This window comes from Muriicola jejuensis, from assembly GCF_010671595.1.
GTDB lineage: Bacteria > Bacteroidota > Bacteroidia > Flavobacteriales > Flavobacteriaceae > Muriicola > Muriicola jejuensis.
In genome coordinates this window covers 1610895-1668139 of the sequence record NZ_JAABOP010000001.1, presented here as the reverse complement: position 1 = coordinate 1668139, position 57245 = coordinate 1610895, and the positions used below count along the sequence as shown (strand labels likewise).

The following is a 57245-nucleotide window of genomic DNA, read 5'->3' as shown; positions in this document are numbered from 1 at the left end:
ACCGGGGACAGGTTGCTCCGCAATGACGGCGACAGGTTTACGGATGTGAGCGAAGAGGCGGGAATTTTCGGGGGCGTCAACGGTTACGGCCTTGGGATCGCTGTGAGCGACTTCAACGGGGATGGGTACCCGGATATTTACGTGGGAAATGATTTCCACGAGGATGATTATTACTACCTCAACAACAGGGACGGTACCTTTTCCGAAGAACTCAAAACCTACTTCACCCATACAACCCGCTTCTCCATGGGTAATGATATCGCGGATATCAACCACGACGGCTGGCCAGACATCCTGTCCCTGGACATGCTTCCGGAAGACGAGACGGTCCTTAAATCCTCCGAAGGGGACGATGATGTGCAGATACAGAAACTCCGCATAAACCAGTATGGATACCATTACCAGTTTACGAGGAATATGCTTCAGATCAACAGGCCGGGATCCGGTTTTGAAGAGACGGCCCTGATGAGCGGCATTGCCGCCACGGATTGGAGCTGGAGTGCCTTATTCGCCGATTTCAATGCAGATGGGGAACAGGATGTATTTATTTCCAACGGCATCCCGAAACGGCCCAACGACCTGGATTTTATCAACTTTGTTTCCGATGAACAGATCAAAAAGAAAATAGACAATACCAAGCTGGTAGACCAGGAAGCCCTGGACATGATGCCTTCCGGAAGGACCCATAATTTTATTTTTCAGGGATTGAAGAACGCACAGTTCGAGGATCGCTCCCGGGACTGGATCGCCAGGGACACTCTGGTTTCCGGAGCCACTGCCCTGGGCGACCTGGACAATGACGGAGACCTCGACCTGGTAGTAAACAACGTCAACAGCGAAGCCTCTCTGTACGTGAACCAATCCGGGCCGGATGCCAGCTATCTCAAGATCAAACTGAAATACATGGGCAAAAATCCCTTTGGAATTGGAACCAAAATCCTGTCTTACCACCAGGGGATCCTTCAGTCACGGGAAATGTACACCGTACGGGGGTTCCAGGCCTCATCTGAACCCCTGGTCCATTTCGGTTACGGATCGACCGAAAACATCGATTCCCTGAGGATCCTCTGGCCAGATAGGACCACGCAGGTCCTGAAAAATGTAACCCCAAACCAGACGCTGGTCATACAGCAACAGGGGGGCCAAGCCTTTAGTCCCCCCTGGTTGAAACCCAATAAACGTCCCCTTTTCAAAAAAGTGGAGGGGAATTTAGGGCTGGAATTTGTCCACAGGGAAGATCCCTACCTCGATTTCAACCGGCAAAAACTCATTCCGTATCAGTGTTCCGACCGTGGGCCGGCGGTAGCTGTTGGGGATCTCGACGGGGATGGGAAAGAAGACGTCTTTTTCGGCGGATCCAAATTTGATCCTCCCAGGATTTACGTCCAGACCGACGGGGGGTTCGAGCAGAAAAAGATAGAGAGTATCGCCCGGGATTCAATCACCGAGGATATCTCCGCCGTCATAGCAGACCTTAATAAAGACGGAAGGAACGACCTGTACATCGGTACCGGGGGTGCTGATTTTTACAATCAGATGGTCCCTTTACTGGATTCCTATTTTCTAAAAGGGGATTCAACCTACATCAAACAGGCACTGCCCGACTCCTTTCAAAATGCTTCTGTGGTAGCCCCGGCCGACTTTGACGGGGATGGAGATATCGACCTGTTCGTGGGCAACCAGATGATCACGAATGATTTTGGGAAAGCGCCCGATTCCTTTATCCTTTTGAACAACCAGGGGGTATTGCAAAGAGTTGAAAACGAAGACCTTGAAAATATAGGAATGGTAACAGGCGCTATCTGGGACGATTACAATGCGGATGGCACGCCCGATCTTATCGTAGTGGGAGAATGGATATCCCCTGTATTCTTTAAGAACGAAGGGGGGAAACTCGTGCGGGATCGGGTACTGGACATGCCTGTTTCCGGGCTATGGGAAAGCCTGATCGCTTTTGACATAGACCAGGACGGGGATACTGATTACCTACTCGGGAACTGGGGTCTCAACACCAAGTTCAAGGCTTCCGGGAAAGACCCCATGAAGCTCTATTACGGAGATTTCGACAATAATGGGAATACCGAAACCATCCTGACGACGGTAAAAGAAGGGAAAGACTATCCTATAGAGGGGTTGAAGGGCCTGGCCGATCAAATGGTAAGCCTCAGGAAGAAATTCACAACATACAGGTCCTTCGCCGGAAAACCCATCAAAGAAATTCTGGAACGGGATCAACTGAAGCAGGCAGTCATTTTGGAGGTAACCGAATTGAGGTCCGGATATCTGGAGAACAGGGAAGGTAAATTCACTTTCGTTCCCTTCCCGATGGAATTGCAGGTCGCCCCTGTCATGTCTTTTCTTAAATATGATTTTGACGGGGACGGGACGGAAGAGGTCCTGGCAGGCGGCAATTATTTTGGTGTAAAACCATATCACGGGAGGCTCGGAGCATTTGCCGGGGCTATGATAAAAGGTAAAAATGATGTAATTTCGGGGGACCGATTGGGACTCGACTTTATCCAGAAGTCCGTCCGGCATCTCAATATACTAACCGTTCAGGGACAACCTTATTTACTGGCAACATTTAATAATGATGCCTCCCAAGTATACCAATTCATAAACAAAAAAGAATAGTGATGAAGAAATTACTCCTTCTCCTGATATTGATTTCAGTGGGCTGTCAGAAAAATGATACCCCTATAGAGATCTCTCCTGAGTTAATGCACAGCAATGTCGACAAGGTTACGGAGATCATGATCCACGACATCTTTTCGCCCCCTGTGGCCAGCAGGATCTTTGCATATCCAAATATCGCGGCCTACGAGATCATTGCCCAGGAAGATGAAAGATACCTTTCCCTGGCCGGGCAGGTACATGAACTGAGCCCTATCCCTGCCCCGGACGCCGGAAAACCGGTGAACAGAGCCCTGGCAGCTGCGATCGCACATATCGATCTCAGCAGGCGACTCATTTTCAGCGAAGAACAAATGAATACCTATCGCGATAGCCTGTACGCTCTCTGGTCCGAGCAGAACAAAAAGGAATTTGAAGCTTCCAGGGACTATGGCCTTGAAGTTGCGGAACACATAGCGGCCTGGATGGACAAGGACAACTACAAGCAGACCAGGACGATGCCCAAATTCACAGTAAACACAGATGAACCCTCCCGTTGGCAACCCACACCTCCCGCCTATATGGCTGGGATTGAACCGCACTGGAGCAAGATCAGGCCTTTTGTGATCGATTCTGCGGAGCAGTTCAAACCCGTTCCGCCCCCTCCGTTCTCTATGGAGGAAGGCTCTGATTTCTACAGGGAAGTGAGAGAAGTTTACGACATCAGCAAAAAGATGGAAGTCGAGGGGGATGAGTCAGAAGAGGTGGAGATCGCTAAGTTTTGGGATTGCAATCCCTACGTGTCTGTAACCCGTGGACACCTGATGTTCGCTACCAAAAAGATCACCCCTGGGGCACATTGGATCGGAATCACGAAGATCGCCTGCAGGAAATCCAACTCAGACTTCAACGAGACCGTTCACGCTTACACCAAGACCTCCATGGCCATCGCCGATGCCTTTATAAGTTGCTGGGACGAAAAGTACCGCAGCAACCTCATCAGGCCGGAGACCCTGATCAACGAACACATAGACGATAACTGGAAGCCTGTCCTCCAAACCCCACCATTTCCCGAATACACCAGTGGACACAGCGTAGTCTCCGGGGCAGCGTCTACCGTTCTGACAGACATCTTTGGTGAGAATTTTTCCTTTGATGACGATACAGAGCTAGCTTATGGCCTCCCTGTCCGGTCCTTTACTTCTTTCAGGCAGGCCGCTGACGAGGCTGCCATCAGCAGGATGTATGGAGGAATCCATTACCGGGCTGCCGTGGAAGTGGGCGTAAAGCAGGGCCGAGACCTCGGTTCCTATATCGTGAATACACTCAAAACGGAAAACGAATCACAACTGGCACAAAGCAAGTAGACCTATGAAGAAAGCGCTTATTGCTCTCTCCTTCCTGATCGCAGGGGGGATTCTCTGGTACCTTTTTATCTATCCGTATGATTACCTGGTAACCATGGAGGCTAAGGCCAACAGAGGTACCGTCAATCAGATCATCAAATTGTGGCATACCAGTCTTGATGACAGCCAGATCGAGGCCGGTGAAGACCTGGAGAAGATCCGTCAGACCCTGCACTTCGGCGACTCCACCCACATCTATGACTGGAGGATCTCCGCTGTCAGTGATTCGGTATCCAGAATTAAGGTCTATGTTAGGGACAGTGCCTATAGTTTCAGGAACAAGATCAAGGTGCCCTTTTACGACACCGACTTTGAGAAGGGGACCAGGAAGAGTCTGAGCAATTTCGCAGACCTCCTGGCCAACCACATCGACAAGATTCGGGTCCGGGTAGAAGGAGAAGCCGAATTGGATTCCGTTTTCTATGCCTATGTTCACAACAAGACCACCCAATTCGGCAAGGCGGGGGGGATGATGCGCGATTTCCCTCTGCTCGACCCTTTCCTGGTCAATAACGGGGTGGAACTAGACGGGAAACCCTTTATTGAGATATTGAACTGGGATATGGGGAAAGACAGCCTGGAATTCAACTTCTGTTATCCCATCGTAAGGAATGACAGCCTGCCCCGGCATCCTGATCTCAAGTACGGATATCGTAAACCGGTTAAGGCCATAAAGGCAATCTACAATGGGAATTATATCACTTCAGACAGGGCCTGGTACGCTTTGCTCGACTATGCGGAGAAAAACGACATCGAAGTTACCGGTCTCCCGATCGAGGTATTTTACAATAATCCGAATATAGGCGTGGATGAGATTAGTTGGAAGGCAGAGGTGTTTATGCCCCTGAAGGAATAAACAGGTATATTCCGGCCGGGCCTTCCTATTATCCATTTTGGTTTCCTGAATAATCCCCTGAATTTTTAGATATTTATGCAAAACTGACTTATGTCTTCCAACAAAAGGCTGAGCAGGGCATACAGAAATGCCAAAACCCTGCTTTTCGATGACTTTTCCAAGTTTATCTTCTTCAGTGATTGTCACCGGGGAGACAACAGTTTTGCAGACGATTTTGCCAACAACAGGAACATCTACTTCCACGCCCTCAGGCACTACTACAAGGAGGGATACCAGTACTGCGAGCTTGGAGACGGGGATGAGCTCTGGGAAAACCTGAAATTCGAGGAACTCTTCGAAGCCCACAAGAATGTGTACCTGTTGATGCGAAACTTCTACATGGGAAATCGGTTGCACATGCTCTGGGGCAACCACGATATGGTCTACAAGGATCCGGATTACGTAAGGAAGAACTTAGGCAGCTATTTCGATCCCATAGACGAGACGGACAAACCCCTCTTCCCGGATCTGACATTTCACGAGGCCCTTATCCTCAAACACCGGGATTCCGGACAAGAGATCTTTTTATTGCACGGACACCAGGCCGACTGGTGGAATTACACCTTTTGGAGATGGGGACGTTTCCTGGTTCGCGTCCTGTGGAAACCCCTTCAGGTGTGGGGTATAGCAGATCCTACGAGTCCGGCTAAGAATTACAAGGAACTGATCAAGGTAGAACGGCGCATCAAGAAATGGATCCTTCAGAATGATTCCATCCTAACCATTGCGGGACATACTCACAGGCCCAGGTTCGCATCTCCCGGTGAGATCCCCTTCTTCAATGACGGAAGTTGTGTGCACCCGCGCAGTATCACGGGTATTGAGGTCTCTGGAGGAGAGATCACCCTGATCAAATGGCAAATATCCACCCGGGAGGACGGTACCCTGCAGATCGTCAGGGTGGTACTGGAAGGGCCCAAGAAATTAAAGGATTACCATAAAAAAAGACCCACCTCCTGACCCGGCCCCACCCAGGCCTTTACACGTAGAGATGAATCTTTTAAGAGGTTCTGATCAGATTTACTGTATCACAAAATTGATAGGTATACTGTAGGGTACTGACACGGGTCTGCCCCTTTGCTCGCCCGGTTTCATTCTGGGGAGTGAAGCAACTATACGGTGTGCTTCCTTTTCCAGGGTTTTGTCCGGACCCCTCATGCGGATAGAACCGATATTCCCTTTGGAGTCAATAACGAATTGAACGAACACCCTGCCTGTGATACCGAGCTCAAGCGCGGAAGGGGGATAGGTGAACTCCTTTACAATGTGTTTCTGGATCATCTCCTGGAAGCAGGCTTTTCGCTCATCGTTATTTTTTGCGTATTCGCAGCCAGGGAAAACGGGCACATTCTCAATAATGGCAAAAGGCACGACGATCTCTTCTTCCTCTTCTCCAACTTCCACATCGTCTACGTCTATTACCTCTTCGATCACGGCATCCTGGCTGGTCTCTGTACTTTCGATCACGGTCTCCTCAACCTCTTCGGTATCTTCCACTACTTCGATCACTTCCGGGGCAGCAGGAGGTGGGGGTGGAGGGGTGGTCTTGATCATCTCAGTTACAGGAACATCTTCCTTAAGGTCATCCACGGCCTGGACCACATCCCGTACAAATTCATCCTGGGGATATGACTTAAATTCCAGGGCACGCCAGGTAAGGAACAAGACAATAGTGAGCCCAATCACAAAATACAGGCTACTATTTCTATTTAAATCGGCTTTTGGGTTTTTTTTGACTTGCATGACATTGAATTTAGTACCCTTAAATTAGACCCATTGTCAAACTTTAACTATGACATTTGTCAGTTTTACAGGCCATACTACTGAATTTCAGGGTATTCAATAAAAAAACCTGCCGGAAAGCAGGTCTTTTATGTCGAAGGTGTATTCTGATTTTTCAGGTGCTGGTAAGCAGGACCTCGTCCAGATCGATATCCTCTATAGGAACGATCTGTTCTGCCAAAGGATCCCATTCTATCCGCCTGCCCAGTTTGTATGCGAGTCCGGTCATATGGGCGGTGATAGCCTCATCAAATCCTTCCTTGATCCCACAGCTCAGATCCCCACCGTTGCGAATAACACTCAGCCATTCCCTGAGGTGCAGATAGGTCGAATTCACCCGAACTCCATCAATATAGGTCCACATCAGGCCCTTATCCGCAAAGTACTGGGAAGTAGCCGAGGATACGGCATCCGGGATATTGGCTCCCGGATTGTAATGGTAGATGGGCGTCTCAGGGTTCATTTTTCCTTCTTCGAGCAACTGCGCGTATTTGGTGGAACCCCTGTCTGGCCATATGGTGAGGTTATTGCCCAGTTCCATGGACGCGTCGTGCCCCATGAGTATGGTTGGTCGGTTATAACCATTTCCCAGCGTGGCATTGTAGGTGAAGGTCATCCCCTTTTCTTTACCCGGGGCCTGGGTACTGCCCGTGCTGAAATCCGGGAAATCCATATTCACCTGGAGCACGTCAGGGACATTCCGGCCGTCGTTGTGGGTATATATTCCCCCGGAGGCAGTAACGTATTTGGGGATGCCCATATTGAGCACGCAATTGAGTCGGTCGTAATCATGCGTCAGCAAATCGCCCGACAGGCCTGACCCATAGGCCCACCATTTCCTCCAGCGGAAGAAGTGGTTCTTGTTGAATGGAATCTGGGGCGCGCTGCCCAGGAACTGCTGCCAGTCAATGGTCTGTTCGTTCGCCTTTTCGTGTATATCGTAATTCCAGGCGCCGTTGTCATCATTCCTGTTCGTAAACGTCTGTACCACCGAAACATGGCCCAGGACTTTTTTATCTATGATATCACTGGCGGTCTTAAAACTGAGGGTCTGACGGTGCTGGTGACCGACCATGAGGTGGGCTTTTGAATTCCTAGCCGCATCCCTTAGCCGGTAGGTCTCCTCTATGGTGTGTGTCATAGGTTTTTCCACATATACGTGGACATCGTTTTCAAGGGCCTCTATAGACATAGGTGCATGCCAGTGGTCCGGGGTGGCGATGATCACGGCATCCACCTCCCCGCTTCGGATCATTTCCTGATAAGTAGAATACCGTTTCACCTTGTTGTCCGGAGTGGAAAACGAAGCAATGGCATTTTCTGCCCGTACGTCAAAAATATCGCATACTCCGGCTATCCTGAGATTCAGTTTTTCCTGTTCCAGGAATTCTTTTAACTGTGTATTCCCGTTGAGGCGCTCCTCTTCCTTCATCATTTCAAGCCACTCCCCGGTAGCGAACCCCAGGGCCCTGCAGAGCTGTTCTCCCCTGATACCAAAACCGATGATCCCTATGCGGATAGGGTCTCCCCCGATCTCGGGCAGGGCATTAGGAAGGGATGGTTCGATCTTTAGCCTCTCCAGGATCTCGGACCGGTCCTTGCTTTTAACCAGCGCATTGGCTGCGCCGGCCCACCATATCGATCCCAGGATGGGCAGGCCGCCCAGGCCTTTTAGCATATCTCTTCTTGTCCATTTCATGATTGAGGGGTTTTGATGGTTTTGTGTTCTCTTTTAAGGAGGTAATTCAGTCCGAAATACGAACTGGTAGGAATCTGGTACAATACCCACAAGGCGGCCAGCTCTATCAGATTCTTATTGACGAACCAGTAACTCCCTTCTACGTTGCGCTGTTCGAGCCACGGAAAGGGGGGATGCGCAAAATAGTACATCAGCAGAAGGACCATCCCTGCGATAGCTCCCCATTTTTCGAAAATTCCGAGGATAAGGGTAATTCCGATAAAGATCAGGGTGATCGTGTTCAGCGTATCCACCCACCCGATGGTCCCTTCCCCTGTGAGAGCGATAAAAAGCGACCTGAAGGGACCCTGGGCCGTAGCCAGGTATCCGAAGGCAGTCCAGTCGGGATTAAAAAGTTTGATGACCCCTTCATACAGAAAGTGCCACCCGATGAGAATACGCAAAAAAACCACGCTTTTAAGCAATGGTTCCCTTTGTAGTAATTCGGTCATGGATTTGAATTTTGATTATGATTTCTACAGTTGTTCGAATATGGATATCGATGCTACTTCAGAGGTTAAACATTCAAAACTAAAGGCAAAGACCCAGAGTAACTATGATTAATATCAGTTTTGGAACATAGAGAAAGGGGGACGCGCTGTTATGGCTGAATTGTCCCTGCTAAACCCTCCCGGCCAGCTCTTTTACGGCCTTTATGAACACATCCAGCTCCGCAGTGGTCGTGTACACATTTGGCGTGATCCTGCAACCTTTCACGTTATCCTGATCAATGGCTACCGTAAATATGCCGAATTCATCAAACAGGGCTTTGGAGAGGTCCGCCGGTTTCATATGGGCAATCCCCACATTGGCTATCCCACAGCTTCTGTGCATTTCCAGAGGGGTATTGATCACCACGTGCTCTGTGTCCCTGAGGGCATCACTCCAGTATCTCTGCAAATATCTCAACCTGTTTTCCTTTCGCTCCATCCCGATGAGTTCCAGGTAATCCATAGCGTCATTAATAGTGAGGTCCGTGTGGACCGGATGGGTTCCAATGTGGTTCAGGCGACGGATGTCATCCGGTTCCCTGTGGTGTTCAGCCAGCAGGGGCCAGATCTTGGAAATGTTCTTTTTAGACACGTATAGCAGGCCGGCACCCAGGGGGGTACTCAGCCATTTGTGGAGACTAGACCCGTAGTAATCACAGTGGAGTTCCTCGAGGTTCACCTGAATATGACCCACGCAATGCGCTCCGTCTACCATGACCTCCACACCATGCCTGTGGGCCATGTCACAGATCTTCCTGATCGGCAGGATCTGCCCGGTGATATTGACCATATGGCAAACCATCAGCAATCTGGTCCTCGGGGTGATCTGAGCTTCGTATAGGGATACAATCTCTTCATCATTTGCCGGATGGTTGGGCAGAGAGATCGTCTTGTTTACTACCCCGTACCGATTGGCGATCAGTTTGAAATGTTCCCTCATCGCCCCGTAATCCTGCACTGCAAAAACGGCTTCGTCTCCTTCTCTCCAGGGGTAACCCCCTATGATCATGTCGAGGGATTCAGTGGTGTTTCTGGTAATGATCAGTTCCTCGGGTGAACAGCCTACAAGTCCTGCCAGGCGGGCAGCGATCCTGTTCTTATTGGTCCATTGTACGGTCCGCATGTAATAGGACCCTTCGTAATTCACCTGCTCAATATGCCTGTGAAATTTCTGTATGGTAGGGACAGGGGCGATATTGTAATACCCGTTCTCCAGGTTGATATAGTCGGGTTTCAGAGCGTAATCCAGCCGTATCCTCTGCCAGAACTCTTCCTCGTCCTCCAGATCATAGGTGCCCTGGTATTCCTTGTTCTGGGAATGAAGGGTCAAAGGCAGAAAAGGGGTCGCCAGGGCGGCCTGACCCATTTTGCGCAAGAAAGATCGCTTATCCATGATGGCCAGTTTCTCCTACAATATAAAAAATTGATCATTTAGTTCTGTTCAAATTGGTATATTTAATGCTTAAACACCGCCCTGCAAGAAGACCTGCCGATGCCCTTGCTCATAGTCATTACCGGAATCCTTATCCTCTTCCTGCTCATCGCCTGGTGGAAACTCAACCCATTTATCACCTTCATACTCGTATCTCTCTTCGTGGGCATCGCCCAGGGGATGGATCTTATACAGGTGGTCGATTCCATTCAGAAGGGTATTGGCAACACCCTAGGCTTTTTGGTGATTATCCTTGGATTGGGAGCCATGCTGGGCAAGTTGGTTGCCGATAGCGGTGCTGCTCAGCGAATTACTTCCAAACTCATAAGTCGGTTTGGACTGAAAAATATTCAGTGGGCAGTAGTGCTCACGGGTTTTATTGTCGGTATTCCCATGTTCTATACCGTTGGGTTCGTGATCCTGGTTCCCCTGGTCTTTACGGTAGCGGCTGCAACAGGTTTGCCTCTGCTGTATGTCGGGATGCCGATGCTCGCCTCCCTTTCCGTCACCCATGGGTACCTGCCCCCTCATCCCGCCCCTACTGCCATTTCGACCATGTTCGGGGCAGACCTGGGTAAAACGCTGGTATACGGCATTATCGTAGCTATCCCGGCCATAGTACTCGGCGGACCCGTATTCTCCCGTACCCTGAAACACATCAAGGCTTCACCCCTGAAGGAATTCGTGAACCTAAGGCCACTTACCGAAGCTGAAATGCCGGGTACCGGGATCAGCATTCTCACAGCGCTTATGCCGGTTATCCTGATCTCCCTGGGCACCCTTGCAGATTTATTCCTGCCTCCGGAACTCTGGTTTAGCAAGATCCTGAACTTCCTGGGTAATCCGGTGATCGCCATGTTGTTGTCTGTGATCTTTGCCATCTTCTCCCTGGGGATTTCAAGGGGGAAAAAGATGAAAGAATTGATGGATTCAGTGGGCGAATCCATAGCGGGGATCACCATGGTCCTGCTGATCATTGCAGGTGCCGGTGCCCTGAAAGAGGTTCTGACAGAAAGTGGGGTAAGTGAATATATCGCAGACCTCCTCAAAGGCTCAGCGATCTCCCCCTTGCTGCTCGCCTGGGCTATAGCCACCGTCATCCGTGTCTGTGTGGGATCGGCCACCGTGGCTGGACTGACAGCGGCCGGTATAGTGCTCCCCATGATCCAGACCACGGGAGTCAGCCCGGAACTCATGGTCCTGGCCATAGGTTCAGGCAGCCTGATGTTGTCTCATGTAAATGACAGCGGCTTCTGGCTTTTTAAAGAATACTTCAATCTTTCTGTCCGCGATACCCTTCGCAGCTGGACCCTTATGGAAACTACCGTAGGATTGACCGGGCTGTTCGGGGTTCTTATTTTGAATCAATTTGTTTAAAGATAAAACCATGAGTAATCTCCCTTCACAACGCATCAAGGACCTGGGCCTGGTCCTGCCCCCTGCACCTCCCCCTGCGGGCCTCTATAAACCTGTACTGGTCCTTGACGGGTTTCTCTATGTTTCCGGACAGGGACCCATGAAGAGCGACGGTACCTACATCACGGGTAAAGTGGGTGAAACCATGAGCCTTGGAGAAGCCAAACTAGCCGCAGAGCAGGTGGGCCTCACCATGCTGTCAACCATCATCAGACACTTCGGTGAGATCGATCGGGTGAAAAGGCTGGTAAAGACCCTGGGAATGGTGAATTCTACACCGGATTTCGACCAGCACCCCCTGGTGATCAACGGGTTCAGCGAACTGATGGCGGATATCTTCGGAATGGAAAACGGAGTGGGGGTCCGAAGTGCCGTGGGGATGACTTTGCCGGGGCAGGTAGCTGTAGAGATCGAAGCGATGTTCCAACTGCATTAAACAATATTCTATGCAAGAAAAAGCCTGGTACAGGATTGACGAGGAGGAGAAGGTCCCGAGTCCATCCCTGCTGATCTATCCCCAACGCGTGAAAGAGAATATCGCAACCATGATCAGGATGACAGGCGGAGCTGATAAACTCCGACCTCATATCAAGACCCATAAGATGGCTGAGGTGGTTGAACTCCAACTGAAGTACGGGATTAATAAATTCAAATGCGCTACTATCGCAGAAGCCGAATTACTCGGAACCTGCAAGGCACCGGATGTACTCCTGGCCATGCAGCCTGTAGGCCCCAACATCAAAAGATTCCTCGATCTTATGGATCGCTTTCCCCAAACGAAATTCTCCACCCTGGTCGATCATGAGACCAGCGTAAAGGACATCGGATCACAGGCGAAGGAAAGGGGGTTAAAAGCAACGCTTTATCTCGACCTCAATGTAGGGATGGACCGGACAGGGATCAAGCCTTCCGAAGAGGCCCTCGCCCTCTACAAAATGATCCATGATCACGTTGCCCTCAACCCAGCCGGGTTGCACGCCTATGACGGTCATATTCGCAATCCCGACCTCGTAAAGCAAAAGGAGGAATGTGACAGAGTTTTTGAAAGCGTGACCTGTATGAAAACCGAACTCAAAAAGTCGGGGCTACCCGTAAATGAGGTGATTGCCGGAGGATCCCCCAGTTTCCCTGTCCATGCAAAACGGCAAGGGGTCATCGCCAGCCCGGGGACCACCCTGCTCTGGGACGCGCGTTATGGCGAATCTTTTTCCGAAATGGAATTCCGGGTGGCAGCTGTGCTCCTGACCCGGGTGATAAGCAAACCTGCAGAGGGAATCCTGTGTCTCGACCTCGGGCACAAATCAGTGGCCCCGGAAATGGACTTTCCCCGGGTTAGGATCCTTGGGATGGAATCTGCAGAGCAGATCGGTCAAAGCGAAGAACATCTCGTTCTGAGGACAAAGGATGCTCCCGATATCCCAATTGGAACCGTGTTTTATGCCATTCCGATGCATATCTGCCCCACGGTGGCTAAATATCCCGCAGCGCTTACGGTTGAGAAGGGCAGGATCACCGGGTCCTGGAAAGTGGCTGCAAGGGATCACTAGCTTTTGATCCTACGAAGAAGGCGTGAAAATTGTCAGCCTGGGTCAACCAATGACCTTTTCCTTCCTCAGGAAGGTATCCAGCCTGTTGGCTATCTCAAAGCACCTGCTCACCTTTTCAACCCCGTCACAATACTTGGCCTTTGTGTTTTCATACTGGCAGTTGAACCCTTTCAGATCTACCTGGTTAAAATTCTTATTGAGATTCACACACTGTTTGTAAAGATGATCCAGGGTATCTTCCTTCTTGGTCTCTATGCCGCTGCGCAATAGATATCCTCTGAGATAATTCTGAACTGCGATCTGGGCATTTTTACAAACCAGGAAAGAAACTACATCTTCCTCTGGCCGGTACAATTCTCGGTTGGCTTCCTTCATCTTTTCAACGGCTATCTCGAAATAGCGGTTTGCTAGGGTTTCCATGATGTCTGTAATTGATATTTATAGCGTGATCAAATTAAGTTTCCCCCAGGATCCCCGGGGGAATGCTTTACATATTTCTGAAGAGTTCGAGGCGCTCCCATCTGGTTTCCACTTCTTCCTGGGCTTGTTTTAACAAGCTTGCCCCCAATTCCGGATTTTCCTTGACTACCCTGGTAAATCGGGTTTCCCTGTACATAAAATCCTCAAGCGGCCTGCTGGGTTCCTTGGAATCCAGTTTGAATTTCTTGCCTTTGGGTTTTGACGGGTCGAAACGGAACAATGGCCAGTAACCTGTCTCCACGGCCCTCTCCTGGTGCAGTGCTCCTTCTTTGAGGTCGTATCCGTGTTCCCCGCAGTGGGAGTAAGCCACGATCAGGGAAGGTCCAGGGTAGGCAGCTGCCTCTTCGATGGCCCTCAGGGTTTGCATATCCTTGGCGCCCATCGCTACCTGTGCCACGTACACATTACCATAGGAAATGGCCTGCAAGGCAAGGCTCTTCTTTCCAGTACGCTTACCGGAGACAGAGAACTTGGCACTGGCCCCGAGAGGGGTGGCCTTAGAGGTCTGTCCTCCCGTATTGGAATACACCTCTGTATCCAGCACCATGATATTGATATCTTCTCCTGAAGCCAGGACGTGGTCTACTCCTCCGTATCCGATATCATAGGCCCAACCGTCACCACCGAGGATCCACACAGCCTTTTTCCTTAGGTACTCCGTCAGGTTCAACAACTTTTTGGCCTCAGGGATGTCCCTGTGGGCTTTGAGGATGCTTTTCAATTCATCCAGGTGTTTGAATTTCTCCTTTCGCTGCGCCTCATCTTCCTCCGGATTGTTAAGGATCGATTCTACAAGTTGGCTGCCCACGGTTTCCTCCAGGGATTTCAGCAGATCCACGGCGATTTCCTGTTTTTTTGAAAGCGCCAGCTTCATTCCGAAACCGAATTCGGCATTGTCCTCGAAGAGGGAATTGGCCCAGGCCGGGCCACGACCTTCCTTATTGGTTTTGTAAGGAGTGGTTGGCAGGTTGCCACCGTAGATAGAGGAACAACCCGTGGCATTGGCAATCATGATACTATCGCCGTACAGCTGGGTCAACATCTTGATATAAGGGGTTTCCCCACACCCTGAACACGCACCTGAGAATTCAAAGAGGGGTTCCAGGAACTGGGATCCTTTGACATTGGTGATCTGCAGGGCAGATCGGTCGTAATCAGGCAACTGGGTAAAATAGTTCCAGTGTTCGTTTTCGACCGTGTCTACATCCAGTTTCCTGTGCATGTTGATGGCCTTGAAATCCGGGATCTCCTTGCTTTCAGCCGGACATACGGCCACACAAAGATCACAACCCGTGCAATCTTCCGGAGAGACCTGAAGGATATAGGATTCCTTTTCACCTGTGAACGGCCTTCCCTTAGCTGGAACGTGTTTGAGGGTTTCCGGAGCAGAGGTGAGTTCCTCATTGGGTACTACCTTGGCCCGTATCGCGGCATGTGGACAGATCGCAACGCATTTGTTGCACTGGGTACACAGGTCCTCACCATCCCATACCGGGATAAAGTCGGCTATGCCCCTCTTCTCATACTGGGTCGTCCCTGTGGGAAAGGTCCCGTCAATGGGGAAGTAGCTGACGGGGAGTTCGTCTCCCCTCCCTGCCAGGATCTTACCCAGTACTTCTTTGACAAAGGGATCGGGTTCTCCGCTCATAATGGATCTCAGTCCCCTGGTATTTGTCGTCTTTTTTGGGTAATCTACCTTTTCCAGGTGTTTAAGGGAAGTATCTACCGCTTTGAAATTCATCTTCACCACCTTATCCCCTTTGTGGGAATAGGACTTCACGATGGCGTTTTTGATCTTCTCGATGGCCTCTTCCCTGGGCAGTATTCCTGAGATGGCAAAGAAACAGGTCTGCAGAACCGTATTGGTCCTTTTTCCAAGTTTGGCTTCCTGGGCCACCTTGGTCGCATCTATCACATAGAAATTCAGTTCGTTGTCTATGATCTCCTGCTGCATGGTACTGGGCAACTGATCCCAGATCTCCTCTTTGGAATACGGGGCATTGAGCAGGAAGGTACCTCCCTTTTTGATATGTGAGAGGACATCGTATTTTTCTATAAAATTAAACTGGTGGCAGGCGATGAAATCGGCTGTATTGATCAGGTAGGAAGAATAGACCGGGTTGGGACCAAAGCGCAAATGTGAAATGGTCTGCGCCCCCGCTTTCTTGGAATCGTATACAAAATATCCCTGTACGTAATTATCGGTGGTCTCACCGATGATTTTGATAGAGTTTTTATTGGCTCCAACCGTTCCATCGGACCCAAGGCCGTAGAACATACAGTTAAAGGTCGTTTTTTTCGTTTTGAAGACCGGATTGTATTCCAGGCTGGTATGGCCGAGGTCATCATTGATACCGATAGTGAAGTGGTTCTTGGGTTGTTTCTTGAGCAGTTCATCGAATATCCCTTTGACCATGGCGGGGTTGAATTCCTTGGAGGAGAGGCCATACCTGCCTCCAACGATAACCGGCATTTCTCTCTGGCTTTCCACAAAGGCGGTAACCACATCCAGATACAGGGGTTCGCCAAGGCTGCCGGGTTCTTTGGTCCTGTCGAGGACAGCGATCTTCTTAACCGACTTGGGCAACCTTTCCATAAAGTGATCCATGGAGAAGGGCCTGTATAAGCGTACGAATACGGCACCTACTTTGTCGCCCTGTTCTACAAGGGTCTCAACCGTTTCCCTCACGGCACCTTCTCCGGAACCCATGATGATGATGATACGCTCAGCCTGTGGATGGCCGATGTATTCAAAAAGTTGATACCTGCGACCGGTATGGGTGTAAAACTCATCCATTACTTCCGTGACCACATCAGGTACCCTTGCGTATTGGGGGTTTGCGGCTTCCCTGGCCTGGAAGAATACATCCGGGTTTTGGGAAGTACCCCTTACTACGGGATGGTCCGGATCCAGGGATCTGTTTTTGTGATCCGCGATCTCGTCTTCGGGCATCATCGCCTTGATCACCTCATCGGGGATCGCATCGATCTTGGAGATCTCATGGGAGGTGCGGAACCCGTCAAAAATATTCAGAAAAGGAACGCGGGTCTTTAAGGTAGCGACCTGGGAGATCAGGGCAAAATCCATGGCCTCCTGTACAGAACCCCCGAACATCATGGAGAATCCTGTTTGCCTGGTAGCCATTACATCCGAATGATCCCCGAAGATAGAGAGGGCATGTGTGGCTACGGTCCTTGCGGCCACGTGGATGACGGCAGGCAATAATTCCCCCGCGATCTTATACATGTTGGGTATCATTAATAACAAGCCCTGGGAGGCGGTAAAGGTAGTGGTCAGCGCCCCGGCCTGTAATGAGCCGTGTACGGCCCCGGCAGCTCCGCCTTCGCTTTGCATTTCAACGATACGGGGGACGTTGCCCCAGATATTTTTTTGTCCGTTGGAACTGTAGACATCCACGTGTTCTCCCATGGGTGAAGCTGGTGTGATGGGATAAATGGCACAGACCTCATTGGTCTTATGGGCTATCCTGGCAACCGCCTCATTGGCGTCACAGATCAGTTTTGGAAATTCTCTTTTCATGGTGTTCCATTTAGATTAAAACCTTGTGTAGATTTCTGACCGCAGTTCCCGACAGGTCTCAGAAACGGATATCCGAATATGGACATACCACAGCCTGCAAATCTTTTAAAAGTACCATTATGCCATAGGGTAAACTATGACATTTATCAGGTGTTATTTCCTGTACTCCAGGAGGGTAAATGGGTGGTTTTAACTACGGGTATTGATGAATTGGGAGAAAGGGGATCCGCCATGGGATCCGATGGGCATAAAATCAAAGATCACCCCCCATCCGAAACGGAGGAGGAGTGATCTCTTCGATAGAAATAATTTCCTTTAATGAATGTTTGGAACGCTTTAACTAATATTCGACTCTTGCCTTTATTCCCCGTGCAACCAGGCTTTCTTTTGGAGCAGCTGGTCTTCCGTTTCTACATGATTATCGTCGGGAACACAACAATCTACCGGACAGACGGAGGCACATTGAGGTTCATCATGGAATCCTTTACACTCCGTGCACTTGTCGGGAACAATGTAGTAGAATTCATCCGATATAGGTTCATTCTCAGCATCAGCGTCCACCTCTGCCCCACCAGGAGTCGTCACTGTGCCGGATAAAGCGGTTTCATCAGAGTACGACCATTCCTGGTCCGGTTCGTAGATCGCATTATTGGGACATTCCGAGATACAGGCATCGCAGTTAATGCATTCGTCTGTGATTATAATAGCCATAATAACAAATTTGAATACTTGAGGTTAAAAGTAGATAACCTCTTCTCCTAATTTAATGATAAAAATCATGTTTCCTTGATTATCCAGAAATTAAATTTGATCTTTATATGTCCTTGCCGTCTCTCTAACATTTTATTCTAAATCCTAAGGAATCATGGATATACAAACTGACACTCCCCAAGAGATCCTGGAAGCGGTCATCATTCGTTTTGTTGGCGATTCCGGGGATGGTATGCAGCTCACGGGTACTCAATTCTCCGATACTTCAGCCATGTTCGGGAATGATGTGGCCACATTCCCTAATTACCCTGCCGAAATCCGGGCCCCTCAGGGAAGTCTGTACGGGGTATCCGGATACCAGGTGCACATCGGGAGTGTGGAGATCAGCACCCCCGGAGATGAAGTAGACCTGCTGGTAGCCATGAATCCGGCCGGATTGAAAACAAACCTGCACGCCGTTAAACCGGGGCACACCATTATAGTAGATACCGACGCCTTTACTAAAAAGAACCTGGAAAAGGCCCAGTACGAAACCAATCCGCTGGAAGACAACAGCCTGGAGAATTACAGGGTGATAGAGGTGGCCATGACCTCCCTCACGAAAGAGGCACTCAAGGATGTACAGGGCCTGGATAACAAGGCCATTACCAGAAGTAAGAATATGTTCGCCCTGGGGATGGTTTACTGGATGTACCACCGCTCCACGGAACACACCATAGAATTTTTCCAAAAGAAGTTCAGGAACAAACCCGAGCTCATCGAGGCAAATACCAAGGTCCTCAATGCCGGTTATTTCTTCGCGGAAACCCTTGAACTCATCCCGAATGCCTATACCATCTCCCCGGCTAAAATGCCGGCAGGCACCTACAGGATCATCATGGGGAATACTGCTACTGCCTGGGGGTTCCTGGCAGCGGCAGAAAAATCCGGGATGGAACTTTTTCTGGGTTCTTATCCTATAACCCCCGCTTCGGATATCCTTCACGAACTGGTAAAGCACAAACACTTTGGGGTGAAAACCCTCCAGGCAGAAGACGAGATAGCTGGTATTACCTCTGCCATTGGGGCTTCCTTTGCAGGAGACCTCGCGATCACCACTACCTCGGGCCCCGGACTGGCCCTTAAGGGAGAGGCCCTGGGTCTGGCCATGATGATCGAACTTCCCCTGGTGGTGGTTGACGTACAAAGAGGTGGTCCCTCCACCGGATTGCCTACCAAAACGGAGCAATCAGACCTGCTGCAGGCTATGTATGGACGGAATGGGGAGAGCCCCGTGATCGTCATTGCAGCGAGTACGCCTGCCAATTGTTTCAATTTCGCCTATCAGGCAGCCAAGCTCACCCTGGAGCATATGACGCCTGTCATCCTGCTCACGGACGGGTATATAGCTAATGGTTCTGCTCCATGGAAAATTCAGACGGTGGATGATATGCCCGAGATCAAAAACATGAAACTGACAGAGGCAAAGGAGGATTATATGCCTTATGAACGCGATAAGGATTCCCTGGCACGGTACTGGGCCGTTCCGGGTACCCCGGGACTGGAACACCGAGTAGGGGGTCTTGAGAAGGACAAGATCTCCGGGAATGTCTCTTACGTTCCGGAAAATCACGAATACATGACCCGAATCAGGGCAGAAAAAGTCAAACGCGTACAGAATTATATCCCGACTCAGAAAGTGGAATTCGCCCAGTCTGGAGATCTGCTGGTCATCGGATGGGGAGGGACATACGGAAGTTTGCATACGGCTGTAAAACACCTGCACGAGGAGGGATTCAAGAATATAGGCCTGGCGCATTTCCACTACCTCAATCCTCTGCCTGCCAATACAGAAGAGGTCCTCAGCCATTTCAAGAAGATCGTTGTATGCGAATTGAACACCGGGCAGTTCGTCAAAGTGCTGAAGTCTCATTTCGGCAAGTATGAATTCCTGCAATACAACAAGATTCAGGGCTTGCCCTTTTCCAACAATGAATTGAAAGAAAAATTCAAACAAATCCTATCATAACCATGGAAACAGCCGTTCAGGAATACACGTACAAAGACTTTGCGAGCGACCAGGAAGTGCGCTGGTGTCCGGGGTGTGACGACTATGTGATCTTGCGATCTGTACAAAAGGCACTGCCTGAGATCGGGGTGAAGAAGGAAAATATCGTCTTTATTTCAGGGATCGGATGTTCCTCCCGCTTCCCGTATTACATGAATACCTACGGCATGCACGGCATCCATGGGAGGGCCACCGCTATAGCATCAGGCGTAAAACTCGCCAATCCAAAACTAAGCGTATGGGTGATCACCGGAGATGGAGACTCCATGGCCATTGGCGGGAACCATTTCATACACGTACTCCGCCGGAACCTCGATCTCAATATCATCCTGTTCAACAATGAGATCTACGGCCTCACCAAGGGCCAGTTCTCCCCAACCTCCCTGGTTGGGCAGAAGACCAAGTCCTCCCCTTACGGAAATACGCAACCGCCTTTTTCAGCGGGAGAACTCGCCCTGGGGGCACAGGCCCGATTTTTTGCCAGGATTGGCGGAAATACCCCCAAGGAGATGACGGACATCTTTATAGCCTCCGAAAAATACAAGGGTACCGCCCTGGTGGAGGTACTGCAGAATTGCCCTATTTTTAATGATGGGTGCTTTGCGAAATACACTGACAAGGCAGTGCGTGAGGACAGGCAGCTCTTTGTGGAACACGGCAAACCCATGATCTTCGGAAAAGTCCGGGATAAGGGGTTGGTCCTGAAAGGCCTACGCCTTGAAGTGGCAACTATTGGTGAGAATGGGATTGAGGAATCAGATATCCTTGTGCACGATGCCAAAGAACAGGATCCCACCCTGCACCAGATGCTGGTCAGGCTCGAATATCCGATGGTTACCGGTATCATCCGTAGTTTTGAGGATGTTACCTTCGAGGAGAGGGAAGATGCCCTTACCATTCAGGTAAAATCCAACTCTTCTTTCAGGAAGACCAATGACCTCTTTTTCTCCGGGGATACCTATGATATTAAATGACGACTGACATCTAACCTATGGGATCAGAAGCAATTATCGTATTCTTTTTGGCAGGCGTAGTGCTCGTCACCGGGGCTAATTTCCTGTCGAATCTGATCTCACCCAAATCCGACAGCGATGCCAAAAGGGCGCCTTACGAAAGTGGGATGACCACCATAGGGCCTACCTGGGTACAGTTCAAGGTCGGGTACTACCTCTTCGCCATCCTCTTTCTGGTCTTCGATGTAGAGATCGCCTTCCTGGTCCCCTGGGCAGTGGCATATAAGGGAATAGGGGCCATAGCATTTGTCGAGGTCCTGATCTTCCTCTTTATCCTGGGGCTGGGACTATTATACGCATGGAAAAAAGGAGCTTTGAAATGGAAATGAACGAATCGCAGAAAATACCGGAGGATTTTCCCGGAAAAGTGATCCCGGCCGGGAACGGGGCTAATGTCGTGGTGACCAACCTCGACAAGATCATCAACTGGGGAAGGTCCAATTCCCTGTGGTCTCTGTATTTCGGGACCAGTTGCTGTGCCATTGAGATGATGCAGACCGGAGCAGCCAGGCATGATTATTCCCGCTTTGGTTTCGAGGTGGCCCGTCCTTCACCCAGACAGGCCGATCTGATCATTATCGCCGGGACCATAGTCAATAAAATGGCCCCTGTGTTAAGGCGTCTGTACGAACAGATGGCAGAACCCCGCTACGTGATCGCAATGGGGGCCTGTGCTATTTCCGGAGGCCCCTTCTTTTACAACACCTATTCCGTGGTCAAAGGTGCAGACCACGTCATTCCCGTAGACGTCTATGTCCCCGGTTGTCCTCCGAGACCTGAGGCGCTCCTGGAAGGCATGCTGATGTTGCAGGACAAGATCCGAAAAGAAAACAGGAAAGAAAAAAAGAATCCCGTGGAGGGGTTTGACGAAGGCCTATAAAAATTGAACCTATGACCCATGAAGCCTTACAAGACCTGATCGGGAGCTGGTTCCAGGAACTGGAATTCACCTCTGAGGAATCGCAGTTCCTCAATATCAAAGTACCCCCTGAAAACCTTCACGCTCTGATGCAGCAGCTCAGGGAGCATCCCGATACCCGCTTCGATTACCTGTTTTGCCTGTCCGGGGTAGACTGGGGTGAAGAATTAGGGGTGGTCTACCACCTCGAATCAACAACCAAAAGGCATATGCTCGTGGTAAAGGTCTATACAGCCGACAGGGAGAACCCCGAATTTGATTCGGTTTCCGATATCTGGGCAACAGCCGAATTCCACGAAAGGGAGGTATTCGACTTTTTTGGTATCAGATTCACGAACCATCCAAATCTTAAACGCCTCTTTTTGACCGAGGACTGGGAAGGATTTCCTCTGAGAAAGGACTATGAAGACGATGTCAATATGATCTTACATTAAGCGCCCATGGAAACCGAAGTATTATACAGCAATTTCAAATCCGAGGAATACTTCATCAATATGGGGCCCCAGCATCCGGCTACCCACGGCGTGCTAAGACTCCTGCTGACCATCGATGGTGAGATCATCAAAAAGGTGGAACCCGACCTGGGATATATCCACCGTTCCATCGAAAAGATGTGCGAAAGGGACAGTTACCAGCAGATCGTTCACCTCACCGACCGCATGGACTACCTGTCTGCCAACATCAACAACGAAGCGGTCTGCCTGGCCGTGGAAAATGCCCTGCAGCTGGAGATCCCTGAGAGGGTAAAAGTGATCCGAACCATCATTGGAGAACTTACGCGTATCGCCTCCCATTGTTTGTGGTGGGGAGTGATGGGCATGGACGTAGGGGCTCTGACCACCTATTTCTACGGTTTCCGGGACAGGGAGATGATCAATGACATCATGGAAGAGACCTGTGGGGCCCGTTTGACCATGAATTACAACGTGCCGGGCGGACTCATGCTGGACATTCATCCCAACTTTGTAAATAGGGTAAAGGAATTTGTGGCCCACTTCAAGACCAAACTACCCGAATACGACAGGTTATTGACCGGGAATGTGATCTTTCAGAAACGAACCGTGGGTGTCGGCGTCCTGAGCAGGGAAGACGCCATTTCCTTTGGCGCATCCGGCCCTGTGGGAAGGGCTTCGGGGTATTCCTGTGACGTGCGTAAACACCATCCTTACAGCGCCTATGACAGGGTCACCTTCGAGGAGGCACTGAGGACCGAAGGCGATACCTATGCGCGCTACCTGGTGCGCATACAGGAGATGTGGGAATCCCTCTCCATCGTGGAACAATTGATTGACAATATTCCCGAAGGAGAACACAGGGTAGCCACGAATGCAGTCATAAAATTGCCGAAGGGAGAATACTACCAAAAGGTGGAGACGGCCAGGGGAGAACTCGGGGTGTACATTATCAGCACGGGCACGAAGAACCCGTACCGACTCAAATTCCGATCCCCGGGATTTTCCAACCTGTCCCTGTTAAACCATATCGCCGTGGGTGGAAAAATTGGAGACCTGGTGGCTACGATGGCCACCCTGGATCTCGTCATACCCGATATTGACCGTTAATTGAATGAAATGATGCCATTGAGAATCACGGAGAATATACACAACTGGCTCTTCAGCGTCATGCCCGAGGGCGTGGCCAGCCTGGTGGAAATGACCCTTATAGCCGTGGTATACCTCACCATTTTTGCGGTTGCAGGCCTGTTCCTGGTCTTGCTGGAACGAAGGGTTGCGGCCTGGTTCCAGCTGAGGATAGGCCCGAACAGGGTCGGGCCCCAGGGGTTGTTGCAGACCATGGCCGACGCTATCAAACTCCTGACCAAGGAGCTCACCGGAACGGAAAAAGCCGATAAGTTCCTCTATAACCTGGCTCCCTATTTCGTCATCATCTCCGCCCTGATGGCACTGGCGGTCATACCCTTTTCAGCAGAATTCCATGCTTTCGACATCAACATCGGTATTTTTTTCCTGATCGCTATTTCGTCCATAGGGGTCATCGGTATCTTGCTGGGAGGCTGGAGCAGCAACAATAAGTACGCCCTGATCGGTGCTATGAGGAGCGGGGTCCAAACCATAAGCTATGAGCTCTCTGTAGGGCTCTCCCTCCTGACCATGGTCGTGATTACGGGATCCCTTCAATTATCGGAGATCATTGAGGTTCAAAAAAGTGGCTGGCTGATCCTGCAGGGACATATCCCTGCCGCCATCGCCTTTATGGTATTCATGATCTCAGGAACGGCAGAGACCAACCGTGCACCCTTCGATATGGTAGAGGCCGAATCGGAATTAGGTGCGGGGTTCCACACGGAATATTCAGGGATGAAATTTGCTTATTTCTTCCTGGCGGAATTTATAAACATGTTTATCATTTCGGCTATCGCGGCCACGGTATTCTTCGGCGGCTGGCTCTCCCCTTTCGGAATAACGGAATCTATTCCCGAGTTGGGTGTTTTCTGGTTCCTGCTCAAGACCATGGCCCTTGTCTTTTTGATGATGTGGTTCCGCTGGACCTTCCCCAGGCTGAGGGTAGATCAGCTGCTTACCCTGGAGTGGAAGTACCTGCTTCCCATAAATTTGGTGAATTTGGTTCTGATGGCCCTCCTGGTATGGCTAAACTTAACGCTAAGACTATGACGTATGAGCTACTTTTCTGATATCTATAAAGGCATAAAGACCCTTCTGACCGGGATGAGCGTGACGGGCAAATACTTCGTCACTTCCAGAAAAGGGGCCATCACCCAGCAGTACCCGGACAACCGGGATACTCTCCAAATGTTCGAAAGGTTCAGGGGGGAGGTGATCATGCCCCACACCGATGACAATGAACACCGGTGTACGGGTTGCCAGAAATGTGAGATCGCCTGCCCCAATGGCACCATCGAGATCATATGGGACCGGGGCATCGATGAGGCAACGGGGAAAAAGAAGAAGAAAATAGACCAATTCGTATATCACCTGAGCATGTGTACCATGTGCGGGCTCTGTATAGACGTTTGCCCGCATGATGCCATCAAATGGGGGCAGAACTTCGAGAATTCGGTGTATGACAGGTCAACCCTCACACGAGTGCTCAACAAACCCGGATCCACACTCATGCAGGGTGTAGAAGATTAAGCCTATGGAAAGAATCCTCTTTTATATCCTCGCCCTGATCATGATCGGTTTTGCCCTTGCCTCCGTGATGAGCAGGAGGATGTTGCGCTCGGTGATCTACCTTCTGTTTGTGCTCTGTGCCGTGGCCGGGGTATATTTTATGATGGATTACAACTTCCTTGCGGCGATCCAGCTCACGATCTATGCCGGGGGGATCATCGTCCTGATCATCTTTTCCGTCCTGCTCGTCCACCATATTGAGATGCGTATGGAGATCGCCAGGCCCACCAGGCAACTGCTCACCGCCCTGGCCTGCTCCCTGGGGCTGGCTGCCTTCCTTTCGGTGATCTATACCTATGATTTCCAGGTATCAGGTCCCGGCCCGGGAACAGAGGTATCCGTTATTGGAGCCAAATTGCTCGATTATGGAGAAGGCGGGTTTATCCTTCCTTTTGAAGTGATCAGCGTATTGCTGCTGGCCGCCATGGTAGGAGCCATTGTGATCGCGAAAGGCACCAAATTATCAGAGAATAAAAACGAGGTGAAATGATAGAAGGCATATCCATTTACGAACTGCTGACCGTTACGTCCATCCTGTTCTTTATAGGCATTTACGGCTTTATCACCCGTAAGAACCTGATCTCCGTGCTCATTTCCGTGGAACTTATCCTCAACGCCGGGGCGGTCAATTTTGTCGTGATCAACAAATACCTGTATCCGGACGTACTGCAGGGCATGATCTTCTCCATTTTCATCATCGCCGTCGCCGCTGCCGAAACCGCATTGGCGATCTCTATCATCATTAATCTGTACAGGAAGATCAGTTCCGTGGAAGTCAGGGATGTGGAAACCATGAAATATTAAAAAGACCGACCTATGAATTACAGCCTTATCATCCTGATCCCCCTCATCCCCCTGGCGGTCTTTCTGGTCCTGGGCCTTTTGAACAGGAAGATAGGCCCCGCTGTATCCGGTTTGATTGGAGTTAGCGGTATACTTTTGAGCACCGTTCTCTCCTTTTACACCGCCTATCAGTATTTCGGGGTCGTCGGGAAGGTCTCGGGAGCCTACCCGACCCTTGTTGAGTCGGTGGTCTGGATGAATTTCACAGACACTTTGAGGATCGATATGGGTGTACTGATCGATCCCATTTCGGTCATGATGCTGATCGTGGTATCCACCGTCTCACTGATGGTCCATATCTACAGCAGGGGCTATATGAAAGGGGATGAAGGGTATACCAGATTCTTTTCCTTCCTCTCCCTTTTTACCTTTTCCATGTTCGGCCTGGTACTTGCGACCAACCTCTTTCAGATATACATTTTCTGGGAACTGGTAGGGGTTTCCTCTTACCTCCTGATCGGTTATTACTACACAAAGGAATCTGCTGTGGCAGCCGCCAAGAAGGCCTTTATCGTGACCCGTTTTGCCGACCTGGGGTTTCTGATCGGCATACTCCTGATCGGCTACTACACAGGTACCTACGATTTTGGGGCCCTGAACGATCCGGGAGGAGCCATCCTATCGAACTGGGCACCGGCCTCTTTTATGGGGCTTTCCGTACTCACCTGGGGCTTGATCCTGATCTTTATCGGGGGAGCGGGTAAATCGGCTATGTTCCCCCTCCATATCTGGCTCCCGGACGCCATGGAAGGACCCACCCCCGTCTCTGCCCTGATCCACGCGGCCACCATGGTGGTTGCAGGTGTCTTCCTGGTAGCCCGTTTGTTCCCTATGTATTTCTTTGTGGAGGACGGATTTGCCCTCCAGATCGTCGCCTTCGTCGGAGCGTTTTCGGCTTTATTCGCTGCGGTCATCGCCCTTACTCAGACGGATATCAAGAGGGTGCTGGCCTATTCCACCATGTCCCAGCTGGGGTATATGATGCTCGCCCTGGGCGTTTCCGGATATGAAGGCAGTGAGGGACTAGGGTACATGTCTTCCATGTTCCATTTGTTCACCCATGCCATGTTCAAAGCCCTGCTGTTCCTCTGTGCCGGTTCGGTCATCCATGCGGTACACAGCAACGAGTTAAAGGACATGGGACAACTGAGGAAATACATGCCTGTCACTCACATCAGCTTCCTGATCGCCGCCCTTGCGATAGCGGGGATCCCTCCTTTTGCAGGCTTCTGGAGCAAGGATGAGATCCTGGTAGCCGTCTTTGAACACAATACCTTCCTATACGGCATAGGGATCCTGGTCGCGGGCCTTACCGCCATCTATATCTTCAGGATCTATTTCGGGATCTTTTGGGGAAAGAACAAGGCATACGAACACAGTCCCCATGAGTCGCCCTCCTCCATGACCTTCCCCCTGGTCGTACTGGCGGTACTCAGCGCTACGGTAGGATTTATTCCCTTCAGTTCGTTCATAAGTCCGGACAGGACAGGATTCGAAGGTCATATAGACATCCCCATGGCCATAGTGGCTGTAGCGGTGGCTCTCCTGGGCCTTGGTGTTGCCTGGATCCTCTATAAAAAAGAAAGTGAAATGGTCTCCCGATTGACAGACCGGCTGGGCGTGCTTTATACCTGGGCACACCAGAAATTCTATGTGGATGAACTCTACCTGTTCGTCACAAAGAACATTCTTTTTAAAGGCATTGCAGCAGGAGCGGCCTGGTTCGACCGGAATATTGTGGACGGGACCATGAACCTCATCGGAAATTCGACCGTGGTGCTCTCGAGAAAGATAAAAGGAATGCAATCCGGCCGGGTACAGGATTACGCTATGGCCTTTGTGAGCGGGACCGTCCTGCTGGCCATTCTATTTATTTATTTGTGGACCTCATAAGGCTAAGCCTATGGATATTTTATCGTTGTTTATAGTTTTTCCCCTGCTAACGGTCCTCGTACTCCTCGGTGCGAAATCCCTGAAACAGGCTCGTCTGATCGCCCTGGCAGGCACCATTGTGCAGGTAGGCATGTCTGTGAACCTCCTCTTCGCCTATCTCAGGGAAAGGTCGGTCAATGATGAGATCATGCTCTTTACCCGGGACCTCGTCTGGTTTAAAGACTTCAATATCCATTACAGTATAGGGGTGGATGGGATCTCCGTGGCCTTGCTCATACTGACCTCCCTGGTCGTCCTGGCAGGTGTATTTATTTCCTGGAAGATGGAAGAACTCCCCAGGGAATTCTTTATTTCCCTCATCGTCCTTTCTACCGGGGTATACGGGTTCTTTATATCCCTGGACCTCTTCCTCATGTTCGTATTTTTTGAAATAGCGGTCATCCCCATGTTCCTGCTTATCGGTATCTGGGGTTCCGGACCCCGGGAATACGCCGCGATGAAGCTCACCCTGATGCTGATGGGAGCTTCTGCTATCTTACTGGTGGGCATTCTGGGGATCTATTTCAATTCCGGGGCAGACGGTGGACCTCTGACCTTTAATATACTCGAGATCGCCAAGGTGCAGATCCCGGTAGAGGCACAGAAGCTTTTCTTTCCTCTTACCTTCATCGGGTTTGCGGTGATAGGGGCCCTTTTCCCCTTTCATACCTGGTCCCCGGATGGTCATGCCTCCGCTCCTACCGCCGTTTCCATGCTGCATGCAGGCGTACTGATGAAGTTGGGGGGCTATGGAGTTTTCAGGGTGGCCATGTACCTTATGCCGGAAGGAACCCTGCACTGGTCCTGGTTCTTTATCGTTCTCGCCGCCTTTGGGGTAATCTACGGGGCGTTTGCCGCCATCAGGCAGACCGACCTGAAGTACATCAACGCCTATTCTTCTGTAAGTCACCTGGGACTTGTCCTTTTTGCCTTGCTGATGCTCAACAAAACCGCCTGGAACGGCGCCATTATTCAGTCGCTCTCCCACGGCTTTATGACCGCCCTTTTCTTTGCCCTGATCGGGATGATCTACGAACGGACCCACACTCGAGATGTAACCAGGCTAGGAGGCCTGCTGAAGGTGATCCCATTCATTTCGGCGACCTACGTGATAGGTGGGCTCGCTTCCCTCGGTCTTCCAGGTTTCAGCGGATTCGTGGCCGAGATGAACATCTTTGTGGGAGCTTTCCAGCACCCGGAGATTTCTTACCGGATCGCTTCCATTTTTGCCGTGTCGGCCATCGTGGTGACCGCAGTCTACATCCTGAGGGTAGTGGGAATGATGCTGATGGGGCCGCTGAAAGAGAACTCCCTCACGCCTATGGAACGGGCCACCTGGTACGAAAAGGCGGGTATCTTTTTGATGCTGCTCCCCATTATTGGGATTGGGGTGGCACCCCTATGGCTGAGTGAGATGATTTTACAAAGTATACAACCCTTTATACAGGGGGTATTATAAAAGCCCGGAACCATGGATATGGAAACCCTTTTATTGCTCAGACAGGAAGTATCCCTCCTGCTCATTGCACTGGTCCTCCTACTCTTCGAGATCTTTGCCAATGATCGAAACAGGGCAGGAGTAGTGTCACTTGCCATCGTTCTGTTTGGCCTTCATACCGCCCTTGGATTTATGGACATGAAGGAAGGCGAGCTCTTTGGGGGCATGTTCCGAACCAATGCCCTCATCCATATGTTCAAGAACATCCTGAACCTGGGTGTACTTATCGTACTGTTGCAGTCGGCCGAATGGGTGAAGAAAGAACTCATCCCCCAGAACCGGGGTACTGAATTCTTTATCCTGATGCTATCCTCCCTCCTCGGGCTTCAGTTCCTGATCTCCTCAGGAGATTTCCTGATGTTCTACCTGGGATTGGAATTATCCACTCTGCCCCTGGCAGCCCTTGCAGCCTTTGAGATATACCGTATGCGTTCGAGTGAGGCGGGGATCAAGCTTATCCTCTCCTCTGCCCTGGCTTCCGGCATCACACTTTTCGGGATCTCCCTCCTTTACGCCTCCTCCGGTTCCATATACTATGCGGAATTGCAAGGGGCGATCTCGGAGAACCCCCTCACCGTCCTTGCCATGATCCTGTTCTTTGCCGGACTGGGATTCAAGATATCCCTGGTTCCCTTCCATTTCTGGACCGCCGACGTGTACGAAGGGGCGCCAATCGGGATTGCGTCCTATCTGTCGGTCATTTCAAAGGGAGCGGCCATTTTTATCCTGATGATCCTGTTCTTTACGGTCTTAAAACCGCTTATGCACCTATGGGAAAACCTGTTCTATCTTCTGTCCGTACTGACCATGTTCCTCGGGAACCTCTTCGCCCTGCGCCAGCAGAATATGAAGCGATTCCTGGCCTTTTCCTCCATCGCCCAGGCAGGATTTATTCTCCTGGGTCTGATCACAGGAACTACTCTGGGTGTGGCCACCGTGATCTACTTTATATTGATCTATATTTTTTCCAATCTCGCTGCTTTTGGCGTCGTGCAGGCCATTTCCACAGAAACGGGCAAAGAGCAACTTCAGGATTATGAAGGGCTGTATCGCACCAATCCAAAATTGAGTCTGGTGATGATGCTCGGGTTGTTCTCCCTGGCCGGAATACCCCCCGTTGCAGGCTTTTTCGGCAAGTTCTTCCTCTTCACGGCTGCAGCCAGCAAGGGCTATTACTTTCTGGTCTTCCTGGCCGTGGTCAATGTCACGATCTCACTCTATTATTATTTGCTGGTGGTACGGGCCATGTTCCTCCGCAAAAGCGAGCATCCCATCCCCTATTTCACCAATACGGTTTATATGAGGATCGGACTTGTGATCACCGTGATCGGGATCCTAGCACTCGGACTCTACAGCCCGATCTACGATTATATTTACGCCTTGAGCAGTACCCTAAATTGAAAATAGAATGAGCTTATCAGGAAAACACATGTTTGGCAGTATAGAGGATACCCGGGTTACCTTCGTGGAGAAAGGAGTGGATGAAAACCGCAGGGATTTCCTGAAAAAACTGCTGGAACACAATGGTTTTGAAGTGCTTACCGAGGAAGAAAAGAAAAAGAGCGAGGAAGACCCCCAACTCTACACCGTCGCAGTAACGGATATGGTATTTAACCCGACCATTTGGGTCTACCAGCGAAAGCTCAGGACCTTTGATGGCAGGAAGGTAACCCCGGCATACTGGAATCAGGAAACCACGGACACCCACCCTCAGTACTGGAATGTAAAACCCCCCAGGAACGGCCAAAAACAGGTACCCGAATAAGGAAAACTTCATCCGGAGTTTATCGATTTTAACAAGGATTTATACAGGCATGGCAGGGTATTTGCTACTTTTATAATCCTAAAGTGTTGTCATGAAGGCCTTTATTTCTGCTATATGCATCTTGGGAGTTGCCGCGATGGGAATGTCACAGACCGATATTCCCAAGACCCAGCCCCTGAAGATAGGGCCAAAACCGAATTTGGACATCAAGGCCACCCCCACCCCGAATGCGACCCTGAATATGCCATCGGTGATCGACATGGGAAAGAGCCCGAATCTCAGTGATTCCATGAACCCCAATATCCAAATGCTCCCGGACAGGGAACTAAAGCAGGCCGGGTTCGACATGGTTATTGACCCCAAGGTGGGAGAACGGGAAAAAGGGAATAGCAAGGAGCATTATGGAGACATGTACCTGGGGGATGTGAAGACGTCCTCCAAATTTGTGGGCATCGTTTGCCGGGACCACGAGTATGTCGATGGAGACAGGGTAAAGATCTATGCCAATGGAGAAGTGGTTGAACCCAATATCCTGCTCACCGGCAGTTTCAAGGGGATCAATCTAAATTTGGAAAAGGGGTTTAACCGCCTCGATTTTGAAGCCTTAAACCAGGGAACCTCCGGCCCGAACACCGCACAGGTGGATGTCTATGACGATATGGGCAAGCTCATTTACTCGAATAAATGGCTGCTTTCCACGGGTTCCAAAGCTTCCCTGATCATCGTTAAAGACTAGGACTTCCTACCGTTCCCCGGGGTGGTAGGATCGCTTCGCATGCTCCAGAACATCCTCTTTATAGTAGTGCACTTCTTTAAACTTCACATCAGCATACATCTGAGCCTGGTCATCGAAATGTGGTGAGGACGGATCCCCACTCTGGCCCCCTGCCAGGATACTTTTAGCCTTCACCTTTTCCCCGAATTCCACCACGGCCACAAAACTGTTCCCACGGGTACCGTAGATCTTTTTAGTGTTGTTGTCATACCGCGCGCCGTAGGCGGCGAGGGCTCCCCACCGGCCTGAAGCAAATCCTATGGGGATGCTCGGCTTCGCATCGTCAAAGGGCTGGCGGATATCCCCGTTGAGCCTCTGGTAGCGGTTCACCTCTCCCCAGGGCATTTTCCAGGTGCCAAAGTCATCATTTAGCCTTGATAAGACAAGTGAAAATACCTTAAGCATGTCTTCATTTGATATATTATTATTAATATCATTGAATGCTTCAAATTGTGTAGGCCATACCTTGCGTTTTCCTGCTTTAAACCATTGCCATGATAAGGTTCCATAATAATGGGCCAGGGTCATAGCGACCGATTCCTTAGAGGTCCTGAAATCCCATTGCCTTAGCACGTCGATAGCTTCCCTGGTTTCCGGATCCAGGCCAGGACTCCGGTCAGCCGCCTCAACCAATCCGGGGATCAATGCCTTAAAAGCCGGTAAATACGGGTCATAGGCCAGTTCGATCAAGTTGTCCAAGGTATACCCGCTGCGGCCCGTGAGCAACTCAATGGCGTGTACCCCCCGGAAATTCTCCTGGTCTACAGACATATACCTGGGGTAATCCTCTCGTTTCGGGCTGAATTCCAGGGCAGCGGTAAAAGGGGTCGAGTTGCAGTTCTGTATCCACCCATTGGGAGGGTTGAGCAGGAGGATATTCTCATCCACCGTGTGCAACCCCTTCCAGTCCGTCCTGGGGTCCTTGCCTTCAACGGGCTCGGTGTAATCAAAAAGGGTATCCCTGACCGGGATAAAATTGCCGTGGAAGTAGGCGATATTCCCATCTGCATCGGCATAGACCGTATTGTTGGACGAATTGGTCCTGATATCCATCATCTTCCTGAATCCTTCGTACCCTGTTTGCTTTGTCCTGATATAGGACTGTTCCAGGGCCTTAACCGGGTCCCACATCATGGCCGTGGCCACTACCCGATCTCCTTCCATATGGGTGATGGGACCGTGGTGGGTCCGGTAATAAGGGAAGGTTTTTTCTTTGAGTTTATCCCCATCCTTGTATTTCAGGCTTACCTCCGAGACTTCCACGGGCCTGAGCTCTTCCCCGTATTGGTAGAACAAATCACCATCCATGTCCACCACGGTTTCCACGAATTCATCGATGACGTCCGTATAAGTAGAAGTATGCATCCATCCGGTCTTCTCGTTAAATCCCTGGTAAATAAAGAATTGCCCCCAGGTCACCGCCCCATAGGCGTTCAGCCCTTCTTCACTTACGGCATGTACTTCCCCCCTGAAATAAAAGGAGGTATGGGGGTTGATCAGCAGCATGGCATTCCCCGATTGCGTGAGACTTCCGGAGATCGCGATCCCGTTAGATCCCTGTGGCTCCAGTTCTTTTTCTCTCTTTTCAATCTCCATTTCTGCAGATTTCGGAAATTCGATGCCCTTCTCGTACATGGCCTGCAACTTGCGAGTGCTAATACGTTCGATATCTCCGCCTATAGAGCCCTCGCTGAAATACATGGGCATCCAGGGTTCAAAACGGGTGAGGAGTTTAGGGGTTACTTCGGGATGGGTATGGAGGTAGTAATTGATCCCATCCGCAAAGGCCACACACAGTTCCTTTAACCATTCCGGGCTGTTCTCGTACATGGCCTCCGCCTCTTCCTGGCTCATGAACATCCTGGCCCTGAGGTCGCTGTATAGTGCCTCTTCCCCTTCCACCTCTGCCAGCCTGCCTGTGGCCCAGATGTAATTCTGTTCCACCCGGTTGAAATCGTCCTCGCACTGGGCATACAGCAAGCCAAAAACAGCGTCTGCATCTGTTTCCCCGTAAATATGGGGCACCCCGAACTGGTCCCTGATAATGGTGGTTTGCTCCGCATGGGTCTTCCATCGCTCCAATTCGGTGAGTTCCTGTACCCTGCCGCAAGAGAAGAGCAGAGAGTAAAAAATGAATAACACAAGGGTGCCGACGTATCTTTTCATCCTGTTTTTTTGAGATTCTGTGAATTTAATCGACTTCTGCGGGAAAAACTAATTTTCTTTCCCGGCCCGTTGTCAGCCCCATCAGGGCTGTCAAATAATGAGTATCTTTCGCCTTCGTATTTCCTCGATTTCACAATTCTATGGCTGGAAAAAAAGTCAGCATCCTAAAGGCATTCAGGACCATCATCTGGCCCAGGCGTAATCTGGTCCTGATCGGACTTATCCTGATCGTGATCAGCAAAGCGGCGAGTTTCGTCGCGCCCATGTCGCTCAAATACCTCATGGACGACATCATTCCGAACAAGGATATTCCTTTCCTTAAAATGCTCATCGGAGTGGTCATCCTGGCGATCCTGGTCCAGGCCGTTACCTCTTTTCTCCTTACCAAGATCCTCAGCGTACAGGCCCAATATATGATCTCCGAACTCCGTGCCCAGGTGCAGCACAAGATCCTTTCCCTGCCCATCAGGTTCTTTGACAATACCAAATCCGGGGAACTCGTCTCCAGGATCATGACCGATGTGGAAGGGGTGAGGAACCTCATCGGCACCGGACTCGTTCAATTGGTTGGAGGGACCATCACAGCGGTGGTCGCCCTTCTCCTCTTATTGAACATCAGTGTGTCCATGACCCTCTTCGCCCTGATCCCCCTGGCGATCTTTGCGGTCGTCGCCCTGAAGGCATTCAAGATCATACGCCCCATTTTCCGGAACCGGGGGAAGATCAATGCAGAGGTGACAGGCCGCCTTACTGAAACCCTGGGTGGAATCCGGGTCATCAAAGGATTCAATGCCGAGGAACAGGAGCACGACATCTTCAAGGATGGAGTTCACAGGCTGTACCAGAATGTGAAAAAGAGCCTGACTGCAACGGCCGTAATGACCAGCTCCTCCACCTTCCTGCTGGGCGTGGCCACCACAGGTATCATGGGGATAGGCGGTTACAAGATCATGACCGGTGTCCTTACTCTGGGGGAATTCCTGGAATTTACCTTCCTGCTCGGACTCATGATCGCCCCTATCGTGCAGATGAGCAATATCGGTAGTCAGCTCAGCGAAGCCCTGGCCGGGCTCGACCGGACGGAGGAACTTATGAACCTCCCTGAAGAGGAGGACCCGGTGGAACGCACTCTCAGGCCCAACCACCTTCAGGGACATATGGTGTTCGAGAATGTTACCTTTGCTTACGAAGAGGAAAAGGAGGTGCTTCACGATATCAGCTTTGAGGTGGAACCCGGAAGTGTAGTAGCCCTGGTAGGCAGCTCAGGCTCCGGAAAGAGCACGATCGCCGGACTCGCCGCAAGCTTCCTGAAACCCCAGAGTGGGAAAATCACCGTGGATGGGTATGACCTGTCTAAGATGGTGTTGAAGAATTACCGGAAGCACCTCGGGGTGGTATTGCAGGACGATTTCCTCTTCGAGGGCACGATACAGGAAAACATCCTGTTCCCCAGGCCCCATGCGACAGAAAGCGAACTGCAGAATGCGGTGAAGTCGGCCTATGTGGATGAATTTACAGACCGGTTCGAAGACGGTTTGGACACGCTTATCGGGGAAAGGGGGATCAAACTATCGGGCGGACAGCGGCAGAGGATCGCCATTGCCAGGGCTATCCTGGCAGATCCAAGGATCCTGATCCTCGATGAGGCCACCTCCAACCTGGATACAGAAAGCGAGGGCCTTATTCAGCAGAGCCTCGCGGCCCTTACCAAAGGCAGGACCACTATTGTGATAGCCCATAGATTAAGTACCATCAGAAAGGCAGATCAGATCCTGGTGATCGAGAATGGACGTATTGCGGAAACAGGGATGCATGAGGAACTCATAGCTCTTGAAGGCCGGTATTACAACCTCTTTACCTACCAGGCCAGGATCTAGGTATCGGGAAAATGTAAAGAAATGGAAAGGTAGAAGTGTTGTTAATCAACCTACATTGATGACCTTTTCCACGTGAGGGGCGTACTTTTTAATGGTCATTTCCACCCCGCTTTTCAGGGTCATCTGATTGACACTACAGCCAACGCAATTTCCTTCCAGGCGTACGGTCACGGTTTTGCCTTCCTCAATGGATACCAGGGAGATGTCTCCCCCGTCACTCTGGAGGAAGGGTCTTATCTCATCCAGGGCTTTCTCAACGTTGTGGCGTAACTCTTCCTCAGTCATCGCTATTTCTTTTTAACGGCAGCACACCCGGCCATTGTTGTGATTTTGATCGCTTCGGTGGGGGGCAGGTCCGTGTTCCTTCTTACCAGTTCCTGTACGGTATTCCTCGTGATCTCTTCAAAGGAAGCTTCCAGAGGGGTTGCCGTTTGCAGGGCCGCAGGACGTCCTGCATCACTGGCTTCACGAATGCTCTGCACCAGGGGGAGGGCACCCAGGAAGGGCACATCCATGTCCTCCGCCAAATTTTTTGCCCCGTCCCTGCCAAAGATGTAATACTTGTTCTCGGGGAGTTCCGCCGGGGTAAAGTATGCCATATTCTCAATGATCCCGAGTACGGGTACGTTGATGGCCTCCTGCTGGAACATGGCCACCCCTTTCCTGGCATCGGCAAGGGCGATCTCCTGAGGAGTACTCACCACCACTGCACCTGTAACGGGCAGGGCCTGCATGATACTCAGGTGTATGTCTCCTGTACCCGGAGGCAGGTCGATCAGAAGGAAATCCAGTTCCCCCCAATGGGCATCAAAGATCATTTGGTTAAGGGCCTTCGCCGCCATGGGACCACGCCAGATGACCGCCTGGTTCGGCTGGGTAAAAAAACCGATAGACAGGATCTTTACCCCGTAATTCTCAATGGGCTTCATTTTCGATTTGCCGTTCACCTCAACTGCCAGCGGTTTCTGGGAGGCCACATCGTACATGATGGGGATGGACGGGCCGTAGATATCCGCATCGAGTATCCCTACAGCAAATCCCATCTTGGAAAGGGTGGCCGCCAGGTTGGCAGTCACCGTGGATTTACCCACACCCCCTTTTCCTGAAGCCACGGCGATTATATTCTTTATCCCCGGTATCGGAGCCCCCTTGATCTCATTTTGCTTTTGCCTGGAAGGGGCATCTACCGTAATGTTTACGGTGATCTTGGCCTTTTCATACACCTCCCTGTGAATGGCCTGCAGAATGGAGACCTCAGCCTTCTTTTTAGCCTGGAGGCTGGGGTTCTTTATTGTGATATCGACGACCACTTCGTCTCCGAAGGTCTGTATATTTCTCACCGCACCGCTTTCCACCATATTCTGCCCCTCTCCGGGCACAGTGATGGTTTCCAGGGCTTTCAGTATGTCTTTTTTATCGAGTTTCATCCGGTCCTTACCCTTTGCTTAATGTAAAATGATTCTAAACAACAAAGATACGGTATCGGGCCGAGATTCGGAAAGAACTGAACGGAAATGACTTATGGGTTTATTAGGTCATCTGGAGTGCTGATCAGGCCTTCCGGGCGGCGCTGGCTAAAGTGGTTCCCCCAGTTCCTTAAGGGGATCCCAAAAGTGCTTTTCAAAATCCTGGATGCGATCATCGACGATGACCAGACCTTCATTCTCGAGGAGTTGTTGCATTAGGTTGGTCCCTCCGAAATGGTGTTTCCCGGTCAACAGCCCCACCCGGTTCACCACCCGGTGGGCGGGCACGTCCTCCCTGTCGGGTACATTGTTCATTGCCCAGCCTACCATCCTGGCTCCCCGGGAAGTACCGAGGTACCTGGCAATGGCCCCATAAGAGGTTACTCTCCCATAGGGCACCTGCTTTACGAGGTCGTACACCTGCTGAAAAAAATCATTCCCCTTCTTATGCATGGTCCCTGTAAAAAAGCCTGATCAGAGTGATCACGAGCAGGATCAGCATCAGGCCGCTCAGAATATAGTTTGAGTTCTTTGAAAAGGTCTTGTTCTTCAGGTCGAGTTTGTTGAAATAAAAGGTATACAGATAGAGAACCGTAAACGTGCCCGACCCGGCCGCAAGGATAAAGGTTGCGATGTCCCAGAGTTCAAACTTTATCCAGCCCGACGCATTCCACATCACGTTGAGTCCGCTGTAGTAAGGGATCGTGAGCAGGTTCAGGGCAGCCAGGAGCATCCCTTTGAAAAAACTGTTCTTCCTGCTCATCTTTTCAATGCGGATCTTATTGGGTTTGAACCGCTTCGCCAGCACAAAGAAATAAATGGCAAAAAAGGCGAAGACCCCGAGGGCGATCTTCATCAGGAGGTCGATCACTTCAGGGTTGTTGTAGAGAAATTTGGAGATCATTACGGCCACATAAGCCTGCATCATGATCATGGTTGAAACCCCAAGGCTGAAAATAATACCGTTGTTCTTCCCTTTTTCAACGCTTGCCTTTGCTGCGTTCATGTTTAGCAGTCCAGGGGGGACCGTAGCCATAAAGGCTGCGGAATAGGTTACAAAAAATAGGATGAGGAGGTGGGTCATTGGGAAGGAAACCTGAATTTTAGATACGTGATGGGTTTACCGAGCTCAAGATACTGATTTTCATAAAAGGTCTGGATGCGAAGAACTTCGGGCGGACTCCCCTCATTCCTGTACACGTCGTGGTTGGCATACAAAACTTCCATCTCACTTGCATGGAGGATCCCAAGGGTATACCCATGCATGAATTCGCTGTCTGTCTTCAGGTGAACAGTGCCCTTTTCTTTGAGGATGGTCCTGTATTTCTCAAGGAAATGCAGGTTGGTGAGCCTGTGTTTGGTGCGCTTGTATTTGATCTGCGGGTCGGGGAAGGTGATCCAGATCTCGGACACCTCTCCCTTGGTGAATAATCGGTCGATCAGGTCGATCTGAGAACGCACAAAGGCCACATTCTGCATATTTTCCTCCAGGGCGGTCTTGGCTCCCCTCCACAACCTGGCCCCTTTGATGTCTATCCCTATGAAATTCTTATCCGGGTATAATTTTGCCAGGCCCAGGGCATATTCCCCTTTACCGCATCCCAGTTCAAGGACCAGAGGGTGCTCATTGCCAAAGAATTCTGCCCATCGGCCCCTTTGTGCAAAAGATCCGGAGAGGACTTCTTCCCTTGTCGGTTGCAGGACATTGGGAAAGGTCTCGTTCTCCCTGAAGCGTTTTAGTTTGTTCTTGCTACCCACGAAAGGCTCTAATTGATTCCCTGCAAAGCTAAGGATTTCGTAAGACGGGAGGAAAATCAGGTTCCCGGTTTCTTCCCTTTCTCGAGGGTGAAGGAGAATTCAGATCCCACATCCACCACACTTTCCACGTAGATCTTTTCCCCGTGGGCCTCAATGATGTGCTTAACGATGGCGAGGCCCAGTCCGGACCCCCCTTCCTTTCTGCTTCCGCTCTTGTCTATGCGGTAAAACCGCTCGAAGATCCTCTGTAAATGGGCTTCAGGGATCCCTTCCCCGTTATCGGTGACCCTGACGATGACCTTGTTCTTGATGAGGTTTTCGACACTGACCTCCGTCGTACCGTCAGGATGCCCGTATTTGATGGAATTCACCACGAGGTTGGTGAGCACTTGCTGAATCTTTTCCCGGTCTCCCTTCACGTAGACGGGCTCTTTATAGTCCATGTCGAAGGTAAGGGCGATCTGCTTTCTGGCCGCCTTCATCTCGAGGAGTTCGAAGACACTTTTGATCAGATCGATAATGTCGAAGGTCGATATTTCCAGGCTGAGGTCACCGGCCTCCAGTTTGGTGATGAGGTCGAGGTCTTTTACGATGTAGATCAATCGCTCCACCCCCTTGTTGGCCCTCTGAAGGTATTTCTTCCGGACCCTTTTGTCTTCCATGGCCCCATCCAGCAAGGTAAGGATATACCCCTGGACGGTAAAAAGGGGAGTCTTGAGTTCGTGTGAGACATTGCCCAGAAAATCCTTCCGGTACTCCTCCCGGATTTTTAGGGTATCGATCTCGATGCGCTTGTCTTTGGCGAACTTCTCGATCTCCTCGGTCAGGGTGGCCATATCAGTAGTAATGGGACCGGAGGCGAAGGAGGTCGATTCCAGAAGGGACACATCGTCGTAGATCTTCTTGATCCTGCGGTAGATGAACTTCTCCACCCGGAACTGTATCACCAGAAAGGACACCCCGAAAACGACCGTTATGGAAAGGGCGAGGACGGCCCAATAAGACCATAAGGAGAAGTAGCTGAAAAGGGCTAGCGAAAAAATCAGGAGAATGATGGAAATATACAGGGAGGACCTCAGTGCGAACTTATAGGATTTCCTGAGCTTGATGGCCATTACAGAACAAACTTATAACCTACGCCCTTTACGGTTTTAAAGTGATGGTCCCCAATTTTCTCCCTGAGTTTTCGGATATGGACGTCTATGGTCCGACCCCCGACGACCACCTCCTGACCCCAGACCTTATCGAGGATCACTTCTCTTTTAAATACCTTGTCGGGCTTGGAGGTCAGCAGGGATAGCAATTCGAATTCCTTGCGGGGCAGGACGATCTCTTCTCCGTTGTTCACCACTTTGTATTCTTCTCTGTTGATGACGATGTTCCCTACTTTTTTGATCTCAGGGGTGGAGTCTTCCTGGTCCTTCAACCTTCGCAACAAGGCCTTTACCTTGCTCATCAGTACCTTGGGTTTCACGGGTTTGGTGATGTAGTCGTCCGCTCCGGCATCAAATCCGGCTACCTGGGAATAATCCTCCCCCCTTGCGGTCAGAAAGGTGATGAGCGTATCTTCCAGCCCTTCCGTATTCCGGATCTTTTCACAGGCCTCTATCCCGTCCATTTCAGGCATCATCACATCGAGGATGATCAGGTGGGGCCTCTTCTTTTTGGCCTTTGCCACGCCTTCAACGCCGTTCTTTGCCGTGGAGACCTGATACCCTTCAGAAGACAGGTTGTATTTCAAGATCTCAAGGATGTCCGGTTCATCGTCAACCAGTAGTATTCTGATGTCCTGCTTCTTCATGGAATTCGAGTTTTCTGATCCTATCAAAAATAGGAATTATTAGTTCAAACCACGGGCAGAACATATGGAAAACCACAACATAACAATTTTATAACATAGCTTCCATTCCCCTGTATTTCGAATATTGAAGATCTCCTGCAAAAATCCCCTCCATTTCTCAAAAATTGGTACGATTTGTGATTTCTACGGCTAGAAACGTGCATTTCATCGAATTTCTCAATCAGAACCGTACCTGAGAGACAGGTGGAATGCCAAAATACCTATATTTGTTTAGTGTTCTATGTAACCCCCTCAGTATGAAACACTTTTACCTACTGGCTTTTTTATTGGTTTTATCTTCCGGGTTAGCTCAGGACAAACCCTCCAACCCCGGTGAGATCCAGGGATTCAACCTCTATCCCAATCCAGTAACCAACGGTAAGGTGTATATAGAAACCAAAGCCAATGCGCCTAAGAAGATCCTGATCTTCGATGTGCTGGGAACCAAGGTCGTAGAAACGACCATCATCGGAAAGGAATTGAACCTGTCAGATCTCGACCCTGGAGTCTACGTCCTGAGGGTCATGGAAAAAGACAAACAGGCAACCCGCAAGCTGATCGTTAAATAGCTAAAATCCATCTCCCTTTTTGTGAATTTTAAAGCGAGAAATCGCTCGTTTCATCTCGATGAAAGTATTTCTTTTATCGACGAAATGCATGCCTCTAAAAGTTCACCTACATTTTTCCCTCATTCACAACAATTTATATGTCCTAAAACCATCTTTAGGTATCTTTCAGTATTGATCCCAAATCAATCTTGATGAAAATATTTTACTTAACCGCCTTTTTGCTATTCTCCCTATGGGGTTACGGGCAGGAAAAAAATCCGCCGGAAACGCCCCCCTCCCAGGAGATACCAAATTTCAAGCTCTATCCGAACCCCGCTTACAGCGATGTGGTCTACATTACCTCGGAATACAATGACACCAAGGTCATTACGGTCTACGATGTATTGGGAGAGGTGGTCCTTACGGACCGCATTTCTACCAACACCCTCAATATCTCCCGACTGGTACCCGGCGTCTATGTGTTGCAGGTAACGGAAAGGCAAAAGACGATCACCCGCAAACTGGTGGTCAAATAGACTTTACCCCCCATTTCACTCAAGCCCCTCTCGCAGGGGTTAATTTTGCTATTTTTGGGGTAATAATCTAGGCGATGGACCCCAGGCGTATTTTCAGGATCAGGAACGAGGAAGAATTCAACAGTGCCGCCATTGCCGTATTCCATCACCAGTATAAAAACAATGCCGTTTACAGGCAATTCTGCGACTTTCTGGCCACTGACCCCCTAAGTATCCGAAGATCGGAACAGATCCCCTTTTTGCCCATAGAATTCTTCAAGAAAAAAAAGGTCAGCTGTGACCCAAGTCGCGCGGATATCGTTTTCAGCAGCAGCGGGACCACTTCGGAAGAGACCAGTAAACACTACGTTCAGGATGTGACCCTGTACGAGGAAAGCTTCCGGGAAGCTTTTCAAAGGTTTTACGGCAGACCCGATGAATACTGTATTCTTGCCCTACTTCCTTCCTATCTCGAACGAGAGGGCTCTTCCCTGGTCTATATGGTCAATGATCTTATCGCCTCGAGCGGACATACAGACAGTGGGTTCTACCTCCACAATCTGCCCCAACTTGCTGAAAAACTCAGAAACCTCGAAGAGAAAAGGACCCGAACGCTCTTAATAGGGGTATCCTACGCCTTGTTGGACCTGGCGGATGCCCATCCTATGAAACTCACCCATACGACCGTGATGGAAACCGGGGGAATGAAAGGCAGGAGGAAAGAAATGATACGGGAAGACCTTCACGGGAGACTGAGTAGAGGTTTTGGAATTGACCGCATACATTCGGAATACGGGATGACCGAACTCCTATCCCAGGCATACTCCCAAGGTAAAGGGATCTTTTTAACTCCCCCCTGGATGAAGGTCCTCATCCGGAGCACGGAGGACCCTTTAAGCCTTCTGGAGACGGGACGATCCGGAGGGATCAACGTGATCGACCTCGCCAATTTTTATTCCTGTTCGTTCATAGCCACCCAGGATCTGGGAAGGCTGGGAGTGAATGGTACCTTTGAAGTGCTTGGGAGATTTGACAATGCCGATATCCGGGGCTGCAATCTGATGATCACTTAGAATCGGATTTCTTCCTAGTCAACAATCGCCAGGATAAAGTAGCTCTTCTTCCCGCGTTGCAACAGTACGAAGCTGTCCCCTATCAGGTCCGAATCCGTGATCACGTATCCTTCTCCTACTTTTTCCTTGTTCACTGAGATCGAATTTTGCTTGAGTTCCCTTCTGGCCTCCCCGTTGGAGCTCAGAAAGCCGGTCCTGGCAGACAAGGCCCCAATCATGTCGAGGCCACCGGTCAGTTCTTCCCGTTTGATCTCCGCCTGGGGAACCCCCTCAAAAACCTCCAAAAAGGTATGGGTGTCCAGCGTTTTCAGATCTGAGGAAGTGGAATTTCCAAATAGGATGGAACTGGCCCTTACCGCATTCTCGTAGTCCTCCCTGGAATGTACCATGACGGTCACCTCTTCGGCCAGTCGCTTTTGAAGGATACGCAGGTGAGGGGCTTCCCCGTGCTCCCTGACGAGCCCTTCGATCTCTTCCCTTGTAAGGAAGGTGAAGATCTTGATGTATTTTTCGGCATCCTCATCAGAGGTGTTGATCCAGTACTGATAGAATTTGTAAGGGGAGGTCCTGTGGGCATCCAACCAGATATTTCCGCCTTCGGTTTTGCCGAACTTGCTGCCGTCTGCCTTGGTGATCAGCGGACAGGTCAGGGCATAACCTTTCCCTCCGCCGATTCGCCTGATCAGTTCGGTCCCTGTCGTGATGTTCCCCCACTGATCGCTCCCGCCCATCTGCAGGGTGCAGTTGTGGTGCTGGTAGAGGTAGAGAAAATCATAACCCTGCACCAGTTGGTAGGTGAATTCGGTAAAGGACATGCCTTCCTTGGCCTCAGCATCGAGCCTTTTCCTGACCGAATCCTTTGCCATCATGTAGTTTACTGTGATGTGTTTCCCAACATCCCGTATAAAATCGAGGAAGGTAAAGTCCTTCATCCAGTCGTAATTGTTAACCAGTACCGCGCTGTTGTCAGTCTTTGAATCGAAGTCGAGGAAACGAGACAGCTGCTCCCTGATGGCTTCCTGGTTCAACCTCAGGGTGGTCTCATCCAGCAGGTTGCGTTCCGAGGATTTCCCGGAGGGATCGCCGATCATCCCTGTGGCGCCCCCTATCAGGGCATAGGGTTTATGGCCTGCCAACTGGAAGTGTTTTAACATCATGACCCCGACCAGGTGCCCGATGTGAAGGGAGTCTGCTGTGGGGTCTATCCCTACATATGCCGACTGCATGCCTGTTAGCAGATGTTCCTCAGTACCCGGCATGACATCGTGTAACATGCCCCTCCATTTCAACTCTTCGACAAAGTTCGGTCTCATCGGGATCCTTTTTCTTAGAATGTTGCAAATATAACAGAAATCCCCGGGAGCCAAACCCGTGCTTTTGTAATTATATCCGGAGGATTTGAGTACTTTAGGCCCATGATTCTGGTTACTGGAGGCACGGGATTATTGGGTTCGCATCTGCTCTTTCAACTATTGCAGGACCATGATGCTGTGAGGGCCACCTACAGGACTGAGGCTTCCCTGGAAGAGGTCAGATCCCTATTTGAATACTATTCGGACGAAGGGCCATCCCTCCTGGAGAAAATTCAATGGGTAAAGGCAGACCTCACGGATATCCCGTCTTTGGAAGCGGCCTTTAAAAATATTTCACGGGTCTATCATTCGGCCGCGATGATCTCCTTCAATCCAGCGGCATGGGATGCCCTGAAAAAGACTAACGTCGAAGGTACAGCCAATATCGTAAACCTTTGCCTGGCCCATAAGGTGGAAAAATTGTGCTATGCGAGTTCCATTGCGGCCATAGGGAAAGGCGTCCAACAGGGGGAGGTGACAGAGGAAAACGAATGGGCGGAGACCGAGACCAGTGTGTACGCCCTCTCGAAACACCTGGCGGAGATGGAGGTCTGGAGGGGATCCCAGGAAGGCCTGGACGCTGTGATGGTGAACCCGGGGGTAATCCTGGGTGCAGGGAACTGGAACCAGGGCAGCCTGAGGTTTTTTAAGAATGCCGCCAGAGGGATGAAATCCTATTTCCCCGGAGGCACCGGGTTTGTCGATGTCAGGGACGTGGCAAACTGTATGATCCGCCTCATGCGATCGGATATCAGGAACGAGCGGTTTATCAAAGTCGCAGACAACCTGACGTATAAAGATTTTCTCGGCTCCCTGAGCGAGTCCTTTGGGTTACCCCGCCCAAAAAAGGCGATCCCCCTATGGGTGCTGGAAGTGGGCTGGAGGGTGGACTGGTTCAGTCATTACTTCCTAAGGACAAAGAGGCGCCTCACAAGAGATACGGTGAATTCCCTGAAAAATCCCAAACAGTATTCTTCCCAAAAAATTAAGGATGTACTCGGGTTTGAATTCATCCATCCGGAGGATAGCATCAAAGAATACAGTCAATATTTTCGAAAGAGGTATCCCTCCAAATGGTCTTAATCCTCCTCCAACCCCAAAGAATCCCGAATCTCCCTGCTGCGTGAGACCAGACTGTCAGTGCGTTTTTGGCGAGCTTCCTCAAATGCCTTCTTTTCCTTTTCCAGACGGGCTTCGACCTCCTTGTAGATCGCTTCGTAGACCAGGGGCTGGGAGGCGTAATACATATCGCTTTTGACAAACTGAAGACTGTCAACCCCGTATTGTTTGAAGAGAAACTCCGTAGGATCATCGAATTGTTCCTCCAGGATGGCCTTGTTGGTGCTTTTGGCAGCATTCAGGACGGCCATCTCATACAAAAGATCGGTCATGGTATCCCGCGGGATCATGTCTTCGGGTTTTTTCACGACCTCTTCCGCACAGGAAAAAACCAGTGCTAAAACTGCCATAAATGCGATCCATTTTTTCATGACCTGTTGAATGTTAAGCGTTTGGAATTCCGCTGACCGGAAAATGTACCGTTCTCATATGCGAGATGCCCATTGACGAAGGTATGGGTTACCCGGGTTCTGAAACCAGTTCCTTCAAAGGGAGACCAGCCGCATTTGTAAAGGATATTCCCCTTCCCCACCATCCAGGGGTCGTCCGGGTCTACCACGGTAAGATCTGCGTAATATCCTTCCCGAAGATACCCCCTGTCTCGGATCTGGAAAAGGATGGCCGGGTTGTGGCACATCTTGGTGATCAGCGTCTCTGCTTTGATCTTCCCGTCGAGCACTTTCTCCATCATAGCGGGGAGCAGATGCTGAACAAGAGGCCCTCCCGAAGGGGCCTTGAGATAGGTCTGGTCTTTTTCTTCCAGAGTATGGGGTGCGTGGTCTGTGGCGATCACGTCGATACGGTTGTCGAGCAAAGCCTCCCACAAAGCTTCCCTGTCGGCTGCCTTTTTTACCGCAGGGTTCCATTTGATGTGGGTCCCCAGGGATTCGTAATCCTCCTCGGAGAACCAAAGGTGGTGCAAACAGACCTCGGCCGTGATCTTTTTTTCTTCAAGCGGGATCTCATTGGTGAACAATTCCATCTCCCTTGCTGTAGAAAGGTGGAAGACATGGAGACGGGCGCCGGTTTTCCTCGCCAGGGCTACCGCCTTGGAGGACGACAGGTAACAGGCTTCCTCGCTTCTGATCAGGGGATGGTATTTCACGGGGATGTCATCCCCATACTTTTCCCTGTATGCCTCGAGGTTTTGCCGTATGGTAGTTTCGTCTTCGCAATGGGCCGAAATGACCATCTCGGTATTTCTGAAAATCTGTTCGAGTACCTCTTCGTCATCTACCAACATGTTGCCGGTGGAGGAACCCAGGAAGAGTTTTACCCCGGAGCATGCATGCCTGTCGAGCTTTTTCAGCTCTTCCAGGTTGTCATTGGTGCCCCCGAAGAGGAAGGAGTAATTAGCATAGGACGATCTGGCTCCCATCTGGAATTTCTCCTCCAGTTTTTCGATCGTCGTCGTTTGGGGGACGGTATTTGGTTGTTCCATGAAAGAGGTGATCCCCCCTGCCAGAGCTGCCCTGCTTTCAGTGCCAATATCGCCTTTATGGGTGAGTCCGGGTTCACGAAAGTGGACCTGGTCATCGATAACTCCCGGAAATAGAAATTTACCTTGTATGTCGATCACCCTGGCCCCGTCTGAAGATATGGAGGGTCCGATCCTGGCGATCCTTTCCCCTTCCACGAGGAGGTCTCCCTCCTCGATCCTGCCTTCATTCACCATCCGTGCGTTTTTGATGATCGTTCTGCTCATACCTTAAAAACCATTTCTTTTGAATAGACTCCTTATCTTCATACTGATCACCCCGAACACGGCTTCCCAGATAATGGACGAACTCATTTTTGACTTGCCTTTCTCCCGGTCCGTAAAGATAATGGACACCTCCTCAATGCTGAACTTTTTCAAGTAAGCCCTGTATTTCATTTCTATCTGAAAGGCATAGCCGATGAACTTGACCGAATCGAGGTCTAGCGTCTCCAGCACCTTCCGCCTGTAGCATACGAACCCTGCCGTAGGGTCGTGCACCCGCATCCCGGTAATGAGCTTAACGTAAAAGGAGGCCCCGTACGAAAGGAGGATACGGTAGAGAGGCCAGTTGACGACATTCACCCCTTTTTTGTACCTCGACCCCACGACCAGGTCGGCCCCGTTAACACAAGCTCTGTACAACCTGGTCAGGTCTGAAGGCCTGTGCGAAAAATCGGCATCCATCTCAAAAATATAGAGATATTCCCTTTGGAGGGCCCATTTAAACCCATGGATATACGCCGTTCCCAGGCCAGATTTCTCTTTTCTTTCCTCTAGGAAGAGCTTCCCTGAGTATGTCTTCTGCAATTCGCGTACCGCATCCCCCGTCCCGTCAGGCGAATTGTCATCCACTACGAGTATATGGAATTCCTTGGGGAGACTCATTACGGCATCCACAATGGCCTTGATGTTCTCGATCTCGTTGTATGAGGGGATGATTACTAAACTGTCTGTCATCAATTGCAGGAGATTATGGCAAAAATAAACCTTTCACCGGACTGTATTCGAATGATGTTGAATTTTCTTGCCCGATAGGGGCGAGAGGAAGAGGTGATTATTTGTAATTTTGACCCGTAGCAGTTACCGCATGAGAAACTATTTCCCGAAGATCTTCCTGTACATCCTCGGCCTGTTCTTTCTCCTGAACCTCCTGCAGGCGTGGAGTACGCAGCTGATCTTTGACGAGGCGTACTACTGGTACTACGCCAGGGAGATCAGCTGGGGATATTTTGACCACCCGCCCATGGTGGCCTGGCTCATAGCCCTGGGTCAGCTTTTTTTTGAAGGCGAGCTGGGCGTGCGATTCCTGAGTTGTATCCTCGGAATAGGGACGATGGCCGTTCTCTGGCTACTGGTGGATGATCCGAAGAAGAAAGACTACATCCCCCACTTCTTTGTACTGATCGCCTCCATGACCCTGGTTCACGCCTATGGTTTTCTGATGCTCCCAGACACCCCTTTGCTCTTCTTTACAGCCCTTTTCTTTCTCGTTTACAAAAGGTTCCTGGCATCCCCGGGGGTGCAGACCGCCATTTTACTCGGTCTGGTTATGGCTGCCCTCATGTATAGCAAATACCACGCCTTCCTGGTCATTTTCTTCGTCTTCCTATCCAACCCTGGTCTGATCCGGGAACGTCATGCCTGGTTAGCTGTTCTCATTTCCCTAACGGCCTACAGTCCGCACCTCATGTGGCTTTATGACAACCATTTCGTTTCAGTGCGCTACCATCTCTTTGAAAGGCCAAACCGGCCCTATGAATTTTTTGATTTCACTGCGGGCTATTTCATAAACCTGATCGCGATCTTTGGGCTCACCTTTTACTGGATCTACAGGGCGACGTTCAAAACCCCTTCAAGGGACTTGTTCACAAAGGCCTTGCTCTTTGTCAGTATAGGCATCTTGCTCTTCTTTTTTATCTCGAGTTTTCAAAGGCGGGTACAGACCCAGTGGATCATTGTCATATGTATCCCCATGGCCGTGCTAGCCTACAGGTATATGCTGAACCATGAAAGTGCCAGGAAATGGATCTTCAGGATGGGCTTGGTGAATATCTGTATCCTGATGTTCCTGAGGATCGGACTGGTCTTTGAGCCCCTATTTCCTGTGGTGTATGAAACCCATGGGAACAGGACATGGGTGAAAAAGATCACTTCCCGGGCAGGAGACATCCCTGTGGTCTTTGAGAACTCATACCGCATGGCACCCATGTTCGAATTCTATACGGGAATCCCCTCATTCTCGCTCAACAATGCCTGGTACAGGGAAAATCAGTATTCCATAGATGCATCAGAAAATAGGGTTAGGAATAAGAAGGTCCTCTACGTTTCGCGCTACCTGCCAGGGGGCGACATCTCCTTTACCATGCCAGACAGCACCCTCTTTTACGGAGTGTATATGGATCCTTTCAGATCTTACAGGAAACTCAGGACCGAGATCATCGATATGACAGGAACCGAAGCCGGAGAGAGATTCGCCTTCGAAGTGAGGAACCCCTATTCCTTCGGCGTACCCATATCCGAATTGAAGTTTGGGCTGGAGACGCTCGACCGGTACAAACAGATCCTCAAGGTCATCCCGCTGACTGTAGTGCCAGGCGAGACTCCTTTACCGCTGCTTCCCCCGGGGGCGCGTATTACCCTTTTTGCTAATTTCCCCTCAGACCTAGAGGAAGAAGCCGCCTTTGTAAAGGTGGTCATCTCGGAGAACGGCCTCAGGTGGGGCCTCAACGGTAAAAGAAAAGCGATAGAGTAATGGAACCCGTACTAAGGCAGATCGGACAAACAGACTGGATCACGGTGATCATCTTCGCCAGTGCCGTCTTTCTCGTGCTAGCTAAAGCCCTATTCTACAGCCGGTTTTTGAACTTTGTTATTCTCCCCTTCAACAGCAAATACGTCTTTCTTTATAACAAGAAGGACAAACTCGTCAATGGTTTTAACCTGCTTTTCGGTATCTTCCTCTTGCTTAATTTTTCCCTCTTTCTGTATTACGGCGTCGACTTCTACTTGCCTGAAGGGATGATATCCTCCCTGCTTTTGTATTCCGTGATCCTGATCTTTCTCGTCCTGTTCCTTTTTGGGAAATTACTTACACAACTCGGCAGTGGGACCATTTTCAATTCGCGAGCCGTCATTTCAGAAATCGTCTTTAAAAAGATCACCTACCTCAACTACAGCGGGTTAGTAATGTTCCTGATGAATCTTTTATTGACCTACGTCTTTGCGGGGTCTAAAGAGATTTATTTACTCGGGTCCATCCTTGTGGTGATCGTCCTGATCATCGGCTGGGCCACCATCATCAAAACGCATCTTAAGTTCGTAACTTCTTACTTTTTCTATTTTATTTTGTACCTTTGCGCACTTGAAATTGCCCCATTGATTATTATCCTGAATACTCTAAATGTTTGATGTCTATGAAAGTCAAAACGATTTTAGTATCACAGCCTGAACCTAAAATGGAAAACTCTCCATACCTGCGGCTCATCGAGAAAGAACACGTGCGGGTAGATTTCAGGCCTTTCATCCACGTCGAAGGCGTTGATGCTAAATCGGTCAGACAACAAAAGATAGACCTCAAGGATTTCACAGCCATCATTCTTACCAGCCGGAACTCGGTAGACCATTTTTTCAGGATCGCTGAGGAAATGAGATTCAAGGTGCCGGATACCATGAAATATTTTTGCCAGTCTGAGGCCGTTGCCTTTTACCTGCAGAAATATGTGGTCTACCGGAAAAGAAAGATCTATGTAGGCAAAAGAAATTTCGTGGATCTGCAGCCCCTTTTCAAAAAATACAAGGACGAGAAGTACCTGCTTCCCTCTTCCGATGTCTTAAAGTCCGTCATTCCGGATACGCTCAATGAAATGAAGCTAAACTGGACCAGGGGTATTTTCTACAAAACCGTGATCAGTGACCTCTCAGACCTGAGGGATGTGTACTATGACGTACTGGTCTTTTTCAGTCCATCCGGAATAGAGTCCCTTTTGAAGAATTTTCCCGATTTCGAGCAGAATAACACCAGGATCGCGGTCTTTGGAAACTCCACCATCGAGGCCGCTACGGAGGCGGGTCTGAGGATAGACATACAGGCACCTACGCCTGAAACCCCTTCTATGACCATGGCGCTTCAGAAATACATTACAAGCGTTAACAAGAAATAAGGAATCCCGCTTACCCGTTAATTTTTCATCCCTTTTCTTTGGATTCCCTAGAACGCATAGCGCTGAGGGCCTCCTCTTCGGATCTCCTCGCTCGCGTAACTTTCAAACTTTTTAAAGTTCTCCCTGAAGGCATTAGACAACTTGAATGCGGTCTTGTAATAGGCCTCGTCATTGTTCCATGTAGCCCTGGGACTTAGCACACTGGTGGGAACTCCCGGGCAGGAGCGCGGCTGGGCGACCCCAAATACTGAATGGATGTGGTAAGTATCATAGGAATACAGACCTAATTCCCCGCTCAGGGCAGCATGGATCATGGCCCGGGTATACTTGAGCTTCATCCGGGTCCCCACTCCATAAGGACCTCCTGTCCAGCCTGTATTCACCAACCAGACATTGACACCGGATTCCTGCATCTTCCGGCTGAGCATTTCTGCGTATTTGGTGGGATGCAGGGGCATAAACGGGGCTCCAAAACAGGCCGAGAATGAAGGGATGGGTTCCACTACCCCCGCCTCTGTCCCGGCCACTTTTGCAGTATATCCGGAAATAAAGTGGTAGGCCGCCTGACTCGGAGTGAGTTTGCTGATGGGGGGAAGTACCCCGAAAGCATCTGCGGTCAGGAAAAATATATTCCTGGGGTTTTTCCCAATAGAGGGTTCCTGTATATTTTCAATATGATAGAGCGGATAGCTGACCCTGGTATTCTGAGTGATGGAGGTATCCCCAAAATCCACCTGCCCCTGTTCATCCATAATGACGTTCTCCAGGATTGCCCCTTTTTTGATCGCACGGTAGATCTCCGGCTCGCTCTCTTCAGACAGGTTGATCACCTTCGCATAACATCCCCCTTCGAAATTGAAAATGGTATTCTCTTTTGTCCAACCGTGTTCATCATCCCCGATAAGCCTTCGATTGGGATCCGTAGACAAAGTGGTCTTTCCGGTACCGGATAGCCCAAAGAAAATAGCGGTATCCCCATCCTCCCCCACATTGGCTGAGCAATGCATAGGCAGAGTATTGTTATATACAGGTAGCAGGAAATTCAGGGCTGAAAAGATCCCTTTTTTGATCTCCCCCGTATATCCCGTTCCGCCTATCAAAGCGATCTTACGACTGAAGTTGAGGATGGCAAAATTGTGTTGCCTGGTACCGGCCACGGCCGCATCCGCTATAAACCCTGGTGCATTGACCACCAGCCAGTCTGCCGAAAACGACTCCAGTTCTGCTTCAGACGGGCGGATAAACATGTTATAGGCGAAAAGATTGGACCATGGGTACTCATTAATCACCCGTATGCCTAAACGGTAGTCCCTGTCTGCACAGGCAAAACAGTCGCGCACATAGACCTCCTTGTCTGAGAGGTAGGCGACAACCTGGTCGTAGAGTGCATCGAACTGTTCGGGATCGAACGGTTTGTTGACAGGACCCCACCATACCTTGTCCTCCGTAATGGCATCCTTTACAATAAAACGGTCCTGGGGAGACCTTCCGGTAAACTCGCCTGTATTCACGGCCAGGGCTCCGGAGGAAGCTTCCCGGCCCATTCCTTTATCGAGCGTCTCCTTGTGAAGCAGTTCGGGATCCCACTGATAATGAACACGTTTGCTGTCGATGCCGTAGGGTTTTAACGAAATCGTTTTCGTAAAAGGTTTGGAGGATGCCATGAGAAGTTCATTTTGTGGCACAAAACTAGAAAAAATTTATGCTTTGCCACAGGTTTTCGGGCATTGTTTAGTCGAAATACTTAAAAACGCGATATCCCAGTATCACCCACCCGAGGATGAGAAAAAAGCCGCCTAATGGAGTCAGAAGTGCAATCCCCTTAAAAGGGATCGAAGTCAGAGAATCTGTTGCCAGCAGGTAAATGGAAAAGGAGAACAGGACCACTCCTGTGGTCAGCAGGATGTATACCCATCTCTTGGCGTTTTCCGGTATAACAGCAGAAGATCCCAGCCATAACAGCAGGAGGGAATGGTACATCTGATAACGCACCCCGGTCTCATAGCTTTCAAGGGATGAGGCACTGAGGAGATCTTCCAGGCCGTGTGCCCCAAAAGCCCCAAGGATCACGGACATCAAACCGAAAATCACTCCTGTCAAAACAATTTTCCTGTTCATAACTTAACCCCTTTAAATTCTTAAACCGATTACTAATTGATACCTTAGTACCGTTGTTTTTCAAAGGTAATCAATACACATGAGCCGGAACATATTGATATTCGGAGCGGGGAAATCGACCTCCTATCTCCTGGATTATTTTATCGAAAAATCGGGGCCTGAAGCACTTCAACTCACCATTGCCGACCTCCATATAGACCGGATCCCCCCATCTATTGGAAATCACAGCTCCGTCACCCTCCACAAACTCGACATCACCGATGCAGAGTCCAGAAAAAGAGCCATTTCAGGAGCTGATATCGTCGTATCCATGCTTCCCGCGAGCCTGCACCATTTGGTGGCCAGGGATTGCCTGGAATTAAAAAAGAACCTGGTCACAGCTTCCTATGTCAGCAAGGAAATGGAAGCCATGAAGGAGGAAGTGAAAAAAAGCGGTCTTATTTTCATGAATGAGATCGGACTGGATCCGGGGATAGACCATATGAGCGCCATGCAGATCATCAATGAGATCAGGGCAAAGGGAGGTAAAATGCTCCTTTTTGAGTCTTTTACGGGAGGGCTTGTAGCCCCGGAGAGCGACACGAACCAGTGGAACTACAAATTTACCTGGAACCCGAGGAACGTGGTCGTGGCCGGACAGGGAGGAGCGGCTAAATTCATTCAGGAAGGCACCTATAAGTACATCCCTTATCACAAACTCTTCAGACGGACCGAATTCATGGAGATTCCCGGCTATGGTACATTTGAGGCATACGCCAACAGAGACTCCCTGAATTACAGGGAAGCCTATGGTCTGCAGGATGCCCTAACCCTTTACCGGGGCACCATGAGGCGTGTAGGTTTTTCGAAAGCTTGGAATATGTTCGTGCAGTTAGGAATGACGGATGACAGTTACACGGTGGAGAATTCGGAGAACATGTCCTACCGGGAATTCACCAACCTCTTCCTCCCTTATTCACCCACGGATTCTGTTGAACTCAAACTGAGACATTACCTGAAGATAGACCAGGATGATATCATGTGGACCAAGCTGGTGGAACTCGATATTTTTAACCCGAAAAAGATCATTGGACTTAAGAATGCCAGCCCGGCTCAAATGCTGCAGAGGATCCTTGAAGACCAGTGGACCCTGGCGGAAGAGGATAAGGATATGATCGTAATGTACCACAAGTTCGGCTACCAGGTAGAGGGAAAGAAAAAACAGATAGACGCCAATATGGTCGTATTGGGTGAGAACAGGACACATACGGCCATGGCCAAAACGGTCGGTTTGCCTGTGGCTATGGCGACCCTCCTGATACTCAATAAAAAGGTTACCACTCCAGGGGTGCAGATCCCGATACGGGAAGAGGTATACGAACCTATCCTGAAAGAACTGCAATCATACGGAGTTGAATTCAGAGAATATGAGGTCCCCTACCTGGGCTATAACCCCGATTCGGTCGCAGGTTAGTTTTTGTAACAGGAAATGGTATATTTAACTCCTATTTCAAACTAAAACATGCCCTCTTCAAACGATAAAGTGAAAATAGACGGGATCGACAAAAAGATCCTTCGATATTTGATGTCCGATGCGAGGAAACCCATCCTCGAGATCGCCAGGAATATCGGTATTTCCGGAGCGGCCATACACCAGCGGCTGAGGAAACTGGAAAAATCCGGGCTCATCGCCGGGTCCAAATTCGTCATCAACCCCAAGATCCTGGGGTATACGACCATGGCTTATATAGGGATCTTCCTGGATAAGGCCATGAGCAACCCCACCGCGGTAAAGGCACTTGAGAAGATCCCGGAAGTGCTGGAATGTCATTATACCACTGGAAACTGGTCCATTCTGATCAAGGTGTTGTGCAAGGACAATGAGCACCTGATGCACGTGCTGAACAAGCATATTCAGCAGATCGAAGGGGTATCCAGGACGGAGACCTTTATTTCCCTGAACCAGCAGATCGACCGTCAGATCACCATATAAAAAGACCCGGATCTTATGGCAACCCGGGTCTTTACATGATGTATTGTTTTCTAATCCCTGCTTCCAAAAACCTGGAATCCCCAATAGACCAGGGTGGCAAGTGCGCCAATGGCCGCTACGAGATAGGTCCTGGCTGCCCATTTCAGGGCGTCCTCAGATCCCTTGTACTCCTCGGGGGTCACCATATTCCTGCTTTTAAGCCAGGCAAGGGCCCGATTACTGGCATCGTACTCCACCGGCAGGGTAATAAAGCTGAACAGGGTAGCCATCCCCATCATGACGAGACCGGCGACGGCCACGTATAAACCGAGTCCGGCTCCTGAAGCTGCTCCCAGTATGATACCACCCAGGACCACCCAGGTAGATAACCCTGAGGTTACACTGACCACGGGCACCAGTTTGGAACGCATGGTCAGCCATTCATAAGCCTGGGCGTGCTGCACGGCATGCCCGCACTCGTGCGCGGCTACAGCAGCTGACGCCGCATTTCTCTGACTGTAGACCGCTTCACTTAGATTCACCGTCTTGTTCACGGGATTGTAATGGTCTGTCAGCATCCCAGGAGTAGAGATCACTTTTACGTCCCTGATCCCGTGGTCTGCCAGCATTTTTTCGGCGATCTCCGCCCCACTCATCCCATTTCGCAGGTGCACCTTGGAATAGTGCTTGAATTTACTTTTCAGTTTGCTGCTCACCAGCCAGCTCACCAAAGCGATGGCTCCCAATAGTATATAATAGATCATCATAGGTTTCAAAATTTAATTTAAAAGTACAAATAACTCAACAAAAACCCCGCCAATTCAGGCGGGGTTCTTTTTACTGACAAAATGTACCTGACTAGGCAACCACCGTCTCCCATTTAAAGGTCTCGGCGATCTCTTTGTAGGCGATCTCTCCCTCTATGATATTCAGTCCCTTGTGCAATGCGAGGTCTTCTTCACAGGCTTTGTACCAGCCTTTGTTGGCCAGTTCCAGCACGTAAGGGAGGGTTACGTTGGTCAACGCTACTGTAGAGGTGTACGGGACAGCCCCTGGCATATTGGCCACGGAATAATGTATGACATCATCAATGATATAGATGGGATCTTCGTGAGTAGTGGGCCTTGTGGTCTCCACACAACCCCCCTGGTCCACGGCCACGTCCACGATCACGGTTCCTGGTCGCATGATCTTGAGCATGTCACGGGTGATCAGATTTGGCGCTTTCGCTCCTTTTAACAACACCCCCCCAATAATGAGGTCATGCGTCTGAATGTGTTTTCTGATATTGAATTCATTGGAATATTCTGTCACCACATGGCTGGGCATCACATCGTTGATATACCGGAGCCTCTTCATGTTGATATCGAGGATGGTCACATGAGCCCCCAGTCCGGCTGCCATTTTTGCAGCCTGAGTGCCCACTACCCCTGCTCCGAGGACAAGCACCCTTCCCGGAGCGACGCCGGGCACGCCTCCGAGGAGTACACCTCTGCCTTTTTTGGGCTTTTCAAGGTATTTGGCCCCCTGTTGTATGGCCATCCTCCCGGCCACTTCAGACATAGGGGTCAGGAGGGGAAGCGTACCGTCTGTGTCTTCCACCGTTTCATAGGCTATACAGATGGCACCACTCTTGAGCATGGCCCTCGTAAGCGTTACACTGGAAGCGAAGTGAAAATAGGTAAAGATCACCTGTCCCTGCCTTACCAGGCCGTATTCTTCCTCTATGGGTTCCTTGACCTTTACGATCATATCGCTCCGTTCGTAAACCTCGGCGATGGATTGGAGGATGGTGGCTCCGGCCTCCAAATAATCCTCATCAAAAA

At 50.2% G+C, this 57245-nt stretch carries 56 protein-coding genes (2 of these 56 cut by a window edge); 33 read left to right on the top strand and 23 right to left on the bottom strand.

Translation table 11 applies throughout. The features are described 5' to 3' along the window. From GWK09_RS07390 to GWK09_RS07375, 4 genes are all read left to right on the top strand, one after another. On the top strand, positions 1-2634 hold the 3' portion of the coding sequence (locus tag GWK09_RS07390; protein ID WP_163692345.1) for a VCBS repeat-containing protein. Its footprint begins 624 nt before the window's first position; the window shows 2634 of its 3258 coding nt (coding positions 625-3258); its start codon lies beyond the left edge, outside the window; it ends in the stop codon at positions 2632-2634. 2 nt (positions 2635-2636) lie between these two features. Further along, on the top strand, positions 2637-3980 hold the full coding sequence (locus tag GWK09_RS07385) for a vanadium-dependent haloperoxidase (RefSeq protein WP_163692344.1): 1344 nt from the start codon (positions 2637-2639) through the stop codon (positions 3978-3980). A gap of 4 nt (positions 3981-3984) precedes the next feature. Continuing rightward, entirely contained in the window at positions 3985-4875 is an 891-nt protein-coding gene (locus tag GWK09_RS07380) for an AraC family transcriptional regulator (protein ID WP_163692343.1), read from the top strand. A 90-nt stretch (positions 4876-4965) separates the two neighbouring features. After that, positions 4966-5874: a metallophosphoesterase family protein gene (locus tag GWK09_RS07375; RefSeq protein ID WP_163692342.1), complete on the top strand. Its 909-nt coding sequence runs from the start codon at positions 4966-4968 to the stop codon at positions 5872-5874. Positions 5875-5934: 60 nt separating this feature from the next. Here the strand turns inward: GWK09_RS07375 and GWK09_RS07370 are convergent, their stop codons facing one another. The 4 genes from GWK09_RS07370 to GWK09_RS07355 all read right to left on the bottom strand — a co-directional run bounded on the left by GWK09_RS07370 (position 5935) and on the right by GWK09_RS07355 (position 10318). Next, positions 5935-6657, bottom strand: coding sequence for an energy transducer TonB (locus GWK09_RS07370; protein ID WP_163692341.1), 723 nt, complete (start codon positions 6655-6657; stop codon positions 5935-5937). Positions 6658-6811: 154 nt separating this feature from the next. Next, entirely contained in the window at positions 6812-8395 is a 1584-nt protein-coding gene (locus tag GWK09_RS07365) for a Gfo/Idh/MocA family protein (RefSeq protein WP_163692340.1), read from the bottom strand. Continuing rightward, positions 8392-8886, bottom strand: a complete 495-nt coding sequence (locus GWK09_RS07360) for a DoxX family protein (protein WP_163692339.1) — start codon at positions 8884-8886, stop codon at positions 8392-8394. The genes GWK09_RS07365 and GWK09_RS07360 overlap by 4 nt, the downstream gene beginning before the upstream one ends. A gap of 169 nt (positions 8887-9055) precedes the next feature. Then, positions 9056-10318 (bottom strand): aminotransferase class V-fold PLP-dependent enzyme, encoded by a 1263-nt coding sequence (locus GWK09_RS07355; protein WP_163692338.1) that lies wholly within the window; start codon positions 10316-10318, stop codon positions 9056-9058. 99 nt (positions 10319-10417) lie between these two features. Between GWK09_RS07355 and GWK09_RS07350 the strand changes: the two genes are divergently transcribed. The 3 genes from GWK09_RS07350 to GWK09_RS07340 are packed head-to-tail and all read left to right on the top strand — an operon-like array spanning position 10418 to position 13320. After that, entirely contained in the window at positions 10418-11734 is a 1317-nt protein-coding gene (locus GWK09_RS07350) for a gluconate:H+ symporter (protein WP_163692337.1), read from the top strand. Positions 11735-11744: 10 nt separating this feature from the next. After that, complete coding sequence (locus tag GWK09_RS07345) at positions 11745-12209, top strand: RidA family protein (RefSeq protein ID WP_163692336.1); 465 nt, start codon at positions 11745-11747, stop codon at positions 12207-12209. Between the two features lie 10 nt (positions 12210-12219). Next, on the top strand, positions 12220-13320 hold the full coding sequence (locus tag GWK09_RS07340; protein WP_163692335.1) for a D-TA family PLP-dependent enzyme: 1101 nt from the start codon (positions 12220-12222) through the stop codon (positions 13318-13320). A 42-nt stretch (positions 13321-13362) separates the two neighbouring features. On the opposite strand, the gene GWK09_RS07335 is transcribed toward GWK09_RS07340, so the two are convergent. Next, positions 13363-13740 carry a HEPN domain-containing protein gene (locus GWK09_RS07335; RefSeq protein ID WP_163692334.1) on the bottom strand — a complete coding sequence of 126 codons (378 nt, stop codon included), beginning with the start codon at positions 13738-13740 and terminating at the stop codon, positions 13363-13365. Positions 13741-13807: 67 nt separating this feature from the next. Then, the gene (nifJ, locus tag GWK09_RS07330) at positions 13808-17341 is read right to left on the bottom strand and encodes a pyruvate:ferredoxin (flavodoxin) oxidoreductase (RefSeq protein WP_163692333.1); all 3534 of its coding nucleotides are present in this window, start codon (positions 17339-17341) and stop codon (positions 13808-13810) included. A gap of 78 nt (positions 17342-17419) precedes the next feature. On the opposite strand from nifJ, the gene GWK09_RS07325 reads away from it, so the two are divergent. Then, entirely contained in the window at positions 17420-17632 is a 213-nt protein-coding gene (locus GWK09_RS07325; RefSeq protein ID WP_163692332.1) for a hypothetical protein, read from the top strand. Positions 17633-17701: 69 nt separating this feature from the next. Here the strand turns inward: GWK09_RS07325 and GWK09_RS07320 are convergent, their stop codons facing one another. Continuing rightward, the gene (locus GWK09_RS07320) at positions 17702-18052 is read right to left on the bottom strand and encodes a 4Fe-4S dicluster domain-containing protein (RefSeq protein WP_163692331.1); all 351 of its coding nucleotides are present in this window, start codon (positions 18050-18052) and stop codon (positions 17702-17704) included. Positions 18053-18206: 154 nt separating this feature from the next. Between GWK09_RS07320 and GWK09_RS07315 the strand changes: the two genes are divergently transcribed. From GWK09_RS07315 to GWK09_RS07250, 15 genes are all read left to right on the top strand, one after another. After that, complete coding sequence (locus GWK09_RS07315) at positions 18207-20060, top strand: 2-oxoacid:acceptor oxidoreductase subunit alpha (RefSeq protein WP_163692330.1); 1854 nt, start codon at positions 18207-18209, stop codon at positions 20058-20060. Between the two features lie 2 nt (positions 20061-20062). After that, positions 20063-21073, top strand: coding sequence for a 2-oxoacid:ferredoxin oxidoreductase subunit beta (locus GWK09_RS07310; RefSeq protein ID WP_163692329.1), 1011 nt, complete (start codon positions 20063-20065; stop codon positions 21071-21073). 17 nt (positions 21074-21090) lie between these two features. After that, on the top strand, positions 21091-21441 hold the full coding sequence (locus tag GWK09_RS07305) for an NADH-quinone oxidoreductase subunit A (protein ID WP_163692328.1): 351 nt from the start codon (positions 21091-21093) through the stop codon (positions 21439-21441). Further along, positions 21438-21992, top strand: coding sequence for an NADH-quinone oxidoreductase subunit B (locus GWK09_RS07300; RefSeq protein ID WP_394367571.1), 555 nt, complete (start codon positions 21438-21440; stop codon positions 21990-21992). Before GWK09_RS07305 ends, GWK09_RS07300 begins: the two co-directional genes overlap by 4 nt. An 11-nt stretch (positions 21993-22003) precedes the next feature. After that, positions 22004-22465: an NADH-quinone oxidoreductase subunit C gene (locus GWK09_RS14945; protein WP_204260370.1), complete on the top strand. Its 462-nt coding sequence runs from the start codon at positions 22004-22006 to the stop codon at positions 22463-22465. A gap of 6 nt (positions 22466-22471) precedes the next feature. Next, positions 22472-23593 carry an NADH-quinone oxidoreductase subunit D gene (locus GWK09_RS07295; protein WP_204260369.1) on the top strand — a complete coding sequence of 374 codons (1122 nt, stop codon included), beginning with the start codon at positions 22472-22474 and terminating at the stop codon, positions 23591-23593. A 9-nt stretch (positions 23594-23602) separates the two neighbouring features. Further along, positions 23603-24664, top strand: a complete 1062-nt coding sequence (nuoH, locus tag GWK09_RS07290; RefSeq protein ID WP_163692326.1) for an NADH-quinone oxidoreductase subunit NuoH — start codon at positions 23603-23605, stop codon at positions 24662-24664. Between the two features lie 3 nt (positions 24665-24667). Then, positions 24668-25144 (top strand): 4Fe-4S binding protein, encoded by a 477-nt coding sequence (locus GWK09_RS07285; RefSeq protein ID WP_163692325.1) that lies wholly within the window; start codon positions 24668-24670, stop codon positions 25142-25144. A gap of 4 nt (positions 25145-25148) precedes the next feature. Next, on the top strand, positions 25149-25673 hold the full coding sequence (locus GWK09_RS07280; protein ID WP_163692324.1) for an NADH-quinone oxidoreductase subunit J family protein: 525 nt from the start codon (positions 25149-25151) through the stop codon (positions 25671-25673). After that, entirely contained in the window at positions 25670-25987 is a 318-nt protein-coding gene (nuoK, locus tag GWK09_RS07275; RefSeq protein ID WP_163692323.1) for an NADH-quinone oxidoreductase subunit NuoK, read from the top strand. The genes GWK09_RS07280 and nuoK overlap by 4 nt, the downstream gene beginning before the upstream one ends. 12 nt (positions 25988-25999) lie before the next feature. After that, positions 26000-27919: an NADH-quinone oxidoreductase subunit L gene (gene nuoL / locus GWK09_RS07270; protein WP_163692322.1), complete on the top strand. Its 1920-nt coding sequence runs from the start codon at positions 26000-26002 to the stop codon at positions 27917-27919. A gap of 10 nt (positions 27920-27929) precedes the next feature. Beyond that, positions 27930-29417 carry a complex I subunit 4 family protein gene (locus GWK09_RS07265; protein ID WP_163692321.1) on the top strand — a complete coding sequence of 496 codons (1488 nt, stop codon included), beginning with the start codon at positions 27930-27932 and terminating at the stop codon, positions 29415-29417. 18 nt (positions 29418-29435) lie between these two features. Continuing rightward, entirely contained in the window at positions 29436-30857 is a 1422-nt protein-coding gene (locus tag GWK09_RS07260; protein WP_239530737.1) for an NADH-quinone oxidoreductase subunit N, read from the top strand. Positions 30858-30864: 7 nt separating this feature from the next. Beyond that, entirely contained in the window at positions 30865-31221 is a 357-nt protein-coding gene (locus tag GWK09_RS07255; protein ID WP_163692319.1) for a hypothetical protein, read from the top strand. Between the two features lie 91 nt (positions 31222-31312). Next, the gene (locus GWK09_RS07250) at positions 31313-31957 is read left to right on the top strand and encodes a hypothetical protein (protein ID WP_163692318.1); all 645 of its coding nucleotides are present in this window, start codon (positions 31313-31315) and stop codon (positions 31955-31957) included. Between the two features lie 6 nt (positions 31958-31963). Here GWK09_RS07250 and GWK09_RS07245 read toward each other — a convergent pair whose 3' ends face one another. After that, positions 31964-34162: an acylase gene (locus GWK09_RS07245; protein ID WP_163692317.1), complete on the bottom strand. Its 2199-nt coding sequence runs from the start codon at positions 34160-34162 to the stop codon at positions 31964-31966. A 140-nt stretch (positions 34163-34302) separates the two neighbouring features. On the opposite strand from GWK09_RS07245, the gene GWK09_RS07240 reads away from it, so the two are divergent. Next, the gene (locus tag GWK09_RS07240; RefSeq protein WP_163692316.1) at positions 34303-36039 is read left to right on the top strand and encodes an ABC transporter ATP-binding protein; all 1737 of its coding nucleotides are present in this window, start codon (positions 34303-34305) and stop codon (positions 36037-36039) included. A gap of 45 nt (positions 36040-36084) precedes the next feature. Here GWK09_RS07240 and GWK09_RS07235 read toward each other — a convergent pair whose 3' ends face one another. The 7 genes from GWK09_RS07235 to GWK09_RS07205 all read right to left on the bottom strand — a co-directional run bounded on the left by GWK09_RS07235 (position 36085) and on the right by GWK09_RS07205 (position 41064). Then, positions 36085-36324 (bottom strand): NifU family protein, encoded by a 240-nt coding sequence (locus GWK09_RS07235; RefSeq protein ID WP_163692315.1) that lies wholly within the window; start codon positions 36322-36324, stop codon positions 36085-36087. Positions 36325-36326: 2 nt separating this feature from the next. After that, positions 36327-37466, bottom strand: a complete 1140-nt coding sequence (locus GWK09_RS07230) for an Mrp/NBP35 family ATP-binding protein (RefSeq protein WP_163692314.1) — start codon at positions 37464-37466, stop codon at positions 36327-36329. 147 nt (positions 37467-37613) lie between these two features. Then, positions 37614-37958, bottom strand: a complete 345-nt coding sequence (locus tag GWK09_RS07225; protein WP_163692313.1) for an MGMT family protein — start codon at positions 37956-37958, stop codon at positions 37614-37616. Further along, positions 37951-38589 (bottom strand): LysE family transporter, encoded by a 639-nt coding sequence (locus GWK09_RS07220; protein ID WP_163692312.1) that lies wholly within the window; start codon positions 38587-38589, stop codon positions 37951-37953. The genes GWK09_RS07225 and GWK09_RS07220 overlap by 8 nt, the downstream gene beginning before the upstream one ends. Next, the gene (trmB, locus tag GWK09_RS07215) at positions 38586-39263 is read right to left on the bottom strand and encodes a tRNA (guanosine(46)-N7)-methyltransferase TrmB (RefSeq protein WP_163692311.1); all 678 of its coding nucleotides are present in this window, start codon (positions 39261-39263) and stop codon (positions 38586-38588) included. Before trmB ends, GWK09_RS07220 begins: the two co-directional genes overlap by 4 nt. Positions 39264-39319: 56 nt before the next feature. Continuing rightward, on the bottom strand, positions 39320-40378 hold the full coding sequence (locus tag GWK09_RS07210; RefSeq protein WP_163692310.1) for a sensor histidine kinase: 1059 nt from the start codon (positions 40376-40378) through the stop codon (positions 39320-39322). Then, the gene (locus GWK09_RS07205; RefSeq protein WP_163692309.1) at positions 40378-41064 is read right to left on the bottom strand and encodes a response regulator transcription factor; all 687 of its coding nucleotides are present in this window, start codon (positions 41062-41064) and stop codon (positions 40378-40380) included. Before GWK09_RS07205 ends, GWK09_RS07210 begins: the two co-directional genes overlap by 1 nt. Positions 41065-41360: 296 nt before the next feature. Between GWK09_RS07205 and GWK09_RS07200 the strand changes: the two genes are divergently transcribed. From GWK09_RS07200 to GWK09_RS07190, 3 genes are all read left to right on the top strand, one after another. Beyond that, positions 41361-41672: a T9SS type A sorting domain-containing protein gene (locus tag GWK09_RS07200; protein ID WP_163692308.1), complete on the top strand. Its 312-nt coding sequence runs from the start codon at positions 41361-41363 to the stop codon at positions 41670-41672. Positions 41673-41863: 191 nt separating this feature from the next. Next, complete coding sequence (locus GWK09_RS07195) at positions 41864-42187, top strand: T9SS type A sorting domain-containing protein (RefSeq protein WP_163692307.1); 324 nt, start codon at positions 41864-41866, stop codon at positions 42185-42187. Positions 42188-42261: 74 nt separating this feature from the next. Next, positions 42262-43239, top strand: a complete 978-nt coding sequence (locus GWK09_RS07190; protein ID WP_163692306.1) for a LuxE/PaaK family acyltransferase — start codon at positions 42262-42264, stop codon at positions 43237-43239. Positions 43240-43253: 14 nt separating this feature from the next. On the opposite strand, the gene tyrS is transcribed toward GWK09_RS07190, so the two are convergent. Further along, positions 43254-44552, bottom strand: a complete 1299-nt coding sequence (gene tyrS / locus GWK09_RS07185) for a tyrosine--tRNA ligase (protein WP_163692305.1) — start codon at positions 44550-44552, stop codon at positions 43254-43256. A 102-nt stretch (positions 44553-44654) separates the two neighbouring features. Between tyrS and GWK09_RS07180 the strand changes: the two genes are divergently transcribed. After that, positions 44655-45674, top strand: a complete 1020-nt coding sequence (locus GWK09_RS07180) for an NAD-dependent epimerase/dehydratase family protein (RefSeq protein WP_163692304.1) — start codon at positions 44655-44657, stop codon at positions 45672-45674. Here the strand turns inward: GWK09_RS07180 and GWK09_RS07175 are convergent. From GWK09_RS07175 to GWK09_RS07165, 3 genes are read right to left on the bottom strand one after another with little or no spacing between them, the layout of a single operon-like run. Next, positions 45671-46081, bottom strand: a complete 411-nt coding sequence (locus GWK09_RS07175) for a DUF4296 domain-containing protein (RefSeq protein ID WP_163692303.1) — start codon at positions 46079-46081, stop codon at positions 45671-45673. The genes GWK09_RS07180 and GWK09_RS07175 overlap by 4 nt on opposite strands. Then, positions 46078-47415 carry a dihydroorotase gene (locus GWK09_RS07170; RefSeq protein WP_163692302.1) on the bottom strand — a complete coding sequence of 446 codons (1338 nt, stop codon included), beginning with the start codon at positions 47413-47415 and terminating at the stop codon, positions 46078-46080. The genes GWK09_RS07175 and GWK09_RS07170 overlap by 4 nt, the downstream gene beginning before the upstream one ends. A 3-nt stretch (positions 47416-47418) precedes the next feature. Next, a complete protein-coding gene (locus GWK09_RS07165) occupies positions 47419-48147 on the bottom strand; it encodes a polyprenol monophosphomannose synthase (protein WP_163692301.1) in 729 nt (242 codons plus the stop codon). A gap of 130 nt (positions 48148-48277) precedes the next feature. Here GWK09_RS07165 and GWK09_RS07160 point away from each other — a divergent pair, with 130 nt between their 5' ends. From GWK09_RS07160 to GWK09_RS07150, 3 genes are read left to right on the top strand one after another with little or no spacing between them, the layout of a single operon-like run. Then, a complete protein-coding gene (locus GWK09_RS07160) occupies positions 48278-49942 on the top strand; it encodes an ArnT family glycosyltransferase (protein WP_163692300.1) in 1665 nt (554 codons plus the stop codon). Next, positions 49942-50598, top strand: a complete 657-nt coding sequence (locus GWK09_RS07155) for a DUF4271 domain-containing protein (RefSeq protein ID WP_163692299.1) — start codon at positions 49942-49944, stop codon at positions 50596-50598. The genes GWK09_RS07160 and GWK09_RS07155 overlap by 1 nt, the downstream gene beginning before the upstream one ends. A gap of 5 nt (positions 50599-50603) precedes the next feature. Continuing rightward, on the top strand, positions 50604-51350 hold the full coding sequence (locus GWK09_RS07150; protein WP_163692298.1) for a uroporphyrinogen-III synthase: 747 nt from the start codon (positions 50604-50606) through the stop codon (positions 51348-51350). Between the two features lie 47 nt (positions 51351-51397). On the opposite strand, the gene pckA is transcribed toward GWK09_RS07150, so the two are convergent. Together pckA and GWK09_RS07140 are read right to left on the bottom strand one after the other, a co-directional pair. Then, positions 51398-53014: a phosphoenolpyruvate carboxykinase (ATP) gene (gene pckA, locus GWK09_RS07145; protein WP_163692297.1), complete on the bottom strand. Its 1617-nt coding sequence runs from the start codon at positions 53012-53014 to the stop codon at positions 51398-51400. A 67-nt stretch (positions 53015-53081) separates the two neighbouring features. Next, positions 53082-53468 carry a DUF423 domain-containing protein gene (locus GWK09_RS07140; protein ID WP_163692296.1) on the bottom strand — a complete coding sequence of 129 codons (387 nt, stop codon included), beginning with the start codon at positions 53466-53468 and terminating at the stop codon, positions 53082-53084. Between the two features lie 79 nt (positions 53469-53547). On the opposite strand from GWK09_RS07140, the gene GWK09_RS07135 reads away from it, so the two are divergent. Together GWK09_RS07135 and GWK09_RS07130 are read left to right on the top strand one after the other, a co-directional pair. After that, the gene (locus tag GWK09_RS07135; RefSeq protein WP_163692295.1) at positions 53548-54921 is read left to right on the top strand and encodes a saccharopine dehydrogenase family protein; all 1374 of its coding nucleotides are present in this window, start codon (positions 53548-53550) and stop codon (positions 54919-54921) included. A 48-nt stretch (positions 54922-54969) separates the two neighbouring features. Next, a complete protein-coding gene (locus GWK09_RS07130) occupies positions 54970-55440 on the top strand; it encodes an Lrp/AsnC ligand binding domain-containing protein (RefSeq protein WP_163692294.1) in 471 nt (156 codons plus the stop codon). 50 nt (positions 55441-55490) lie between these two features. On the opposite strand, the gene GWK09_RS07125 is transcribed toward GWK09_RS07130, so the two are convergent. Then, positions 55491-56186, bottom strand: coding sequence for a zinc metallopeptidase (locus GWK09_RS07125; RefSeq protein WP_163692293.1), 696 nt, complete (start codon positions 56184-56186; stop codon positions 55491-55493). A 91-nt stretch (positions 56187-56277) separates the two neighbouring features. Further along, a protein-coding gene (gene ald / locus GWK09_RS07120; RefSeq protein WP_163692292.1) for an alanine dehydrogenase crosses the window boundary here: on the bottom strand, positions 56278-57245 show its 3' portion. Its footprint extends 133 nt past the window's final position; 968 of the gene's 1101 nt are visible here — the last part of the coding sequence; its start codon lies beyond the right edge, outside the window; it ends in the stop codon at positions 56278-56280.

Bases quoted from the DNA above. Each gene is read 5' to 3' on its own strand.
- GWK09_RS07385 (WP_163692344.1), top strand. From the start codon at position 2,637: ATGAAGAAATTACTCCTTCTCCTGATATTGATTTCAGTGGGCTGTCAG.
- GWK09_RS07380 (WP_163692343.1), top strand. From the start codon at position 3,985: ATGAAGAAAGCGCTTATTGCTCTCTCCTTCCTGATCGCAGGGGGGATT.
- GWK09_RS07375 (WP_163692342.1), top strand. From the start codon at position 4,966: ATGTCTTCCAACAAAAGGCTGAGCAGGGCATACAGAAATGCCAAAACC.
- GWK09_RS07370 (WP_163692341.1), bottom strand. From the start codon at position 6,657: ATGCAAGTCAAAAAAAACCCAAAAGCCGATTTAAATAGAAATAGTAGC.
- GWK09_RS07365 (WP_163692340.1), bottom strand. From the start codon at position 8,395: ATGAAATGGACAAGAAGAGATATGCTAAAAGGCCTGGGCGGCCTGCCC.
- GWK09_RS07360 (WP_163692339.1), bottom strand. From the start codon at position 8,886: ATGACCGAATTACTACAAAGGGAACCATTGCTTAAAAGCGTGGTTTTT.
- GWK09_RS07355 (WP_163692338.1), bottom strand. From the start codon at position 10,318: ATGGATAAGCGATCTTTCTTGCGCAAAATGGGTCAGGCCGCCCTGGCG.
- GWK09_RS07350 (WP_163692337.1), top strand. From the start codon at position 10,418: ATGCCCTTGCTCATAGTCATTACCGGAATCCTTATCCTCTTCCTGCTC.
- GWK09_RS07345 (WP_163692336.1), top strand. From the start codon at position 11,745: ATGAGTAATCTCCCTTCACAACGCATCAAGGACCTGGGCCTGGTCCTG.
- GWK09_RS07340 (WP_163692335.1), top strand. From the start codon at position 12,220: ATGCAAGAAAAAGCCTGGTACAGGATTGACGAGGAGGAGAAGGTCCCG.
- GWK09_RS07335 (WP_163692334.1), bottom strand. From the start codon at position 13,740: ATGGAAACCCTAGCAAACCGCTATTTCGAGATAGCCGTTGAAAAGATG.
- nifJ (WP_163692333.1), bottom strand. From the start codon at position 17,341: ATGAAAAGAGAATTTCCAAAACTGATCTGTGACGCCAATGAGGCGGTT.
- GWK09_RS07325 (WP_163692332.1), top strand. From the start codon at position 17,420: ATGGACATACCACAGCCTGCAAATCTTTTAAAAGTACCATTATGCCAT.
- GWK09_RS07320 (WP_163692331.1), bottom strand. From the start codon at position 18,052: ATGGCTATTATAATCACAGACGAATGCATTAACTGCGATGCCTGTATC.
- GWK09_RS07315 (WP_163692330.1), top strand. From the start codon at position 18,207: ATGGATATACAAACTGACACTCCCCAAGAGATCCTGGAAGCGGTCATC.
- GWK09_RS07310 (WP_163692329.1), top strand. From the start codon at position 20,063: ATGGAAACAGCCGTTCAGGAATACACGTACAAAGACTTTGCGAGCGAC.
- GWK09_RS07305 (WP_163692328.1), top strand. From the start codon at position 21,091: ATGGGATCAGAAGCAATTATCGTATTCTTTTTGGCAGGCGTAGTGCTC.
- GWK09_RS07300 (WP_394367571.1), top strand. From the start codon at position 21,438: ATGAACGAATCGCAGAAAATACCGGAGGATTTTCCCGGAAAAGTGATC.
- GWK09_RS14945 (WP_204260370.1), top strand. From the start codon at position 22,004: ATGACCCATGAAGCCTTACAAGACCTGATCGGGAGCTGGTTCCAGGAA.
- GWK09_RS07295 (WP_204260369.1), top strand. From the start codon at position 22,472: ATGGAAACCGAAGTATTATACAGCAATTTCAAATCCGAGGAATACTTC.
- nuoH (WP_163692326.1), top strand. From the start codon at position 23,603: ATGATGCCATTGAGAATCACGGAGAATATACACAACTGGCTCTTCAGC.
- GWK09_RS07285 (WP_163692325.1), top strand. From the start codon at position 24,668: ATGAGCTACTTTTCTGATATCTATAAAGGCATAAAGACCCTTCTGACC.
- GWK09_RS07280 (WP_163692324.1), top strand. From the start codon at position 25,149: ATGGAAAGAATCCTCTTTTATATCCTCGCCCTGATCATGATCGGTTTT.
- nuoK (WP_163692323.1), top strand. From the start codon at position 25,670: ATGATAGAAGGCATATCCATTTACGAACTGCTGACCGTTACGTCCATC.
- nuoL (WP_163692322.1), top strand. From the start codon at position 26,000: ATGAATTACAGCCTTATCATCCTGATCCCCCTCATCCCCCTGGCGGTC.
- GWK09_RS07265 (WP_163692321.1), top strand. From the start codon at position 27,930: ATGGATATTTTATCGTTGTTTATAGTTTTTCCCCTGCTAACGGTCCTC.
- GWK09_RS07260 (WP_239530737.1), top strand. From the start codon at position 29,436: ATGGAAACCCTTTTATTGCTCAGACAGGAAGTATCCCTCCTGCTCATT.
- GWK09_RS07255 (WP_163692319.1), top strand. From the start codon at position 30,865: ATGAGCTTATCAGGAAAACACATGTTTGGCAGTATAGAGGATACCCGG.
- GWK09_RS07250 (WP_163692318.1), top strand. From the start codon at position 31,313: ATGAAGGCCTTTATTTCTGCTATATGCATCTTGGGAGTTGCCGCGATG.
- GWK09_RS07245 (WP_163692317.1), bottom strand. From the start codon at position 34,162: ATGAAAAGATACGTCGGCACCCTTGTGTTATTCATTTTTTACTCTCTG.
- GWK09_RS07240 (WP_163692316.1), top strand. From the start codon at position 34,303: ATGGCTGGAAAAAAAGTCAGCATCCTAAAGGCATTCAGGACCATCATC.
- GWK09_RS07235 (WP_163692315.1), bottom strand. From the start codon at position 36,324: ATGACTGAGGAAGAGTTACGCCACAACGTTGAGAAAGCCCTGGATGAG.
- GWK09_RS07230 (WP_163692314.1), bottom strand. From the start codon at position 37,466: ATGAAACTCGATAAAAAAGACATACTGAAAGCCCTGGAAACCATCACT.
- GWK09_RS07225 (WP_163692313.1), bottom strand. From the start codon at position 37,958: ATGCATAAGAAGGGGAATGATTTTTTTCAGCAGGTGTACGACCTCGTA.
- GWK09_RS07220 (WP_163692312.1), bottom strand. From the start codon at position 38,589: ATGACCCACCTCCTCATCCTATTTTTTGTAACCTATTCCGCAGCCTTT.
- GWK09_RS07210 (WP_163692310.1), bottom strand. From the start codon at position 40,378: ATGGCCATCAAGCTCAGGAAATCCTATAAGTTCGCACTGAGGTCCTCC.
- GWK09_RS07205 (WP_163692309.1), bottom strand. From the start codon at position 41,064: ATGAAGAAGCAGGACATCAGAATACTACTGGTTGACGATGAACCGGAC.
- GWK09_RS07200 (WP_163692308.1), top strand. From the start codon at position 41,361: ATGAAACACTTTTACCTACTGGCTTTTTTATTGGTTTTATCTTCCGGG.
- GWK09_RS07195 (WP_163692307.1), top strand. From the start codon at position 41,864: ATGAAAATATTTTACTTAACCGCCTTTTTGCTATTCTCCCTATGGGGT.
- GWK09_RS07190 (WP_163692306.1), top strand. From the start codon at position 42,262: ATGGACCCCAGGCGTATTTTCAGGATCAGGAACGAGGAAGAATTCAAC.
- tyrS (WP_163692305.1), bottom strand. From the start codon at position 44,552: ATGAGACCGAACTTTGTCGAAGAGTTGAAATGGAGGGGCATGTTACAC.
- GWK09_RS07180 (WP_163692304.1), top strand. From the start codon at position 44,655: ATGATTCTGGTTACTGGAGGCACGGGATTATTGGGTTCGCATCTGCTC.
- GWK09_RS07175 (WP_163692303.1), bottom strand. From the start codon at position 46,081: ATGAAAAAATGGATCGCATTTATGGCAGTTTTAGCACTGGTTTTTTCC.
- GWK09_RS07170 (WP_163692302.1), bottom strand. From the start codon at position 47,415: ATGAGCAGAACGATCATCAAAAACGCACGGATGGTGAATGAAGGCAGG.
- GWK09_RS07165 (WP_163692301.1), bottom strand. From the start codon at position 48,147: ATGACAGACAGTTTAGTAATCATCCCCTCATACAACGAGATCGAGAAC.
- GWK09_RS07160 (WP_163692300.1), top strand. From the start codon at position 48,278: ATGAGAAACTATTTCCCGAAGATCTTCCTGTACATCCTCGGCCTGTTC.
- GWK09_RS07155 (WP_163692299.1), top strand. From the start codon at position 49,942: ATGGAACCCGTACTAAGGCAGATCGGACAAACAGACTGGATCACGGTG.
- GWK09_RS07150 (WP_163692298.1), top strand. From the start codon at position 50,604: ATGAAAGTCAAAACGATTTTAGTATCACAGCCTGAACCTAAAATGGAA.
- pckA (WP_163692297.1), bottom strand. From the start codon at position 53,014: ATGGCATCCTCCAAACCTTTTACGAAAACGATTTCGTTAAAACCCTAC.
- GWK09_RS07140 (WP_163692296.1), bottom strand. From the start codon at position 53,468: ATGAACAGGAAAATTGTTTTGACAGGAGTGATTTTCGGTTTGATGTCC.
- GWK09_RS07135 (WP_163692295.1), top strand. From the start codon at position 53,548: ATGAGCCGGAACATATTGATATTCGGAGCGGGGAAATCGACCTCCTAT.
- GWK09_RS07130 (WP_163692294.1), top strand. From the start codon at position 54,970: ATGCCCTCTTCAAACGATAAAGTGAAAATAGACGGGATCGACAAAAAG.
- GWK09_RS07125 (WP_163692293.1), bottom strand. From the start codon at position 56,186: ATGATGATCTATTATATACTATTGGGAGCCATCGCTTTGGTGAGCTGG.